This is a genomic window from Kitasatospora sp. NPDC048662 (assembly GCF_055587065.1).
The window spans coordinates 145,720-201,305 of record NZ_JBVJHA010000012.1; the positions used below are offsets into that span (position 1 = coordinate 145,720).

The 55,586-nt window shown below is 71.7% G+C and carries 51 protein-coding genes and 4 pseudogenes (2 of these 55 only partly in view); 24 read left to right on the plus strand and 31 right to left on the minus strand.

The genetic code is table 11. The annotated features are described in order from the left end of the window. From ACZ6R9_RS27315 to ACZ6R9_RS27330, 4 genes are all read right to left on the minus strand, one after another. On the minus strand, positions 1–1,048 hold the 5' portion of the coding sequence (locus tag ACZ6R9_RS27315; RefSeq protein ID WP_380481791.1) for a 3-hydroxyacyl-CoA dehydrogenase NAD-binding domain-containing protein. Its footprint begins 1,118 nt before the window's first position; the window shows 1,048 of its 2,166 coding nt (coding positions 1–1,048); it begins with the start codon at positions 1,046–1,048; the stop codon falls past the left edge of the window. A gap of 41 nt (positions 1,049–1,089) precedes the next feature. Continuing rightward, positions 1,090–2,304, minus strand: a complete 1,215-nt coding sequence (locus ACZ6R9_RS27320; RefSeq protein WP_380481793.1) for an acetyl-CoA C-acetyltransferase — start codon at positions 2,302–2,304, stop codon at positions 1,090–1,092. A gap of 37 nt (positions 2,305–2,341) precedes the next feature. Continuing rightward, the gene (locus tag ACZ6R9_RS27325) at positions 2,342–3,484 is read right to left on the minus strand and encodes an acyl-CoA dehydrogenase family protein (protein WP_465540900.1); all 1,143 of its coding nucleotides are present in this window, start codon (positions 3,482–3,484) and stop codon (positions 2,342–2,344) included. 61 nt (positions 3,485–3,545) lie between these two features. Beyond that, positions 3,546–4,688 (minus strand): CaiB/BaiF CoA transferase family protein, encoded by a 1,143-nt coding sequence (locus tag ACZ6R9_RS27330; RefSeq protein WP_465540902.1) that lies wholly within the window; start codon positions 4,686–4,688, stop codon positions 3,546–3,548. Between the two features lie 160 nt (positions 4,689–4,848). Here ACZ6R9_RS27330 and ACZ6R9_RS27335 point away from each other — a divergent pair, with 160 nt between their 5' ends. Further along, positions 4,849–5,538 (plus strand): GNAT family N-acetyltransferase, encoded by a 690-nt coding sequence (locus ACZ6R9_RS27335; RefSeq protein ID WP_380481799.1) that lies wholly within the window; start codon positions 4,849–4,851, stop codon positions 5,536–5,538. A 211-nt stretch (positions 5,539–5,749) separates the two neighbouring features. Beyond that, positions 5,750–5,869: pseudogene (locus ACZ6R9_RS27340) on the plus strand (GNAT family N-acetyltransferase); the annotation flags it as partial. Between the two features lie 15 nt (positions 5,870–5,884). On the opposite strand, the gene ACZ6R9_RS27345 reads toward ACZ6R9_RS27340, so the two are convergent. Continuing rightward, positions 5,885–7,093, minus strand: a complete 1,209-nt coding sequence (locus tag ACZ6R9_RS27345; RefSeq protein ID WP_465540904.1) for a PucR family transcriptional regulator — start codon at positions 7,091–7,093, stop codon at positions 5,885–5,887. A 127-nt stretch (positions 7,094–7,220) separates the two neighbouring features. Between ACZ6R9_RS27345 and ACZ6R9_RS27350 the strand changes: the two genes are divergently transcribed. From ACZ6R9_RS27350 to ACZ6R9_RS27370, 5 genes are all read left to right on the plus strand, one after another. Beyond that, positions 7,221–8,711 carry a flavin-containing monooxygenase gene (locus ACZ6R9_RS27350; RefSeq protein WP_380481802.1) on the plus strand — a complete coding sequence of 497 codons (1,491 nt, stop codon included), beginning with the start codon at positions 7,221–7,223 and terminating at the stop codon, positions 8,709–8,711. A 153-nt stretch (positions 8,712–8,864) separates the two neighbouring features. Continuing rightward, complete coding sequence (locus ACZ6R9_RS27355; protein ID WP_380481804.1) at positions 8,865–9,128, plus strand: DUF1876 domain-containing protein; 264 nt, start codon at positions 8,865–8,867, stop codon at positions 9,126–9,128. Between the two features lie 176 nt (positions 9,129–9,304). After that, a complete protein-coding gene (locus tag ACZ6R9_RS27360; protein WP_465540905.1) occupies positions 9,305–9,955 on the plus strand; it encodes a Pr6Pr family membrane protein in 651 nt (216 codons plus the stop codon). Between the two features lie 47 nt (positions 9,956–10,002). Continuing rightward, positions 10,003–10,287, plus strand: a complete 285-nt coding sequence (locus ACZ6R9_RS27365; RefSeq protein WP_380481808.1) for a hypothetical protein — start codon at positions 10,003–10,005, stop codon at positions 10,285–10,287. Beyond that, complete coding sequence (locus ACZ6R9_RS27370) at positions 10,269–10,682, plus strand: DNA-binding protein (protein WP_465540906.1); 414 nt, start codon at positions 10,269–10,271, stop codon at positions 10,680–10,682. The genes ACZ6R9_RS27365 and ACZ6R9_RS27370 overlap by 19 nt, the downstream gene beginning before the upstream one ends. Positions 10,683–10,785: 103 nt before the next feature. Here ACZ6R9_RS27370 and ACZ6R9_RS27375 read toward each other — a convergent pair. The 7 genes and pseudogenes from ACZ6R9_RS27375 to ACZ6R9_RS27405 all read right to left on the minus strand — a co-directional run. Next, a pseudogene (locus tag ACZ6R9_RS27375) lies at positions 10,786–11,523 on the minus strand (3-phosphoshikimate 1-carboxyvinyltransferase); the annotation flags it as partial. A gap of 121 nt (positions 11,524–11,644) precedes the next feature. Then, a complete protein-coding gene (locus tag ACZ6R9_RS27380; RefSeq protein WP_465540907.1) occupies positions 11,645–15,388 on the minus strand; it encodes a S1 family peptidase in 3,744 nt (1,247 codons plus the stop codon). Then, positions 15,385–15,696, minus strand: coding sequence for a trypco2 family protein (locus tag ACZ6R9_RS27385; RefSeq protein ID WP_380481814.1), 312 nt, complete (start codon positions 15,694–15,696; stop codon positions 15,385–15,387). Before ACZ6R9_RS27385 ends, ACZ6R9_RS27380 begins: the two co-directional genes overlap by 4 nt. 312 nt (positions 15,697–16,008) lie before the next feature. Then, entirely contained in the window at positions 16,009–16,989 is a 981-nt protein-coding gene (locus ACZ6R9_RS27390) for a hydroxyacid dehydrogenase (RefSeq protein ID WP_380481990.1), read from the minus strand. A 129-nt stretch (positions 16,990–17,118) separates the two neighbouring features. Next, positions 17,119–18,015, minus strand: a complete 897-nt coding sequence (locus tag ACZ6R9_RS27395; protein ID WP_465540908.1) for a carbohydrate ABC transporter permease — start codon at positions 18,013–18,015, stop codon at positions 17,119–17,121. Next, positions 18,012–19,046: a carbohydrate ABC transporter permease gene (locus tag ACZ6R9_RS27400; protein WP_465540910.1), complete on the minus strand. Its 1,035-nt coding sequence runs from the start codon at positions 19,044–19,046 to the stop codon at positions 18,012–18,014. The genes ACZ6R9_RS27395 and ACZ6R9_RS27400 overlap by 4 nt, the downstream gene beginning before the upstream one ends. Next, positions 19,046–20,401 carry an ABC transporter substrate-binding protein gene (locus tag ACZ6R9_RS27405; RefSeq protein WP_380481820.1) on the minus strand — a complete coding sequence of 452 codons (1,356 nt, stop codon included), beginning with the start codon at positions 20,399–20,401 and terminating at the stop codon, positions 19,046–19,048. Before ACZ6R9_RS27405 ends, ACZ6R9_RS27400 begins: the two co-directional genes overlap by 1 nt. 329 nt (positions 20,402–20,730) lie before the next feature. On the opposite strand from ACZ6R9_RS27405, the gene ACZ6R9_RS27410 reads away from it, so the two are divergent. After that, a complete protein-coding gene (locus tag ACZ6R9_RS27410; protein ID WP_465540913.1) occupies positions 20,731–22,641 on the plus strand; it encodes a DUF2264 domain-containing protein in 1,911 nt (636 codons plus the stop codon). A 51-nt stretch (positions 22,642–22,692) separates the two neighbouring features. Beyond that, the gene (locus ACZ6R9_RS27415; RefSeq protein WP_380481824.1) at positions 22,693–23,472 is read left to right on the plus strand and encodes a sugar phosphate isomerase/epimerase family protein; all 780 of its coding nucleotides are present in this window, start codon (positions 22,693–22,695) and stop codon (positions 23,470–23,472) included. A gap of 151 nt (positions 23,473–23,623) precedes the next feature. Here the strand turns inward: ACZ6R9_RS27415 and ACZ6R9_RS27420 are convergent, their stop codons facing one another. Both ACZ6R9_RS27420 and ACZ6R9_RS27425 read right to left on the minus strand, forming a co-directional pair. Then, the gene (locus ACZ6R9_RS27420) at positions 23,624–24,361 is read right to left on the minus strand and encodes a dienelactone hydrolase family protein (RefSeq protein ID WP_465540915.1); all 738 of its coding nucleotides are present in this window, start codon (positions 24,359–24,361) and stop codon (positions 23,624–23,626) included. A 211-nt stretch (positions 24,362–24,572) separates the two neighbouring features. Then, positions 24,573–25,508 carry an NmrA family NAD(P)-binding protein gene (locus tag ACZ6R9_RS27425; protein ID WP_380481828.1) on the minus strand — a complete coding sequence of 312 codons (936 nt, stop codon included), beginning with the start codon at positions 25,506–25,508 and terminating at the stop codon, positions 24,573–24,575. Between the two features lie 109 nt (positions 25,509–25,617). Here ACZ6R9_RS27425 and ACZ6R9_RS27430 point away from each other — a divergent pair, with 109 nt between their 5' ends. Together ACZ6R9_RS27430 and ACZ6R9_RS27435 are read left to right on the plus strand one after the other, a co-directional pair. Further along, positions 25,618–26,352, plus strand: coding sequence for a TetR/AcrR family transcriptional regulator (locus tag ACZ6R9_RS27430; RefSeq protein WP_465540918.1), 735 nt, complete (start codon positions 25,618–25,620; stop codon positions 26,350–26,352). A gap of 156 nt (positions 26,353–26,508) precedes the next feature. Beyond that, complete coding sequence (locus ACZ6R9_RS27435) at positions 26,509–26,739, plus strand: hypothetical protein (protein ID WP_380481832.1); 231 nt, start codon at positions 26,509–26,511, stop codon at positions 26,737–26,739. A 43-nt stretch (positions 26,740–26,782) separates the two neighbouring features. Here ACZ6R9_RS27435 and ACZ6R9_RS27440 read toward each other — a convergent pair whose 3' ends face one another. Beyond that, positions 26,783–27,454 (minus strand): hypothetical protein, encoded by a 672-nt coding sequence (locus tag ACZ6R9_RS27440; protein ID WP_465540920.1) that lies wholly within the window; start codon positions 27,452–27,454, stop codon positions 26,783–26,785. Positions 27,455–27,536: 82 nt separating this feature from the next. Between ACZ6R9_RS27440 and ACZ6R9_RS27445 the strand changes: the two are divergent. Next, positions 27,537–28,019, plus strand: a pseudogene (locus ACZ6R9_RS27445) (GNAT family N-acetyltransferase); the annotation flags it as partial. Positions 28,020–28,551: 532 nt separating this feature from the next. On the opposite strand, the gene ACZ6R9_RS27450 reads toward ACZ6R9_RS27445, so the two are convergent. Then, a complete protein-coding gene (locus ACZ6R9_RS27450; RefSeq protein WP_465540922.1) occupies positions 28,552–29,637 on the minus strand; it encodes a substrate-binding domain-containing protein in 1,086 nt (361 codons plus the stop codon). Positions 29,638–29,998: 361 nt separating this feature from the next. Next, a complete protein-coding gene (locus ACZ6R9_RS27455; RefSeq protein ID WP_380481840.1) occupies positions 29,999–31,609 on the minus strand; it encodes an ABC-F family ATP-binding cassette domain-containing protein in 1,611 nt (536 codons plus the stop codon). A gap of 370 nt (positions 31,610–31,979) precedes the next feature. On the opposite strand from ACZ6R9_RS27455, the gene ACZ6R9_RS27460 reads away from it, so the two are divergent. From ACZ6R9_RS27460 to ACZ6R9_RS27470, 3 genes are all read left to right on the plus strand, one after another. After that, entirely contained in the window at positions 31,980–33,626 is a 1,647-nt protein-coding gene (locus tag ACZ6R9_RS27460) for an ABC-F family ATP-binding cassette domain-containing protein (protein ID WP_380481842.1), read from the plus strand. 63 nt (positions 33,627–33,689) lie between these two features. Beyond that, positions 33,690–34,370 (plus strand): nitroreductase family protein, encoded by a 681-nt coding sequence (locus ACZ6R9_RS27465; RefSeq protein ID WP_380481844.1) that lies wholly within the window; start codon positions 33,690–33,692, stop codon positions 34,368–34,370. Positions 34,371–34,504: 134 nt separating this feature from the next. Then, positions 34,505–35,158 (plus strand): GNAT family N-acetyltransferase, encoded by a 654-nt coding sequence (locus tag ACZ6R9_RS27470; RefSeq protein WP_465540925.1) that lies wholly within the window; start codon positions 34,505–34,507, stop codon positions 35,156–35,158. Between the two features lie 90 nt (positions 35,159–35,248). Here ACZ6R9_RS27470 and ACZ6R9_RS27475 read toward each other — a convergent pair whose 3' ends face one another. Beyond that, the gene (locus ACZ6R9_RS27475; protein WP_380481847.1) at positions 35,249–35,869 is read right to left on the minus strand and encodes a TetR/AcrR family transcriptional regulator; all 621 of its coding nucleotides are present in this window, start codon (positions 35,867–35,869) and stop codon (positions 35,249–35,251) included. A 158-nt stretch (positions 35,870–36,027) separates the two neighbouring features. On the opposite strand from ACZ6R9_RS27475, the gene ACZ6R9_RS27480 reads away from it, so the two are divergent. From ACZ6R9_RS27480 to ACZ6R9_RS27505, 6 genes are all read left to right on the plus strand, one after another. Next, a complete protein-coding gene (locus ACZ6R9_RS27480; protein WP_465540927.1) occupies positions 36,028–36,660 on the plus strand; it encodes an FMN-dependent NADH-azoreductase in 633 nt (210 codons plus the stop codon). Between the two features lie 391 nt (positions 36,661–37,051). Further along, positions 37,052–37,447, plus strand: coding sequence for a hypothetical protein (locus tag ACZ6R9_RS27485; RefSeq protein WP_465540929.1), 396 nt, complete (start codon positions 37,052–37,054; stop codon positions 37,445–37,447). A gap of 75 nt (positions 37,448–37,522) precedes the next feature. Continuing rightward, positions 37,523–38,266, plus strand: a complete 744-nt coding sequence (locus tag ACZ6R9_RS27490) for an ATP-binding cassette domain-containing protein (protein WP_465540931.1) — start codon at positions 37,523–37,525, stop codon at positions 38,264–38,266. After that, positions 38,266–39,510: a DUF7224 domain-containing protein gene (locus tag ACZ6R9_RS27495; protein WP_465540933.1), complete on the plus strand. Its 1,245-nt coding sequence runs from the start codon at positions 38,266–38,268 to the stop codon at positions 39,508–39,510. The genes ACZ6R9_RS27490 and ACZ6R9_RS27495 overlap by 1 nt, the downstream gene beginning before the upstream one ends. A 2-nt stretch (positions 39,511–39,512) precedes the next feature. Continuing rightward, entirely contained in the window at positions 39,513–40,103 is a 591-nt protein-coding gene (locus ACZ6R9_RS27500) for a hypothetical protein (protein WP_465540935.1), read from the plus strand. Positions 40,104–40,243: 140 nt separating this feature from the next. Further along, positions 40,244–40,810 carry an NUDIX domain-containing protein gene (locus tag ACZ6R9_RS27505; RefSeq protein WP_465540937.1) on the plus strand — a complete coding sequence of 189 codons (567 nt, stop codon included), beginning with the start codon at positions 40,244–40,246 and terminating at the stop codon, positions 40,808–40,810. A 1-nt stretch (position 40,811) separates the two neighbouring features. On the opposite strand, the gene ACZ6R9_RS27510 is transcribed toward ACZ6R9_RS27505, so the two are convergent. The 3 genes from ACZ6R9_RS27510 to ACZ6R9_RS27520 all read right to left on the minus strand — a co-directional run bounded on the left by ACZ6R9_RS27510 (position 40,812) and on the right by ACZ6R9_RS27520 (position 43,913). After that, positions 40,812–41,117: a hypothetical protein gene (locus tag ACZ6R9_RS27510; protein WP_465540939.1), complete on the minus strand. Its 306-nt coding sequence runs from the start codon at positions 41,115–41,117 to the stop codon at positions 40,812–40,814. Between the two features lie 2 nt (positions 41,118–41,119). Then, positions 41,120–41,407, minus strand: coding sequence for a hypothetical protein (locus ACZ6R9_RS27515; protein ID WP_465540941.1), 288 nt, complete (start codon positions 41,405–41,407; stop codon positions 41,120–41,122). Positions 41,408–41,594: 187 nt separating this feature from the next. Continuing rightward, positions 41,595–43,913, minus strand: coding sequence for a Tex family protein (locus ACZ6R9_RS27520; RefSeq protein ID WP_380481991.1), 2,319 nt, complete (start codon positions 43,911–43,913; stop codon positions 41,595–41,597). A 226-nt stretch (positions 43,914–44,139) separates the two neighbouring features. Here ACZ6R9_RS27520 and ACZ6R9_RS27525 point away from each other — a divergent pair, with 226 nt between their 5' ends. Further along, positions 44,140–45,420 carry a glycosyltransferase 87 family protein gene (locus tag ACZ6R9_RS27525; RefSeq protein WP_380481859.1) on the plus strand — a complete coding sequence of 427 codons (1,281 nt, stop codon included), beginning with the start codon at positions 44,140–44,142 and terminating at the stop codon, positions 45,418–45,420. Positions 45,421–45,451: 31 nt separating this feature from the next. Next, on the plus strand, positions 45,452–45,835 hold the full coding sequence (locus ACZ6R9_RS27530; protein WP_380481861.1) for a PPOX class F420-dependent oxidoreductase: 384 nt from the start codon (positions 45,452–45,454) through the stop codon (positions 45,833–45,835). 64 nt (positions 45,836–45,899) lie between these two features. Here the strand turns inward: ACZ6R9_RS27530 and ACZ6R9_RS27535 are convergent, their stop codons facing one another. From ACZ6R9_RS27535 to ACZ6R9_RS27565, 7 genes and pseudogenes are all read right to left on the minus strand, one after another. Further along, positions 45,900–46,670 (minus strand): SGNH/GDSL hydrolase family protein, encoded by a 771-nt coding sequence (locus ACZ6R9_RS27535; protein WP_380481863.1) that lies wholly within the window; start codon positions 46,668–46,670, stop codon positions 45,900–45,902. 33 nt (positions 46,671–46,703) lie between these two features. Beyond that, positions 46,704–47,957 carry a cytochrome P450 family protein gene (locus ACZ6R9_RS27540; protein WP_465540944.1) on the minus strand — a complete coding sequence of 418 codons (1,254 nt, stop codon included), beginning with the start codon at positions 47,955–47,957 and terminating at the stop codon, positions 46,704–46,706. Between the two features lie 139 nt (positions 47,958–48,096). Then, entirely contained in the window at positions 48,097–48,897 is an 801-nt protein-coding gene (locus ACZ6R9_RS27545) for a family 1 encapsulin nanocompartment shell protein (RefSeq protein ID WP_380481867.1), read from the minus strand. Further along, positions 48,894–49,955: a Dyp-type peroxidase gene (locus ACZ6R9_RS27550; protein WP_380481869.1), complete on the minus strand. Its 1,062-nt coding sequence runs from the start codon at positions 49,953–49,955 to the stop codon at positions 48,894–48,896. The genes ACZ6R9_RS27545 and ACZ6R9_RS27550 overlap by 4 nt, the downstream gene beginning before the upstream one ends. 112 nt (positions 49,956–50,067) lie before the next feature. Further along, a complete protein-coding gene (locus tag ACZ6R9_RS27555; RefSeq protein WP_465540948.1) occupies positions 50,068–50,580 on the minus strand; it encodes a hypothetical protein in 513 nt (170 codons plus the stop codon). Between the two features lie 11 nt (positions 50,581–50,591). Further along, the gene (locus ACZ6R9_RS27560; protein WP_465540950.1) at positions 50,592–51,074 is read right to left on the minus strand and encodes a hypothetical protein; all 483 of its coding nucleotides are present in this window, start codon (positions 51,072–51,074) and stop codon (positions 50,592–50,594) included. A gap of 104 nt (positions 51,075–51,178) precedes the next feature. Then, positions 51,179–51,535: pseudogene (locus ACZ6R9_RS27565) on the minus strand (winged helix-turn-helix transcriptional regulator); the annotation flags it as partial. 99 nt (positions 51,536–51,634) lie between these two features. Between ACZ6R9_RS27565 and ACZ6R9_RS27570 the strand changes: the two are divergent. Beyond that, entirely contained in the window at positions 51,635–52,846 is a 1,212-nt protein-coding gene (locus tag ACZ6R9_RS27570; RefSeq protein WP_380481875.1) for a pyridoxal phosphate-dependent aminotransferase, read from the plus strand. Positions 52,847–53,119: 273 nt separating this feature from the next. Here ACZ6R9_RS27570 and ACZ6R9_RS27575 read toward each other — a convergent pair whose 3' ends face one another. From ACZ6R9_RS27575 to ACZ6R9_RS27585, 3 genes are all read right to left on the minus strand, one after another. Further along, complete coding sequence (locus ACZ6R9_RS27575; protein ID WP_380481877.1) at positions 53,120–53,452, minus strand: YnfA family protein; 333 nt, start codon at positions 53,450–53,452, stop codon at positions 53,120–53,122. A gap of 71 nt (positions 53,453–53,523) precedes the next feature. Further along, positions 53,524–55,146, minus strand: coding sequence for a purple acid phosphatase family protein (locus ACZ6R9_RS27580; protein ID WP_465540952.1), 1,623 nt, complete (start codon positions 55,144–55,146; stop codon positions 53,524–53,526). Between the two features lie 155 nt (positions 55,147–55,301). Continuing rightward, positions 55,302–55,586, minus strand: partial view of an aminotransferase class IV gene (locus tag ACZ6R9_RS27585; protein ID WP_380481993.1) — the 3' end only. The gene runs 495 nt beyond the window's last position; only the last 285 of its 780 coding nucleotides appear in the window; its start codon lies off the right edge, out of view; its stop codon occupies positions 55,302–55,304.

The window sequence follows — 55,586 nt, forward strand, 5'->3', positions numbered from 1 at the left end:
CGTCCTTGAGCAGCACCGTCAGACCGGCCTGCGCGCACGAGTACGCGATGCCCGCGCCCATCATGCCGGCGCCCAGCACCGCGACCTTCGACGCCTTCCGCGCCGGAACCGAACTCGGGCGGGAGGCACCGGAGTTGACGGCCTGCATGTCGAAGAAGAAGGCCTGGATCATGTTCTTGGAGGTGGCCCCGCAGGCCAGCTCGGCGAAGTACCTGGCCTCGATGACGAACGCGGTGTCCACGTCCACCTGCGAGCTCTCCACCGCCGCCGCCAGGATGTTGCGCGGCGCCGGGTAGGGCGCGCCGTTCAGCTGCTTGCGCAGGTTGGCGGGGAAGGCGGGCAGGTTGGCGGCGAGCGCGGGGGTGCTGGGGGTGCCGCCGGGGATCTTGTAGCCCTTGGCGTCCCAGGGCTGCGCGCTGACCGGGTTGGCGGCGATGAAGGCGCGCGCCTGCGCGAGCATCTCCTCGGCGCTGGAGGCGAGTTCGTGCACCAGGCCGTGCTGGAGCGCCTGCGCGGGACGGTACTGGCGGCCCTGCAGCAGGACCTTGAGCAGGGCATCGGTGATCCCGAGCATCCGCACGGTGCGGACCACTCCGCCGCCGCCGGGCAGCAGGCCGAGGGTGACCTCGGGCAGGCCGATCTTGCTGCCGGGGGCGTCCAGCGCGATCCGGTGGTGGCAGGCGAGGGCGATCTCCAGGCCACCGCCGAGCGCGGCGCCGTTGATCGCGGCGACCACCGGCTTGCCGAGGGTCTCCAGCTTGCGCAGCGCGCGCTTGATCCGCATCGAGTTGGCGAACACCTGCTCGGCGTCGTCCGGCCCGACCGAGGACAGCAGCTTGAGGTCGCCGCCGGCGAAGAAGGTCTTCTTCGCGGAGGTGACGATGACGCCGGTCAACTCCTCGGTGGCGGCGAGGCGTTCGACGGTGGCTTCGAGCGCGTCGGTGAACGCGGCGTTCATGGTGTTGGCGGACTGCGCGGGGTCGTCGAGGACGAGGGTGACCACGCCGTCCTGGTCCTGCTCCCAGCGGATGGGGCTCACGTCGGTCATTGTGTCGAATTCCTTGTTCGGATACGTGAGTGGACGGGTGGTCAGATGCGCTCGATGACGGTGGCGATGCCCATGCCGCCGCCCACGCACAGGGTGGCCAGGCCGTAGCGCAGGTCGCGGCGCTCCAGCTCGTCGATCAGGGTGCCGATCAGCATCGCGCCGGTGGCGCCGAGCGGGTGGCCGAGCGCGATCGCGCCGCCGTTGACGTTCACCTGGTCGTGGCGGAAGCCGAGTTCGCGCATGAAACGGAGCGCGACGGCGGCGAACGCCTCGTTGATCTCCACCAGATCGATGTCGGCGGCGGTCAGCCCGGCCTTGGCGAGGGCCTTGCGGGTGGCGGGCGCAGGGCCGGTGAGCATGATGGTCGGCTCGGAGCCGGAGACCGCGGCGGAGACGATCCGGGCGCGCGGGGTGAGGCCGTAGCGCTCGCCGATCTCCTTCGAACCGATCGCGACCAGCGCCGCGCCGTCCACGATGCCGGAGGAGTTGCCCGCGTGGTGCACGTGGTCGATGGACTCCACCCAGTGGTACTTCTGCAGCGCGACCGCGTCGAAACCGCCGAGGTCGCCGATGTCGGCGAAGGACGGCTTGAGGCCGGCCAGCGTCTCCACGGTGGTGCCGGGGCGGATGAACTCGTCGCGGCCGAGCACCACCAGGCCGTTGCGGTCGCGCACCGGGACGACCGAGCGGTCGAACAGGCCGTCCGCCTGCGCCTTGGCGGCGCGGGCCTGCGACTCGGCGGCGAACGCGTCCACGTCGGTGCGGGACAGTCCCTCGATGGTGGCGATCAGGTCGGCGCCGATGCCCTGCGGAACGAAACCGGTCTCGTAGGCGGTCATCGGATCGGCGAACCAGGCGCCGCCGTCGGAGCCCATCTTCACCCGGGACATCGACTCCACGCCGCCGGCCAGGATCAGGTCCTCCCAGCCCGAACGGACCTTCGCCGCGGCCAGGTTGACGGCCTCCAGGCCGGACGCGCAGAAGCGGTTCTCCTGCACGCCGGCGACGGTGTCCGGCAGGCCGGCGGCGATCGCCGCGACCCGGGCGATGTCGGAGCCCTGGTCACCGATCGGGCTGACCACGCCGAGCACGATGTCGTCGATCGCGGCCGGGTCCAGGGTCGGGAAACGGCGGCGCAGTTCGTGGATCAGACCGACCACCAGGTCGATCGGCTTGGTGCCGTGCAGGGAGCCGGTCTGCTTGCCGCGTCCGCGCGGGGTGCGGATCGCGTCGTAGACGTACGCTTCGGTGGTCACGGTGTCGAATGCCTTTCAGACGTGTGGGTCGGCCGGGTCAGCCGAGCAGGGAGCGGCCGACGATCTCTTTCATGATCTCGGTGGTGCCGCCGTAGATGGTCTGGACGCGCCCGTCGGTGAACGCCCGGGCGACCGCGCTGTCACTCATGTAGCCGGAACCGCCGTGCAGTTGCAGACAGCGGTCGGCGGTGCGCTTCTGCAGCTCGGTGGCCCACCACTTGGCCATCGAGGCGTCCACCGGCGTCAGGTTGTACTTGTTGTGCTCCAGCACGCAACGGTCCACGAAGGTCCGGGTGACGGCGCACTCGGTGGCCAGCTCGGCGATCTCGAAACGCACGTGCTGGAGCTTGGCCAGCGGACGGCCGAACGCCGTGCGCTGCTTCACGTACGCCGTGGTCTCCTCCAGCACGTACTCCGCGCCCGCGATCGCCGCGACCGCGATCGCCAGGCGTTCCTGGGCGAGGTTGCGCATCAGGTACAGGAAGCCCTGGTTCTCCTCGCCCAGCAGGTTCGCCTTCGGCACCCGCACGTCCTGGAAGAACAACTCGGCGGTGTCCTGCGCCTTCTGGCCGATCTTGTCGAGGTTGCGGCCGCGCTCGAAGCCCGGCATGCCGCGCTCCACCACCAGCAGGCTCAGGCCGTGCGCGCCACCCTCCGCGGTGGTCCTCGCCACCACCACGACCAGATCGGCCAGGATCCCGTTGGAAATGAAGGTCTTCGCGCCGTTCAGCACATAGTGGTCACCCGCGTCCACGGCCGTGGTGCGGATCGCCTGAAGGTCGGAACCGGTGTCCGGCTCGGTCATCGCGATCGCGCTGATCAACTCACCCGAGCAGAACCCCGGCAGCCAGCGCTGCTTCTGCTCCTCGCTGGCCAGCCCCGTCAGATACGGGCCGATGATGTCGTTGTGCAGCCCGATCGCCAGGCCGCTGGCGCCGACCCGGGTGAACTCCTCGGCCAGCACCGCCGCGAACCGGAAGTCCGGGCTGCCACCGCCGCCGTACTGCTCGTCCACCGCGATGCCGAGCAGACCGGCCTTTCCGGCGGCCAGCCAGGCCTCACGGTCGACGATGCCCTGCTGCTCCCAGCGGGCGTGGTGCGGGACGACCTCTTTGGCGAGGAAGGCCCGGACGCTCTCGCGGAAGTCCTCGTGTTCCTCGGTGTAGAGCTCGCGCTGCAACGGGGTGTCTCCTTCCGGAGGCTTGCGGGTCAGGAGGCTTGCGGGTCAGGGGGCTTGCGGGTCAGGGGGCTTGCGGGTCGAGTGCCGGGACGGCCCAGTCGCGGGCCACCTCGGCGGTGTGCTCGCCGGGGCGCGCGGGCGGGGTGCGCAGCGCGGCCGGGGTGGCGGAGAAGCGCGGGGCGACGCCGGGCTGGACGGTGCCGTGCTGCTCGGTATAGCTGCCACGGGCGGCCAGGTGAGGATGCGCGGCGGCCTGACGAAGCGTCAGCACCGGTGCCACGCAGGCGTCGTGGCCCTCGAAGAGCTCCGTCCACTCGGCCTGGCTGCGGGTGGCGAAACGCTGCGCGATCCGTTCGCGCAGCTCGGGCCAGCGGGGCAGGTCGTACTGCGCGGGGGCGTCCTCGCCGAGCTCCAGCAGCCGGGTGAACTCGGCGTAGAACTGCGGCTCCAGCGGGCCTACGGCCATCCAACGACCGTCGGCGGTGGCAAAGGTGCCGTACCAAGGGGCGCCGCCGTCCAGCAGGTTGACGCCTCTGCGGTCCTGCCACAGGCCGGCGCCGAGCAGGCCCCACAGCATGGTGGAGAGATGAGCGGCTCCGTCGATGATCGCGGCGTCCACGACCTGGCCGGTGCCGGTGGCCCGGGCGTGGTGCAGGGCGGCCAGCAGGCCGACCACCAGATACAGCGAGCCACCTGCGTAGTCGCCCAGCAGGTTGGCCGGGATCGCCGGGGGGCCGTCCGGGTCGCCGATCAGGCCGAGGACGCCGGAGGTGGCGAGGTAGGTGATGTCGTGGCCCGCACGGTCGGCGAGCGGACCGTCCTGGCCCCAGCCGGTCATCCGGCCGTAGACCAGCGCCGGGTTGCGGGCCAGGCACTGCTCCGGGCCGATGCCGAGGCGTTCGGCGACGCCCGGGCGGTAGCCCTCGATCAGCAGGTCGGCGCGGGCGGCCAGGTCGAGCACGAGGCCCTGTCCGCCCGGGGATTTCAGGTCCACCACGACGGAACGCTTGTTGCGGTTGGTCAGGTCCTGCTCCGGGGCCGGCCCGAGCACCTGCCCGCCCGGGCGGTCCACCCGCACCACGTCCGCCCCCAGATCGGCGAGCAGCATCGCGGCGAACGGGCCGGGCCCGATGCCCGCCAGCTCCAGGACCCGGACACCCGCGAGCGGCCCGGCAGCCGCGGCGGGGGGTGTTGCGGGGGTCATCGGCGAGCGCCTCCCAGGTTTGACAGTAAAGCTGTCACAGTGGCGATGATAGGGATGCGACTCGCCGGTAACAAGAGTCAACCGGACGGTCCGCGACACGCGATCCCCGATGATGGAACCGCGTCCGACCGCGCGTCCGACCTTCCGGAGGGAACCCACCATGCCCGACCGTGACACCACCGTCCTCGACAACCCCGTCGCCGCCTCGCTCGCCGGCCCGCACGCCCACCTCGCCCGCCACCACGGCCGGGCCTCCAGCTTCCTCCCCGAGGTGGCGAGCTTCTCCGCCATCACCGCCCAACCCGGCTCCTGGGACGACCTGATCGCACTCCTCGGCGTCGACGCCTTCGCCCTCCTCGTCAACTGCCCCGTTCTCCCGCCCGACCACCTGGCACCCGAATTCACCTTCGAGGGCTACCAGATGACCCACCCCGGCGCACTCTCCGCACTCCCCCGCACCGCCGCCGCTCACGTGGTCGAACTCGGTCCCCCGGACGTCCCCGAGATGCTCGCCCTGGCCGAACGCACCCGCCCCGGCCCGTTCCACGCCCGCACCCACGAACTCGGCACCTACCTCGGCATCCGGGAGAACGGCGCGCTGGTCGCCATGGCCGGAGAAAGGCTCAAGCCGCCGGGCTGGACCGAGATCAGCGCCGTCTGCACCGCCCCCGAAGCCCGCGGCCGCGGCCACGCCACCACCCTCATCACCACCCTCATCCACCAAATCACCGCCCGCGGCGACCGCCCCTTCCTCCACTCCGCCGCCGACACCACCGCCTTCGCCCTCTACCAACGCCTGGGCTTCACCATCCGCACCAAGGTCACCATCCGCGGCTACCGCACCCCCTGAGACACCGCGCCCCGCGGAGCAGGCCTTCGGCCGGCAGACAGGAGAAGACACGGCGAAGCCGGACACACGGCGACGGGGTCGCCTCCTCGTGGGCGGATAGTCAAATGATCCCGGGGCGCTGTCTGAATAGGGTTGCGCCGTGCCTGAGTTGAAGCAGTTGGATGCCTGCCACGGCCCGGCGATCCTGGCCTTTGAGCTGGCGAACCGCGCCAATGTCGCGTCCCGGAAGGTGCTGGTCAAGGCCGGGTTCGTCCCGGTCGGCCCGGCGGGCCCGGCCGACCTCAGTGGCGGGACGGGCACCTGGTTTCGGCGCGACCTGGCGGGCCGGTAGCTCGCGGGCCGGGCGTCAGCCAGGTGTTCGGCCGCGCCAGTGGCGGATTTCGAGGGCGGCGGCCACGTCGAGGGGGTGGTCGGCGAGGGGGCGCGGGAGGAGGGTGTCGGCGCGGGCGAGGCGGCGGAGCAGGGTGTTGCGGTGGGTGAAGAGGCGGGCCGCGGCGCGGGTGGCGTTGCACTGTTCGGCGAGGTAGGCGCGGACGGCTTCGGCCGGGGGGCCGTCGAGTGCGCCGAGGACGCGACGGACGAAGCGGTCGGCGCCTTCGAGGTCCTGGGTGAGGAGGGCGACGAGTTCGATCTCCTCGTGGGAGGCGAGGCGTTGGACGGAGGCGAGGCGGGCAAGCATGCGCTGGGTGGTGAGGGCGTCGAGGTGGCTGCGGCGGAAGCCGTTGACGCCGCCGGCGGCGGGGCCGAGGGCGATGCGGACGGCGGGGAGTCGGTCCAGGCCGGTGCGCAGGCGGTGCTGGTCGGGGCGGGCGGCGGTCCAGACCCAGCGGGTGGCCGCGCTCGCGGTGACGTCGAGGACCGGCGGCCGGCCCGCCGTCGCGGCCAACAGGTCGGCGGCGCGGTCGAGTTGGGCGAAGTCCTGGTCGAGGTCGTCGACCCACAGGACGGCGGCGGTGTGGGTGCCGGCGAGGGGGTACCCGAGCCGGGCTTCGGCGCGGGCGCGGGCGATGGGCGCGCCGTCCAGCAGCAGGGCGACGGCGTGCAGCCGTTCCGCGTGGTTGGAGCCGGTGAGCGCGGCGCGTTCGGCCCGGAGCAGGGCGGACATCCCGCCGACGCAGGCGTCCACGAACGCGGAGATGGAGCGGAGTGAGACGTCGAGGAGTTCGCGCAGTTCCTCGGGGTCGGTGGTGAGCGAGCAGGCGATCCGGGTCCACAGGCGGAGGGCGACGCTCTCGCCGGCGCGGTAGGAGTCGAGGGCGGGTTCGTCCAGGCCGCGGCGGACGATGTCGCGGGCGATCAGTCGCTGTTCCTCGCCCTCGGGGGCGGGGACGGGCGCGCCGGGGGCGGTGACGTTGGCGGCGGCCCAGCGCAGCAGGTTGGCCCGGTTGACGCGGCGCAGGCCGGCGGAGAGGACGGGGTCGTCGGCGATCGGCCGCCGGGTCTCGCCGGCGAGGGTCGCGGCGTCGAGTTCGGCGAGCCATTCGGGCTGCGGGTTGAGGGCGAACTCGGCGCCCTGGCGGATCAGTTTGCGGATCCGGGCTGGGGGCAGCGGCATGCCCGCCACCGTAGTAGTGCAGAGTGCACCGGGAAAGGGGCAGCTCGGTGCAGGTTGAACCTGGGCAACTGCCGCAGGATTTGTGGACGATGACGGGGTCTCGTCCGAGGACCGTCAGGAGTCGCCCGTGTCCACCGCCGCCGCGCACCGCCACGACCGGACCGCCGCGCCCGTCGAGCATCTGGATGTGCTGATCGTCGGCGCCGGGATCTCGGGTATCGGCGCGGGCCGTTACCTGTCCGCCGAACTGCCCGGCAAGGGGTTCGCGATCCTGGAGGCCCGGGCCGACCTCGGTGGCACCTGGGACCTGTTCCGCTACCCGGGCATCCGGTCCGACTCGGACCTGCACACCTTCGGCTACGCGTTCAAGCCGTGGCGGGAGAAGGAGTCGATAGCCGACGCCCCGCAGATCCTGTCCTACCTGCGCGAAACCGTCCGGGAGAACGGTTTGCAGGACCGGATCCGCTACCACCACCGGGTGCTGGACGCGAGCTGGTCCACGGCGGACGCCCGCTGGAGCGTCCGGGTGGAGCGCACCGACACCGGCGAGCGGCTGACCCTGACCTGCGACTGGCTGTTCTGCGCGATGGGCTACTACCGCTACGACCAGGGATTCACGCCCGAGTTCGAGGGGCTGGAACGTTTCACCGGCACCGTCGTCCACCCGCAGCACTGGCCCGAGGACCTCGACCACACCGGCAAGCGCGTGCTGGTGATCGGCAGCGGCGCGACCGCCGTCACCCTGGTGCCCGCGATGGCGAAGCGGGCCCGGCAGGTGACGATGCTCCAGCGCACGCCGACGTACATCATGCCCGTGCCGCGCCGCGACCACCTCGCCAACCTGCTGCGGCGGCTGCTCGGCGACGAGCGCGGCTACGCGCTGGCCCGGCGCAAGAACATCGCCCAGCAGTACGCGGTCTGGTCGTTCTGCCAGCGGCACCCGAAGACCGCCCGGCGGATCATCCGCTGGGTGAACGCCCGCCAGCTGCCCAAGGGTTACCCGGTGGACAAGCACTTCAGCCCGCCGTACGACCCGTGGGACCAGCGGCTGTGCGCCGTCCCCAACGGCGACCTGTTCAAGGCGATCCGCGCCGGCCGGGCGTCCGTGGTCACCGACCGGATCCGCACCTTCACCGAGCGCGGGGTGCTGCTCGAATCCGGCCGAGAGCTGGAGGCGGACCTGGTGGTCACCGCGACCGGGCTGAACGTGCAGGCCTTCGGCGGCATCCCGATGAGCGTGGACGGTGTGCCGGTGCGGCTCGCCGAGACCGTCGCGTTCAAGGGCATGATGCTCTCCGGCGTCCCCAACTTCGCGTACGCGATCGGCTACACCAACTCCTCCTGGACGCTGAAGGTCGGCCTGCTGTGCGAGCACTTCTGCCGCCTGCTGGCCCACATGGACCGGCGCGGGCACCGGATCTGCCGCCCCGAGGTCGCCGACCCGGCGATGCCCACCCGGCCGTTCCTGGACTTCGCGGCCGGCTACATCCTGCGCGCCGTGGACGGGCTGCCCCGGCAGGGCGACCGGGGGCCGTGGCAGACCTCCACCAGCTACCGCGACGACGAGCGGACGTTCGGCGCCGGGCCGGTCACCGACCCCGAGCTGCACTTCTCCTGACCGCCCCGACCTGACCGCCCCGGCCTGACTGTCCTCACGGGCTGCCCACCCCGGCCGGGCCGCCGCCCCTTGCCGCCTGCCGGGGGCGGGCGGACGCTGGGAGGAAGGCGCACCGGCCGCCCGTCGCCGGTGCGCACGGGAAGGTGACACGTCATGCAGAACCACTGGATCGTCGATCTGTCCTTCGAAGAGGACGAGTCCCGCACCACCTGCACCGCCTCGCTCAGCGGCTTCAGCGCGCCCGGCGCTCAGGGCACCGGCATGGCCCGACGCAATCCCACCGACGACGCCGACACCGTCATCGGTGAGGAACTGGCCGCGGCCCGCGCCTGCCACGACCTCGCCCACAAGCTGGCCGGCCAGGCGGAAACCGGAATCGAGAGCCACACCCACAGCCCGGCGCACCTCCCGCTCTGAACACTCCGAGATCCGAACCAACCAAGCCTCTGAGTCTCTGAGCGGCGCCGAACTCCCGTGCGGGGCGGGCCCGTCCACCGGTCGGTGATCTTTTCGGACCATCGAACCGGCAGGTAGAGTGCGGCGATCAGTCGTGCCCACGGGGGGCACCAGCGAGACGAATCACCGGTGACCGCATGACCGTCTGGACCCGCCCCGCCCTGTGGTGGCGCTGCGCCATCGCCCTGTCCGCGTTCCTGGGGATCTACCTCAGCAACAGCTCGCTGGTGTACTTCACCCTCCAGAGCAACGTGCTCGTGCTCGGTTACTTCCTCGGCGCGGCCTACTGGATGGTCAAGCGGGGGACGGTGGACGCCCCCGCGCCGCGGCTGCGCGGCGCCGCCGTCCTGTACATCACCATCACCGGCATCGTCGCGCACGTGCTGCTCAACCACGGCGAGAACCCGCTGCCCGGCCTGGTCTCCGGCCCCGACCGCCTCCAGCACTGGTCCAGCTTCTTCCTGCACTACACCACCCCGCTGATGGTGCTCGCCGACTGGCTGCTGCTCTCCCCCCGCAACGCGTCCCGCTGGCGCGACCTGCCGCTCTGGCTCTCCTACCCCCTCGGCTACGCCTTCCTCACCGAGGCCCGCGCCGCCGCCTTCCCGAACTTCCCCCTCCGCTACCCCTACTTCTTCCTCGACCCCACCGAGAAGGGCTACGCCTGGGTCGGCCTCCAAATGGTCCAGCTCACCCTGGAGTTCATCGTCCTCGCCGCCCTGGTCGTCGCCCTCGACCGCCTCGGCACGAAGCTCCGCCGTACCCAACCCGTCACTCAGGAGGCCTGACGGCAGGCCGGCCCAGCCAATTCCCACTCCTTTGATAATCTGGCTGCATGACCGAGCGCACCTACAGCATCGGCGACGGACCGGCGACCAGAGTCAGCCTGTCCTTGCCCGAAGGCACCGCGGCCGCGATCCGGGAGCGGGTCGGCAAGCGCGAGTTCTCCGCGTTCATCACCGCCGCCGTCGAGCGTGAGCTCCGCGGCCGGATACTGGACGAATACCTGGCCGACTACGAGCGCCGCAATGGACCGATCCCCACAGCTGAACAGGATCGTGCCCGCCGGGTGTTCGACGAGGTGTTCGCCGGGGAGAGCGAATGGCCCGCCGCAAGCTGAACCACGAAGGAACGTTGGTCCTCGACTCCGAGGGATTCTCCAAACTGCTCGCGGACAACGAACCGGTGGTCGCTCTGGTCGCGGAAGCGCGCGCCAGGGGCATGGAGGTGGTGATCAGCGCGCTGACGATCACCGAGGCGGTGCACGACCGGACCGACCGGACCCGGCTGAACTGGCTGCTCTCCGGCCTTCGCATCGCTCCGGTCGGCGACGAGGAGGCCAAGGCGGCGTCGGCCCTCCTGCTGGCGGCCGGCCTGCATGGCCACAAGTACGCGATCGACTCCGTCGTGGCCGAACTCGCTCTGCGACAGCAGCGGCCCGTAGTGGTACTGACGTCGGACGTCGATGATCTCACCAAGCTCTGCGGCGGCCGGGTGCGGCTGGTTCCCGTGTAGCCGTCAGCGGGTGGAGCCCATCGGCTGTCCGCTGTACCAGTTGGGCCTGCTGTCGGTGCTCAGGCTCGGCCAGTCGCAGGCCTCCGACGGGATGCCGACCCCCCTACTGGTGCCGGGCCCAGGCGGCGAACGCCTCGTGAAAGCCCGGGAAGGTCTTGCGCACGCACCCGGGGTCGTCGAACGTGATCCCGGGCGTGCGCAGCCCCGTGACGGCGAACGACATGACGATCCGGTGGTCGCCGTGGGTGGCGATCTCCGCCGTCCTCGGCGCACCGGGCCGGATCTCGATCCAGTCCCGCCCGGTCGCCACGTCGATCCCCAGCCGCCGCAGGTTCTCCGCGCAGGCGTCCAGCCGGTCGCACTCCTTGACCTGGGTGTTGTACACGTCCTCGATCCGCACCGGCCCCGACGCGAACGGCGCGATCGCGGCGAGGGTCGGCATGGTGTCGGAGATGTCCCGCATGTTGACGGTCCCTCCGGTGAGCGTCCGGCCGGTGACGGTGGTGGCGTCCGCCGTCACCTCCACCTCCGCGCCCAACTGCTCCAGCACCGCCGCGAAGAAGTACGACGCCGTGGACGCGTCCGGCTCGATCGCGTACCGGGTCGCCGTGTAGCCGCCGGGCGGGACGCTGAAAATCTCACCCTCGCGCTCGACCTCGACGCCGAAGCTGCGCATCATCGCGAGCGTGATCTCGACGTACGGCGCGGAGACCAGGTCGGTGACCCGGATCCGCAGCCCGTCCTCGGTCAGCGGGCCGAGCAGCAGCAGCGCCGTCAGGTACTGCGAGGACAGCCCGGCGTCCAGCGTCACCTCCCCGCCCCGCACCCCGCTCGTCCGCACGCGATCCTGCCCTGCCGCGGCTCGCGCGAGACGGATCGTCTTACGCCTCGGACAAGCCGCAGGTGGCGCGCTGAGCGCCGGTGTCCCAGTTGCACCCGGTGGCGAGCATCTTCTTGTTCTGTCAGTGCCGGGGACGGCGGGGGCGGGAGCGAGATCCTGACCGTGGGCGATGGTGGTGGGATCCTGGCCGGTGTCGCACCTCCTCAATGATTGTTCTGATTTCTTGCCGGTCTTCGTCAACGAGGCCCGGTTCTTCCGCGTCGAGTTCGTCGAACGCGTTCAAGGCGCGCTGGTACTCCTGAAGGATCGCGGCCTTGGGGCGGCCCAGGCCTTCGTAGGCTGCGGCGAGGACTGCTTGGGTATGTGCCCTGTCACGTCGGCTGCTCCAGGTGTGACCGCCCACCTCGTCGTACAGGGACAGTGCTGTTTGCGCTGCCGACTTTGCGTGACTGAAATACCCTTTTGAGTCAGCCGCGGCCTGTGAGCGGAGATATCGGCCCGTTGCTACGAGGACATTCGCCTTCAGACAGTGCGTTTTTGCCTTGTGGAGACGGTTTGCCCACGAGTCCTCGGGGTGCAGGTTGTCATACTGTGCCAGAGCCTCTTCCACTTTGTCCTGCGCGCTCTTGAGGTCCTTCCGTACAAGTTCGGCCAGCAGCGTTTCCGCCGAGTCATTCTGTCGGAATTCTTCCAGGGCCTCCTCAAGATCCTCCCGGCCCTCCGCCTCCCTCAGGGCTTCGCCTGCATTTCCGTCCTGCCACGAAACGGCCCTTCCCAGATATCCGGTCGCCATGCGGAACAATGCCATGGCATGTTGGGGCCGAACAGCTTCGCTGTATTGCCGTTCCAAGATGTTGTAGTTTTCAAGAGCCCGGGCATGCTGCCTGATGCTCTTGTCCCACTGCTCAGTGGCTGCATACATCTGGCCGATTTCGGAGAGAGCCTGTGCGTGGTCGCGGTGCCAGCGTGTGCTGCAGTGCTGACGAAGCTCCTCGTACAATTCGCAGGACTCCTGCGCCTTGGCCAGGGCTTCCGCCCATCGCCCACTCTCGCCGAGCTGCCAGGCAAACCCGCGTAGGACGAATGCCCTTTTCCCCTTGATGTCATCGGGCTGGTACTCGTCGGTCTCACGAACCTCCGAAAGCCGCTCAATCACATCGTAGGCTTCGTTGGCCACGTGCAGAGCTTCGCGTGGCCGACCGATATGGCAAGCCGTGGTGGCTTGCGTGCACAAGGCTTTCGCCAGGCCGAACGCCTGCCTGCGAGTGAGACTGTCCTGGCGCATTTGCTCCAGGAGCTGTACAGACTCTCGGGCACGCTCGTGAGCCTCCTCGAACTGACCGGCGTCATCGAGGCGGTCTGCGAGATCACTCAGCGCCTCGGCCAAGCCGAACTGGTGCTCCTCCGACCGCTGCAGTGGCTGAAGTGCACGATAGGTGTCCACCGCCTCCCAAGCGACCTCGCACGCACGGCGTCGCTGCCCAGAACTCGCCAAGTAATGTGACAAGCGCTGCAAGGCAGTGGCCAGCATGTCCCGGTTCTCCTCGGTGTGCGGCGCATTGATGCGCTGGAAGTGCTGCACCGCATGCTCCGCAACGGCCACGGCCAGCTCCAGTAGCACGTCAGGAGAGGGTACGTCGAGTTCCTTGAGGACCTGCGCAGCAACCTCCTGCGCGGACTTCTTCCGTAGCGTCGTGTTCAGTGCTGCCACCAGCGAAGCACCAATGGCGGCCGCAGACTCGTCGTGCTCTGTCATCGCGACCTGCTTGACCAGCCGGATGATAGGAGCCGCATGATCCCGTAGTGCCTGCTCCATCACCTTTCGGGCCACTTTCTGAGCCGGTGCATCCTTCATGGCCTCCCCGGTGGGAGCTGTGCCGTCCGGAGAAGAGGCGTCGCTTTCGGTGGTGAGCTGGAGGACGCGAAGCACCTTGAGCACCTGACGGGATCGGTCGGAAGTCGATCGCGGAATGCCAGGTCCCTTTCCATCGACGTCGAGCAGTTGACGCGCAAGATCGGGAAACGTCGCGATCACTCTGGCCCCGAGCCGCTCGGCAAGCCGGAGCGGCTGCAGCGAACGCAGATAGCCTTCCCCGATGAACTCCGCGTGTTGCCAGCGAGCGAACCCCCGTCTTCGCCACTCCGGCTCGTCCGCGAGGTCGGGGACGAGTCGGAGCCGGCGCGCGGCCTCCGTCTCCCCCTCTCCCTCGGTCCGGCCGGTGGCCACCGCCAAACTGGAGATGGCGACAACCCGTTCAAGGAGGACAGGATCGTCAGGAAGGCAGACGTTTCTGGCGGACTCCTGCCATCTCTGGCGCTGGACGTCGATGGCGTAGTCCAGCAGCGCATCCGACCGCGAGCGTGACGGCGGGCCCGCGGTGGCCGAGGGTGTCTTGCCCAGGCTCGCCCGCGCATCCACCAATGCTTGGATCAAGATCAGCAGGTAGCTGGCGAAGTCGGGGCTCTCCAGATTCGGCGCGCCGGCACCGGCATCCGCTGCAGCCCTGGCCACGACTTCGCTGCCAGGCACCGCATAGGGCTGTTGCTCGGGCTGTGCGTGCGTGGTTTCCCTTTGCTGGTACCAGCTTTTGAAGGCATCGAAGGCGACGTTGTAGACCTCCTCGCGGTCGGCCTTCTCCGGTGGGTCGAGAGGCGCAGGATCCTGTTCGTCGACCAGCGCCTCGTAGCGCCGCTTGAGCGCCTTCCACCACATTCCGCCGCTCTGGGCCACGGCCAGGATGCGCAACGGGAGTCGATTTCCTGTCTCCGCGGCCGTAGCGAGAAGAGCCTCCAGTTGGCCGGCATGGGTGTCGGCGTCATCAACGACGATCAACCGCTTCTCCTCGAAATCGCAGAATTTGGAGAAGTTGACCTCCAATGGATCAGCGATTCCGGTGACCCAGCTCTCGGCGGCCATCTGCCGGCACAGTTCCCTGGAGAGACGGGTCTTGCCCACGGCGCCGCCCCCCGTGAGCAGCCGCAGCCGACACCCGCCCGGCAGCCGGCACCAATCGGCCAGCCCGGCAAGCTCCTCCACCCGGCCTTGGAAGGGCACGACGCTGTAACGGGCCTGCAGCAGGTCTGCCTCTGACCACTGGTCGGGGGGCGGCAGCGGAAGATAGGCCGGTCTGAGCAGCTCGTCCCCACTCCACACCGGGTCCAACTTCACCTGCTCCGTCGGCTCTTCACCTCTGGCCCGGAGCAGGCATTCATTTGCAGCACTGTCGCCGTCCGCCCCGAAGATGAGGTTGATCGGAACCGCCAGCAACCGCCCCTCGATCGTCGCGCGGTCTCTTACGATCACGCCCACCAGGTGGTCTCCGCTGAACAGAGCCGCCCCCGACATGCCACTCCACAAGGACGTACCCGAGCGGGTAGGAGAGGTCCCAGTCTCGATCTGGAAGTTCAAGGACTGGATAAATTCCCTGGAACCGCTCATGGGAAATATTGAGCCCCGGGCATCCTCGACGTTCATCAGGTTCTTCGGCCCGACCTTGTCCACTTGCGACTCGGGAAAGCCAAGCGCCTGGGCCGGGACCCGGTCTTTGCCGAACAGACGGCCGAGCCTCACGTCGCCGGGCCACCCGTTGTTCCGGACGGCGAACGGGTCGGTATCCTCCGCGCGAGTAAGCAGCGCAAAGTCCAAGTCATTCTTGATCTCGACCCGGAACGCAACCCCTTCGTCCGGCATCAACGCATACCGGTCTTCGGCGTACCTGCAGAGCCTGCGCACCGTCGCTGTCGTGCCTGCCGATTGCACGCAGTGACCGGCGGTCAGTACAAGATTCGGCGTCAACAGGTAGCCCGATCCGCGCTTCCCACCTGCGGAAATACTCACCAGGAGTTCGGGATCCAGGCCTGTCATTGCGCTTGATCCTCCGAGGCGATGCGCATGTCATCGGGCACGGTGAGGCTGAGCTTGATCCGGTGGGTGGCTACGTTGCCGTGTTCATATTCGCCGCCCGCCTGAAGGACCCAAAACTGTACGCCACCTTTACCTGTCCCCTTGTTGGAAACTTGGACAGTGGCTTCGACCTCGACCCCGGAGACTCCGAATTGAAGCTTGTCACCGGCGGCTTTCTCCTGCGCCGATTTGAGTTCCTGGCGCAGCGCAGCAACCATCTCCGAGAGCGGCAGCGGTTCTTGCGGCACGTTTTCCTGCTGGCCCGTCATTGTCTCAGTCCCTCGCGGATGCGCAAGCCGTCATTGCGGTACGCGGAAGCGCTGCACGGGGCACGAAATTGGCACATACGGCAACCGAGTGGACAGCGGTTGCGCCTCCGCAGCGCCGATGGATCTTCCCCCATCGGGAGCATGGAATACGGATCTACGCTCTCCCTGGAGGGGGATGTCGCACACAAACCAGTATTGGCCTCCCAGCAGGAGCGTCAACTCGACCAGAGCGCCCGAGCCTGCTGCGCCGCAGCAGTCAGGCCCCGCCGGCCCTTTCCCGGGGCGGCGGGGCCTCACGCATGTGCGGTCCGGCTACGCGGTGCGGGCGATCTCCTCGCGGGTGACCGGGTGCGCGAAGGGCAACCCCTGGACGTAGCGGGCGAGTTCGTCGGCGGCGGCGGCGGCCATGCGGTGGAGTTCGCCGCCGAGGGAGCCGGCGATGTGGGGGGTGAGGAGGACGTTGGGGAGGTCGTAGAGGGGGGAGTCGGCGGGGAGGGTCTCGGGGACGGTGACGTCGAGGACGGCGTTGATGCGGCCGGTGAGCAGCTCGGCGGTGAGGGCGTCCTGGTCGATCAGGGAGCCGCGGGAGGTGTTGATCAGGGTCGCGCCGTCGGGCATCAGGGCGAGGCGGCGGGCGTCCAGCAGGTGCCTGGTTTCCGGGAGTTCGGGGGCGTGCACGCTCAACACCTCGGAGCGGGTGCAGAGTTCGTCCATGGAGACCAACTCGGCGCCCAGGGACACAGACTGGGTCTCCGTCACATAGGGGTCGTGGAGCAGGAGTTCGAACTCGTACGGCGCCAGCAGCTCCAGTACTCGCCGCCCGATCCGGGAGGCGCCGACGATGCCGACGGTGCGCCGGTAGTTGCCGACGGTGGCGTACCCGGCCTGCCAGTCGTGCGGGGCCCGCCGGGAGCGGTAGTCGGCGGCCAGGCGGAGTACCGGCTTGTTGCTGAACAGGATTGCGGCGACGGTGAATTCGGCGACCGGCAGGGCGTTCGCCCAGGCGGCGGAGGTGATGCCGAGGCCGCGGTCCCAGCAGGCGTCGGTGACGTGGTGCTTGACCGAGCCGGCCGCGTGCAGGACGGCGCGGAGCTTGGGGGCGGCGGCCAGGACGGAGTCCGTGAGCGGGGGGCAGCCCCAGCTGCTGATGATCACCTCGGCCTCCGCGAGGGCGGCCGCGCCCTCCGGGGAGGAGAAGTCGTCGATGACCAACTCCGGGTCGAGGTCGGCGAGTTCGGCGATCCGGGCCATGGTGTCGGGGGAGATCAACCGGGCGGCGAGGTCGCCGTGCATGGCGAGCAGGGCGCGCGGGCGGGTCCGGACGGTGGCGGCGGAGGGCGGTGCCTCGGCGAGCGGTGCCTCGGCGGGCGCGGAGTTGGGCATGGCAGGGCTCCCCAGAAGGCGCAGTGGAAAAGGAGGGGGTTACTTGACGCTGCCGGCGGTGAGTCCGGCCTTCCAGTGGCGCTGGAGCAGCACGAAGGCGATGACCAGCGGCAGGACGGCGAGCAGCGATCCGGTGACCACCAGCGGGTAGTACTCGGGGAAGGCGTGGGTCTGGGCGTTCCAGGAGTACAGGCCGAGGCTGACCGGGAAGAGCCGGTTGTCGGAGAGCATGACCAGCGGCAGGAAGAAGTTGTTCCAGATCGCGGTGAACTGGAACAGGAAGATGGTGACGAAGCCGGGCATGACCATCTTCAGGCCGATCGACCAGAAGGTCCGCAGTTCGCTCGCGCCGTCCATCCGGGCGGCCTCCAGCGTCTCGCCGGGCAGGTAGCCGGCGCAGAACACCCGGGCCAGGTACACCCCGAAGGGGTTGACCAGGGAGGGCAGCAGCACCGCCCAGTAGGTGTTGACGATGTGCAGCTGGGAGGCCAGCAGGTACATCGGCAGGGCGAGCGCGGTGGTGGGCACCAGCACGCCGAGCAGCACCACGCCGAACAGCTTCTCCTTGCCGCGGAAGCTGTAGACGTGGAACGCGTAGCCGGCGCAGACGCAGATCAGCGCGCACAGCGCAGCCCCGATCCCGGCGTACAGCAGGGAGTTGAGGTACCAGCGGAAGTAGATGCCGTCGCCGGTGGTGGCCAGGTCGTGCAGGTTCTGGCCTAGGTGGAAGTTGCCGGCGCCGAGCGAGCGGCCGCCGATCAGGTCGGCGGTGTTCTTCGCGGAGGCGGTGAGCAGCCAGCCGAGCGGGAGCAGGGTGTAGAGGGTGGCGAGGACCAGCGCCCCGTTGACGGCGGTCTTCGACAGCGTCCAGGGGCGGCGGCGCGGCTTCACGGCGGTGTCGGTGGCGGGGCGGACGGGGGTGAGGGTGCTGCTCATCGGGCGGTCTCCGTCCGCTGCTCGGTCCGGTTCGCGGTCCGCTGCTCGGTCCGCCTCTCGTCGCGGCCGCGGGTGAAGCGGGTGACCACGAAGGACAGCGCGGCGGCGACCAGGGCGAGGATCACCGAGGACGCGGCGGCCAGGCCGTAGTCGTTGCGTTCGAACGCGGCGGAGTAGGCGTACATGTTGGGGGTCCAGGTGGAGACCACGCCGGGGGCGACGTCGTGCAGGATCACCGGTTCGGTGAACAGCTGGAGCGAGCCGATCACGGTGAACAGTCCGACCATCACCACGGACGCGCGGATCAGCGGGATCTTCACACTGAACGCGGTGCGCAGCGGTCCGGCGCCGTCGACCACGGCGGCTTCCAGCACCTCGCGCGGGATGGCCTGCAGCGCGGCGTAGAAGATCACCATGTTGTAGCCGGTCCACTCCCAGATCGCGATGTTGACGACCGCGGGCAGCGGGTGGCCGAGCACGTCGACCTGGGTGCCGGCCGAGCTGAGCACGTCGATCACCGGGCTGATGCCGGGGGTGTAGAGGTAGGTCCACACCAGGGCGGCGATGATGCCGGGGACGGCGTGCGGCAGGAACAGCGCGAGCTGGAAGAACCGCTTGGCGCGGGCCAGCGCGGAGTCCAGCAGGAGTGCGACGGCCAGCGACAGGCCGAGCATCAGCGGGATGTACAGCAGGCAGTACTGGGCGGTGTTCCAGAAGCCGTCGCGGAACGCGGCGTCGCCGAGCGCCCGGGTGTAGTTGCCGAGGCCGGTGAACACCTGCTTGGTGGTGCCGCCGAAGCCGAGGCCGGAGCGGCGCTCGCTGAACAGGCTGAGGTAAACCGCGTAGCCGATCGGGATCAGCGTGCACGCGGTGAACAGCACCATGAACGGGGCGAGCAGGACGGCCGGGGCGCCGAGCGGTGCCCGGCGCCTGCGGGCCGGCCGGGCCACGACGGAACCGCCCCGGGTCACGGCGGAACCACCCCGGGCGGCGGGGGTGCCGCCGCCCGGGACGGAGGTGCGGCCGGACATCAGCCGGCCACCTTCAGACCGCGGTTCTTCAGCTCGGCAAGGGTGGCCTGCTGGGCGGCCTCGACCGCGGACGGCACGGTGGTGCCCTGGCCGAGCTTGCCGAAGGCGTCCTTCATCGAGCTGTTGGTGGCGCCCATGGACGGGCCCCAGGCCCAGTTCGGCTTGATGGACTTCGCGGCGTCCTGGTAGATCGCGTAGATGTCCTGGCCGCCGTAGAACTCGGTCTTGAACGCGGCCTTGGCGACCGGGACCAGCTCCGGGTCGGCCGGGTAGGCGGAGGAGGAGCCGGAGGCGATGCGGGCCTGGATGCCCTCGGGGGTGGTGGTCGCCCAGGTGGCGAACTCGACCGCGGCCTTGGCCTTCTTGCTGTCCTTGGAGACCGCGAAGGTGGTGCCGCCGAGCATGCCGGAGGCGGCCTGGCCGTCCCAGCTCGGCACCGGGGCGACGGCCCACTTGCCGTTGGCGGCCGGGTCGGTGCCCAGGGTGGACTTCAGCACGCCGCCGCCCCACGCGGCGCCGAGGTACGCGGCGGTCTCGCCCTTCTGCAGCGAAGCCGTCCACTGCTGGCTGAACGAGGGCTGGACGCGGACCAGGTCGTCGGCGATCAGGCCCTGCCAGTAGTCGGCGACCTTCTTGGTCTCGGCGCCGGCCATGTCGACCTTCCAGCTGTCGCCGCTGGTGCCGAACCACTTGGCGCCGGACTGCCAGACCATCGCCTCGAAGGTGCTCGGGTCGTCCGGGAAGAAGGTGGCGATGCGGGTGTTGGCGTCGGCGGCCTTCAGCTTCGCCGCGGCGTCCTTGAACTCGTCCCAGGTCTTCGGGACGGCGACCCCGGCCTTCTCGAAGAGGTCCTTGCGGTAGTACAGGGCCTGCGGGGAGGCGTCCAGCGGCAGCGCCCAGGTGGAGCCGCCCAGCGTGGTCAGCTCCATCGACTGCGGCAGGTACTTGCCCTTCAGGTCGGCGGAGACCAGCTTGCTGATGTCCTGCACCGCGCCCTGGCTGACGAAGTCCGGCAGTTGCAGGTATTCGACGTTGAACAGGTCGGGGGCGTTGCCGGCCTTCACCGCGTTGGAGATCTTGGCGTAGCCGCCGGCGTTGCCGGACGGGATCTCCTCGAAGGTGACCTGGATGTTCGGGTGGGAGGCGTTGAAGGCCTGCACCACGTCCTTGGTGCCCTTGGCCCAGCCCCAGAAGGTGAGCGAGACCGGCTTGCCGTCGCTGCCCGCGTCGGAGGCCGAGGCCGACCTGTCGCCGTCGCTGCCGCACGCGGCGAGCAGGGTCACGCCCAGGACGGTGGCGGTGGTGGCGGCGGCGAGACGGAGGGCTCTGCGGCGGTGGAGAGCGGGAGAGGGCATGGCACGGCTCCTGTGGGGGTCCTTGAAACGCCGGGTAGGTACCCGATCGCCCGATTTGAGCAGGTCGGGCCGGGTTGACCGCTATCTTGGGACGGCCTCCGATCAGACGTCAAGAGATCGGGATCAAATGATCTGCAATGATCAATCACTCTTGACCCTTCAAGCGGCGCTCAGCTTGACTCTTCAGCGCTTTCGCCGAGGTCACAATCGGATCAAGGAGATCATTCGATCAGCAATCCTTGACGGCGTGATCGCCTCTTCCTAGGGTCGGCCGGGTATCCCCAGCGCCCACCCGTGCCCACTTCGCGCCCACAGGAACCGAGGCCGCCATGCCGCACCCGCTCGCCCTCCCGCCGGAAGACCGCGCACTCAGCCCGTACACCGGCTGGACCAGGGCCCACTGGGAAGGCGTCGCCGACCACCTGCTGGCCGCCGTCCGCCGCTACGCCGGACCGGCCAATGCCCTGATCAATCTGCCCGGCACCCGGCCCAGCTGGTCCGGCCCCCGCTCGGACGGCCTGGAGGGCTACGCCCGCACCTTCCTGCTCGCCGCGATCCGGGTGGCCGGCGCCGACGGCGACGACCCCACCGGCCTGCTGGAGCGCTACGCCGAAGGTCTCGCCGCCGGCACCCGCAGCCCCACCACCGAACTCCGGCTCTCCGACGGCGACCTCACCTCCTGGGGCGCCATCACCGACCGCGGCCAGCCCATGGTGGAAGCCGCCTCCGTCGCCATCGGCCTGCGCCTGACCCGCCGCTGGCTCTGGGACCGCCTCGACCCCGCCGTCCAGGAACGCGCCGGCGCCTGGCTCGCCCAGGCCCTGCACCATCAGCCCGTGGACAACAACTGGTGGCTGTTCCCGTTCACCGTCGGCGGCTTCCTCGCCGAGGCCGGCATCGACACCGACGCCGCGAACGCCGCCATCGACCGCGGCCTGGAACGCATCGACCGCTGGTACCTCGGCGACGGCTGGTACACCGACGGCCGCCCCCGCGCCATCGACCACTACAACGGCTGGGCGCTGCACCTCTACCCCGCCCTGCACGCCCACCTCGCCGCCGACCCCGCGCTCACCGCCCGCTACGGGAGCCGTCTGCACGCCTACCTCGCCGACTACTCCCGGCTGTTCGACGGCAACGGCGCACCCATCCACCAGGGACGCTCCCTCAGCTACCGGTTCGCCGCCGCCGCCCCGCTGTGGGCCGGCGCCCTGCTCGGCACCACCCCGCTCGACCCCGGCACCACCCGCCGGCTCGCCTCCGGCGCGCTGCGCTACTTCCTCGACCGCGACGCCCTCGACGAACACGGCCTGCTCACCCTCGGCTGGCACGGCCCCTACCCGCCGATCGTCCAGCCCTACTCCGGCCCCGCCTCCCCCTACTGGGCCTCCGGCGGCTTCCTCGGCCTGCTGCTGCCGCCCGACCATCCCGTCTGGACCGCTCCCGAAACCCCCTCCCCCGCCGAGACCACCGACGCCGTCACCCCCCTGCCCGCCCCCGGCTGGCTGATCCAGTGCACCGCCGCCGACGGCCTCGTCCGCCTGCACAACCACGGCAGCGACGACCAGCCCGCGGACGCCCCCGTCGCCGACAACCCGCTCTACTCCCGCCTCGCCCACTCCACCCGCACCGGGCCGAACGCCGCCGCCGGCGACAACCACTTCGCCCTCCTGCTCGACGGCGAACCCACCGAACGCGGGCCCATCACCCCACTCGGCGCCGGCCTTCTCGGCAGCTGCGGCTGGGCCGCGTCCTCGCACCGGCCCCGGCACCAGGGCGTCGAACTGCCCGGCGTCACCGTCACCTCGCTGACCCTCGCCCACGGGCCCGACGAGGTCCGGGTCCACCTCGTCCGCGGCGCGACGCCCGGCACGGCCGTCCGCGAGGGGGGTTGGGCGGTCACCGGAGCCCGCTCCTCCGTCACCGACTGCCACGCGCGGATCACCGGCGACGACCACCTCCGCACCGAACTCCTCGCCCTCCACGGCTGGACCACCGCCACCACCGCCCCCGCCCCCGGCGGCACCGCGTTCGGCGACAGCGCCGCGGTTCCGCACCTGCACGGCACCCTCACCACCGGGCTGTTCGCCACCGCCACCCGCCTCACGGCTGCCCCGGCCGCCCTCGCCCCGCTCACGGCCCTCACTTTCGCGGCCACCCCCACCCCGACCGGCCACGACCTCACCATCACCTGGCCGGACATGACGACCACCAACTTCACCTTCCCGCCCACCTCCTGACGCATCGCTGCTTCCCCCCTTCGCGGGTGGCCCGGAACAGCAAGGACCCCCATGCCTCTCGCCTTCTCCACGCTCGGTCTCCCCGCCCACCCCCTGGACGCCGTCCTCGCTCTCGCCGCCGACCACGGCTACCAGGGCCTCGAACTCCGCGCCGCCCCGGGCGAACCCGTCCACACCGGCCTGACCTCCGCCGAACGTCGAGCCGTCGCCCGGCAGTTCGCCGCCGCGGCCGTCACCCCGCTCACCGTCGCCTCGTACGTCGGCATCGCCGAGCCCGGCCCGGACGCCCCCGTCCTCGCCGACCTGCTCGCCCACCTGCACCTCGCCGCCGACCTGGGCGCCCCGTACGTCCGCGTCTTCCCCCGTGGCGGCACCGACCCCACCGAGGGAACCCGCACCGCCGCCCACCGTCTGCTCCAACTCGCCGACGCCGCTGCCGACTTGGGCGTCACGATCCTGGTCGAGACGCACGACTCCCACCGCTCCGCAGCCGCCCTCTCCACTCTCCTGACCGCCACCCCGCACCCGGCCGTCGGCGCCCTCTGGGACGTCCTGCACACCTGGCTGTCCGGCGAGACCCCGGCCGACTCCTACCGCCTGCTCGCCCCGCGCCTCGGCTACGTCCAGGTCAAGGACGTCGCCTCCGCCGAAGACCTCACCCCGCTCCCCCTCGGTGCCGGCGTCCTCCCGCTCCCCGCCTGCCTGGCCCAACTCCCCACCAGTACCTGGGTCTCCTGGGAGTACGAGGCCCCCTGGCACCCCACCGCCGCCCCCTTCGCGCCCCGACTCGCCGCCGGCCACGCCTACCTGAAGGCCCTCCTCGCGGCCTGACCTGCCTTTGGCCCGGTTACGCCCGTGGCAGGCCCCTGCCGGGTTGGCAGGGGCCTGCGGCAGATGGCCGAGGAGCGTCAGGAGCTGCCCTCGGCGAACAGCGTCCTGGCCGGCCGGGCTTGTCGTCCGCCTGTGGCCGGGCGGCCCGGCCTCACCTCAGGTGCCGGGCGAAGAACCGGGCGCCGGCGTCGAGTTCGAACTGCGGGACGCCGGTGTGCCCGCCCATGTTGGCGTGCAGCGTCTTCTCCTTGGAGCCGAAGGCGTCGAACAGGTCCAGGGCCGCCTGCCGGGGGTTCCCCTCGTCGTCCCACTGCAACAGGACCTGCAGCGGGATGGTGACCTGGCGGGCCTCTTCGACGATGGCGGCGGGCACGCGGCTCCCGGCGAAGAGACCGGCGGCCGCGATGCGCGGCTCGACCGCCGCCAGCCGGACGCCGATGGAGATGATTCCCCCCTCGTACCCGACCGGGCCACCGATCCCGGGCAGCTCGAGCAGGGCGTCCAGGGCGGCCCGCCATTCCGGGACCGCCCTCTCCACCAGCGGGAGGATCAGGGCGTTGACGATCTCCTCGCCCACCGGCTCGCCCGCCTCCATCGCCCGGCGCAGCTCGACGCGGGCCTGCTCGGCTGCGGGCCAACCGGGCCGTTCACCGCTCCCGGGGAGTTCGATGGTGGCCGAGGCGAAGCCGTACTCCGCCGCGTAGTACCGGGCTCGCCCCGCCAGCCGGGGGTACATCTTGCGCAGCCCGAGCGGCGGGGGGCTGATCAGGATCAGCGGCGCCGGTGCGGACCCGGGCACCGGCGTCCACAGGATGCCGGGAATCCCGCCGAGGGTGAACTCGCGCTCGAGGACGGCGTCGTCGAGGCGCCGCTCAGCAGTGAAATGCATGGTCATGTCCTTCGGGAGTGCTGTGGAAACGGCGCTCCCGGACGACGACCTATCGCCCGACCGTGACCCCGGAGGGGAGCACCCATGTCGATACTGCGTTCACGGGTACCACCTCCTCGTTCTCTCGCACGGCCTCCGGCAACGTAGCAGTGGTCGGGCGTGGTCCGCCAATCAGGTTGGCGCACAAGCCCCGTGGCCCGACCTTGCTCCGTTACGGGGCGCCGAGCAGCTGGGTGCGCAGTGCGGCGGCGCCGGTCTCGGCGAGCCAGTCCGCCAGCGTGCGCAGTCCGGGGTGGATGACCCGCAGGGCCTCGATGTCGGCGTGCCAGCGATGTCCGGCGTCCCACTGCTGACGGGCCACGGCGAACTCCGGGTTCAACGCGGCCGATTCGTCGTGGGTGAGCTGCTCGTAGCGCACCGCGATTCCGGTCGCGGCGGCGATCGTGGCGGCGGCTTCGACCGGCGTGGGGTCGTCACCGGCGAGTTCCAGGGTGCGTCCGGCGAACCGGTCCGGCTGCTCGAAGGCCAGCGCCGCGAACTCGGCGACGTCCTCCAGTGCGATGAGTTGGAGCGGCTGGTGCGGCGTGAAGAGGTGCCGGTGAACGCCGTTGACGATGCCGTCGAGGCCGAGGCCGTTCATCCCGAGGTAGTTCGTCATGAACCGCACCGGGCGCAGTACCGTCACCAGCGGGATCCGCTGGTGCAGGTACTCCTCGATGCGTCGCTTCCCCGGTGCGGCGAACGCGGCGCCGGTGGTCGAGGCGACGCCGGTGAACACCACCTGGCGGATCCCCGTGGCGGCCGCCGCGTCGGCCAGGGCCCGGCCGCGGGTGAACTCCAGCTCGTTGTCGCTGCCGGACGGCCCGTAGGCGACCGGCGGCACGGCGAACAGTGCGGTGGCGCCGGCCAGCGCCGGTTCCAGGCCGGCCGGCTCGTCGAAGTCCGCGAGGGCCAGCTCGGCCCCGGCGTCGGCGAGCGCCACGGCGGCGGGTGCGGTGCTGTCCCGTACCAGCGCGCGCACCGGCCGGCCGGCGGCCAGCAGCCGGCGTGCCGTCGCACCGCCCTGCTTCCCGGTGGCGCCGGTCACGACGACGATGCCCTGGGCCGCGCCGGTGTCGGCGTCGGAGCGGACGGATTCGGCGGTCATGTGGTCCTCCTTCTTCGCCCGGGCCTGGTTGCGGACGGGGTGTGCTCGACCCGAGCTATCTGAGACACTCCAACCCGGTTGGCTCCGAGGGCACAAGGGGTTTCGTGACATGACCGCAGTGATCGACGGCGGCGACCGGGCCGACGCCCGCCGCAACCGGGCGAAGGTGCTGTCCGCCGCCGGAGCGGCGTTCGCCGAGCACGGACTCGACGTCCCGCTCGGCGACATCGCCCGCCGGGCCGGTGTCGGCGCGGGCACCGTGTACCGGCATTTCCCGAGCAAGCAGGCCCTCCTGGAAGCGGTGCACGCCCAGCACCTGAACGACCTGATCGCCTCCGGGGAGCGGCGGATGGCCCGGTCCGCGCCCACCGAGGCGTTCTTCGGGTTCCTTCTGGAGGTCGTCGAGACGTCCCAGCGGCGCGGACCGGTCTGCGACCTGGTGACCGCCGACCCGAGCTGGCCGCGCCCGGTGCTCACGGCGGCCGTGCAGCGGTTCCGCCAGGTCCTGACCGCCCTGCTCCACGCGGCGCAGCGGGCGGGCGGCGTCCGTCCCGGCCTGGGCCCCGAGGACGTGGCCGCGTTCGCCGTCGGGTGCACCGCGATGCTTGCCGCGCGCCGCGACCGTCAGGCCGGCCTCGCGCTCGTCCGGCTCGCCCTGGACGGGCTGCGGCCGTCCACTTCCGTCACGGAACAAGCATCCTTTCGTGACGGCGTCCACCGGACGATCGGCGCCGGCTGCGAGGAGTGCGGGGCCGCGCTCGCACCCCGGCCCACCGGCCGCCCGCTGCGCTACTGCGGAGCCACCTGCCGCCAACGGGCCCGCCGCCGACGCCTGGCCGACTGAGACCAGTGCCCCGAACGCCCTGCCTTCACGATCGGGCGGTGCTGAGCGCGTGCGTCCCCACCGCCGGTTGCGGAACCGGTCACGGCGTCAGTGCCGCCGGTGCGACCGGGTGGGGTCACCCGACTTTCGTTCACCGGCCGGTCCTAAACTCCCACCGTGACCAAGGACTTGAGGTGCACTCACTGCGGGAATGCCGGACTCGACCAGGGCTTCGTCGAGAACGACGCCCAGCACAGCTCGGGCGACGCCCGCTGGGTCGCGGGTCCGCTGGAGCGCGGCCTGTTCGGCGGAGCAAAGCAGTGGGGCCGGCCCCACTTCCAGATCGACGCCTTCCGCTGCCCGCACTGCGGCCACCTGGAACTCTTCGCCCGCCAACAGCTCGGCTAGGCCTGTCCGCCGCCGTTCGCCCTCCGGCGTGCAGCCGAACGACCTACCGGAACGGCCCCGCACCGATCCCGGCCAGGTCTTCCGCCAGGTCCGCCAAGGTCAGTTCGGGGTTGAGGGCGGCCACCAGGCCGTCCGTCAGCGGCTCGCCGGCGAAGACGGCGCGGACGGCTGCCAGGTCGATCTCGGTTTCCAGGTACTCCTCGGCGTGCGCGTGGTACGCCTCCGGCCGGCGGTCCGTCAGCAGCGCGAACAGGCCGTCCGCGCCGTCGGGATCAGGCACGGGCGGGAAGTCGATCGTGCCGTGCTTCCACGCCGGGTCGGCGGTCTCGCGCCACAGACAGGCTGTCACCACAGGGGTATCGTTCTCGTCGCTGAACGCCGGTTCGGCGACCTGCGCGGCGAAGGCGGCGGGCACCTCGTCCAGCACACCGGGCCACACCTCGCCGTCGTTGCCGTACGGGCTCATCTCCGCCTCGTGGGCGAACCCGCGCACGTACGCCCCGCCCGGACCGAACACGATCGCGTACTCGTCGCCGCAGCCGTCCCGCATCGAGGCCATCTCCTCACCGGACGCCACGCCCCACCGCGCGTCGTAGCTGAAGTACCGGTCGCCCCATGCGGGCAGCAGGATCGCGTCCAGCACCGCCAAGGCCCGGCAGTGGTCCCGGAGTTCGGCGATCCCGGGCAGCGCCGCAGCAACGCGTTCAACAGTCATCCCGCCATCCAAGCAGGTCGCGCCCACACCACCGGCCCCAAAACCGCATGCCCGGGGCCGCCGCCGCACCCCACAATGTCGCATGCTGATCGATCACTGGCCCGTGCTGGGCCTGCGTCTGAGGACGCCCCGGTTGGAGCTCCGGCTGCCCGGGGACGGGGAGTTGGCCGCGCTGGCCGCGCTCGCGGCGGAGGGTGTCCACGAACCCGGCCGGATGCCCTTCATGGTCCCGTGGACGGACCTGCCGCCCGCCGAGCGGGCCCGCGCGGTGGTGCAGCACCACTGGCGGCGGCTCGGGACCTGGTCGCCGGACGACTGGGCGCTCAACCTCACCGTGTTCGCGGATGGGCAGGTGGTGGGCCTGCAGACCCTCACCGCGCGGAACTTCGGCGTGCTGCGGCAGGTGAGCACCGGGTCGTGGCTGGGCGCGGCGCACCAGGGGCGGGGCATCGGCACGGAGATGCGCGCGGCCGTCCTGCACCTGGCCTTCGCGGGGCTGGGCGCCGACGAGGCGGTCTCGGCCGCGTTCGCGGACAACGCCGCCTCCTCCGCCGTCTCCCGCAAGCACGGCTACCGGCCGGACGGCGTCGAGCGCGTCGTGGTGCGCGGCCGCCGGGTGACGTCCCACCGGTTCCGACTGCCCCGCGCCGACTGGGAGGCCCGCCGCACCACCCCCGTCACGATCGACGGCCTGGCGCCCTGCCTCCCCCTCTTCGGCCTGCCCGACCCCAGCCCTGAACCCCGCCGTCGCCCCCCCGCCCCCCGCCCTTCACTGCGCCGAACAGGCCTACGCCCCACCGTCGCCCCCCGCCTCCCGCCCTTCACCACTGCGCCGGACAGGCCTGTGCCCCGCCGTCGCCCCCCGTCTCCGCTCTTCGCTGCGCCGGACAGGCCTACACCCCACCGTCGCCCCCGTCTCCCGCCCTTCACTGCGCCGAACAGGCCTACACCCCACCGTCGCCCCCGTCTCCCGCCCTTCACTGCGCCGAACAGGCCCACGCCCCACCGTCGCCCCCGTCTCCCGCCCTTCACTGCGCCGAACAGGCCCACGCCCCACCGTCGCCCCCGTCTCCCGCTCTTCGCTGCGCCGAACAGGCCTATGCCTCGCCGTCGCCCCCGCAGGAGGTGCGGACCTTCAGGGTGGGGAGCAGCTCGACGTGGTACGCGGGGAGGCCGGTCGGGTCGTCGAGGCGGCGGAGCAGGAGTTCGAGGGCGGTGGCGCCGACGGACTTCTTGGGCGGGGCGACGGCGGTGAGCGGGGGTGCGGCGAGGGCGGCGAAGACGTCGTCGTAGGAGATCAGGGCGACGTCCTCGGGGACGCGCAGGCCGCGGATGCGCAGCAGGGGCGGGAGTTGGATGGCGTCCTGGTCGTTGTGGACGAGGACGGCGCGGACGCCGTCGGCGACGGCTTCGGCGATCTGCTCGGCGACCCATTCGGGGTCGGGGACGCTGGTGGGGCTGCCGGGGCGGTGCATGTCGATGACGGGGCGGGTGCGCAGGCCGAGCAGGGGGACGGCTTCGGCGTAGCCGGTGCGGACCTGGTGGGCCGTCCAGGTGTCGGCGCGGGCGGCGAGCAGCACGGTGTCGTGGCCGAGGGCGGCGAGGTGGCGCAGGGCGAGCAGGACGCCGTGGCGGTGGTCGGAGCCGACCGCGTCGAGTTCGGCGGCGGCGCTGCCCGGGTCGGCCTTGCGTTCCACCAGGACGGCGGGGACGGGGAGTTCGGCGAGCCAGTGGTGGTCGCCGGGGTGGTGCGGCGGGTCGCCGGGTTGCCAGTTGGGGGTGAGCAGCAGGCCGTCGACGCCGGAGTCGAGGAGGCGCTCGACCTGGGCGCGGTCGTCGCGGGCCTCGTAGGCGGCGATGCCGAGGACGAGGCGGGCGCCGGCGGTGGTGGCGGCGGCGCGGGCGCCGGCGATCACTTCGTCGAAGTAGGAGCCGACGGTGGGGACGAGCATGCCGATGACCCGGTCGTGGTGGCCGGGGCGGGCGTTCGGGCCGCTGTCGGGGAGGGCGACGGAGCCGTGCGAGCGGGCGAGTTCGCCCGCGTCGGCGAGGGCGGCGACGTCCCTGCGGACGGTGACCGCGGGGATGCCGAGGCGGGCGGCCAGGTCGACCACCCGGACGGTGCCGAGGTCGCGCACGACCTGCAGGATCCGTGCCCGGCGTTCCTCTGCCGTGACGGTCATGGCGTCCCCTCCTGGTTCGGGCCGCGGCCCGGGCGGACCGCGAGGGCGGTTGCCGCGACCGGTACCACGACAACCACTCGATCAATTTTTATCATTCGATCGCCATTCGATCGAAAGGTCTGAATGTATTGACTCGATCACATGCCGCTGGGCTCCGGAACGGCCGGCGCGCCGATCATCCTGGCGGGCTACGGTACCGGTACCGCCCGCTGTGCTGCGGGCTTCACCACCGGCCCGCCCGCCACCACCGCGCGCGTCTCCTGCTGTGCGCGCAGCGGCAGCGGCTGTGGCTGTGGCTGTGGCTGGTGCGACGACGTGACCGTCACCAAGGCCCGAGCAGCCGCCACGAGGAAGGCCGGGCTCAGCGCGGGTCCACCGCGTGAAGCTCACCCCCGTCCCACTCCAACCAGCGGGTGATGCCGATCTCCCGCAGGAACGGATAGTCGTGGCTGGCGACGATCAGCGCGCCCCGGTAGCCCGCGAGGGCCTGGGTGAGCTGGCGGACGCTGGCCAGATCCAGGTTGTTGGTCGGCTCGTCGAGCAGCAGCAGCTGCGGCGGCGGGTCGGCCAGCAGCAGCGCCGCCAGCGTCGCCCGGAAGCGCTCGCCGCCGGAGAGCGTGCCGGCCGGTTGGTCGGCCCGGGCGCCGCGGAACAGGAACCGGGCCAGCCGGGCCCGGACGTCGTTGTCCGTGGCGGCCGGGGCGTGCGCCTTGACGTTCCGGAAGACGGTGGCTTCGTCGTCCAGCACGTCGAGGCGCTGCGGCAGGTACCGCATCGGCACCGGCGTGGTGATCATGCCCTCGGCGGGGGCGAGTTCGCCCGCGACGGTGCGCAGCAGCGTGGTCTTGCCGGAGCCGTTGCGGCCGATCAGGGCGACCCGCTCGGGGCCGCGCAGCTCCAGGTCGACCATGCCGCCGTACGCCAGCCGGACCCGTTCGAGCAGCAGCACGCTGCGCCCGGCGGGGACGGCGGTGCGGGGCAGGTCGATGCGGATCTCCGCGTCGTCCCGCACCGCCTCCTCGGCGACGGCGAGCCGCTCCTTGGCCTCGTTGAGGCGTTCGGTGTGCATGCCGCGCAGCCGGCCGGCGGTCTCCTCTCCCTTGCCCTGGAGCTTGTCGGCGAGGGCCTTGGGGTCGTTGCGCCGGATCGAGCGCTGCTTGCCGTAGGCCGCGGACTTGGCGAGCCGCTGGGTGGCCTCGACCAGATCCCGCTTCTGCCGCTTCACATCGGCCTCGGCGTTGCGGACCAGGCGCTCGGCGGTCTCCTGCTCGGCCGCGAGGGTCTGCTGGTAGGCGCTGAAGTTGCCGCCGTACCAGGTGACTTCGCCGTCCCGCAGGTCGGCGATCTGGTCGACCCGCTCCAGCAGCTCCCGGTCGTGGCTGACCAGCAGCAGCACGCCCGGGAAGGCGGCCACCGCGTCGTACAGCCGGGCCCGGGCCTGGGCGTCCAGGTTGTTGGTCGGCTCGTCGAGCAGCAGCACGTCGGGACGGCGCAGCAGCAGTGCGGCGAGGTGCAGCAGAACGGCCTGGCCGCCGGAGAGTTCGCCGGTGGTGCGGTCGAGGTGCAGCCCCGTCAGGCCGAGACGGTCGAGGGTGGCGCGGGCGCGCTCCTCGACGTCCCAGTCGTCGCCGATGGTGGTGAAGTGCCGTTCGTCGGCGTCTCCCGACTCGATGGCGTGCAGGGCCTCACGCTTGGCGCGGATGCCGAGCGTCTCGTCCACCCGCTGGTCGGCGGCGACCGTCAGGTCCTGTGGCAGGTAGGCGAGTTCACCGGCGATTCGGACGGTGCCGGAGGCCGGGGTGAGCTCGCCGGCGATCAGCCGCAGCAGGGTGGACTTGCCGGCGCCGTTCAGGCCGACCAGCCCCGTCCGGCCCGGGCCGACCGCGAGATGGAAACCGCTCAGCACGGGACGGCCGTCGGGCCATTCGAAGCCGAGGTCGGTGCAGAGGATCGAGGTGGTGGGTTGCGCCATGGAGGGCCTCCGTCAGTTGCCGTGGAAAGTGGGGACAACACGGGGAGACACCGAGGACGCGGGTACGAGAAGGGCCGTCACGGGATCAAAGAAAGAACCCGCACGGGAGCCATGGATCGCTGCCCTGCCGAGGTCGCACTCGCGCCCGCACGCCGAGAAACCCGGATACAGCACGGGTGTGGCGTGGCGCGGTGTCTCATGACCTCAGACAAGCAACGGCCTTCTCCAGACATGCGGGAATGTGACGCCTCCGAGCGTACGGAACCCCCGCCACCGCGCGCAACGGAATTAAGTCCCCTCCCTTCGTCCGGCAGGAGCGCAGGCCGGCCCGGCCGGGAGCGCTTCGCCCGCCGTCTAAAATCGACTCATCATGACTGCCACTCTCGTCGTCAAGGACCTCGCCGCCGGTCACGGTGAGCGCACGCTGTTCTCCGGGCTCGACCTGGTCGTCGCTCCGGGGGACGTGATCGGGCTGGTCGGGGTGAACGGCGCGGGCAAGTCCACCCTGCTGCGGCTGCTGGCCGGCCTGGACGTGCCGGAGGGCGGCAGCCTGAAGCTGAGCCCGCCGACGGCGAATGTCGGCCACCTGCCGCAGGAGCCGGAGCGGCGGGAGGGCGAGTCGGTGCGTGACTTCCTGGCCCGCCGGACGGGCGTCGCGGCGGCGCAGGCCGCGCTGGACGAGGCGACCGAGGGCCTGGTGGAGGGCCGCCCGGGCGCGGACGACGCGTACGCGGCGAGCCTGGACCGCTGGCTGGACCTGGGCGGCGCGGACTTGGAGGAGCGGGCCGAGGAGGTCGCCGACCAGCTGGGCCTGAAGGTCTCGCTGGACCTGCCGATGACGGCGCTGTCCGGCGGCCAGGCGGCCCGGGCGGGCCTGGCTTCGCTGCTGCTGTCCCGCTACGACGTGTTCCTGCTGGACGAGCCCACCAACGACTTGGACCTGGACGGCCTGGAGCGCCTGGAGTCCTTCGTCAAGGGCCTGCGCGCCGGCACCGTGCTGATCAGCCACGACCGCGAGTTCCTGGCCCGCACCGTCACCCGGGTGCTCGAACTGGACCTGCACCAGCACCAGGTGAACCTGTACGGCGGCGGCTACGAGTCGTACCTGGAGGAGCGGGCGATCTCCCGCCGGCACGCCCGGGAGCAGTACGAGGAGTACGCGGACACCAAGGCCGGCCTGGAGGCGCGCGCGCAGATGCAGCGCAACTGGCTGGAGCACGGGGTGCGCAACGCCCGGCGCAAGGGCGGTGACAACGACAAGAAGGCCCGCGCGCAGCGCGCCGAGTCCACCGAGAAGCAGGCCGCGAAGGCCCGGCAGACCCAGCGGATGATCGAGCGGCTGGACGTGGTGGAGGAGCCCCGCAAGGAGTGGGAGCTGCGGATGGAGATCGCCGCCGCGCCGCGCTCCGGCTCGGTGGTGGCGACGCTCCGTCAGGCGTCCGTCAAGCGCGGCGAGTTCGTGTTCGGCCCGGTGGACCTGCAGATCGACTGGGCGGATCGGGTGGCGATCACCGGCGCGAACGGCGCGGGCAAGTCGACGCTGCTGGCGGCGCTGCTGGGCCGGCTGGAGCTGGACTCGGGCAGTGCGGCGCTCGGTTCGGGTGTGCAGATCGGCGAGGTGGAGCAGGCCCGCGGCCACCTGTTCGGCGGCGACACCGGGCGTCCGCTGCTGGAGGCGTTCTCCGCCGCCGTGCCGGACCTGAACCCGGAGGACGTGCGCACCCTGCTGGCCAAGTTCGGCCTGAAGGCGGTGCACGTGCTGCGCCCGGCCGCGACCCTCTCCCCGGGCGAGCGGACCCGGGCGGCGCTGGCGCTGCTGCAGGCCCGCGGAGTGAACCTGCTGGTGCTGGACGAGCCGACGAACCACCTGGACCTGCCCGCGATCGAGCAGTTGGAGTCGGCGCTGGCCTCCTACACCGGCACGCTGCTGCTGGTCACCCACGACCGCCGGATGCTGGACACGGTGAAGGTGAACCGGCGGCTGGTGGTCGCGGACGGCAGGGTCTCCGAGGCCTGACCGGCAAGTACTGGCAAGGCCGGGTCTTCCACCCGGTCGCCGCCATGTGCTGTGCTGTCGCCCATGGTTGACAGTGCATCCACCACCGAAGCGCCGTCCTTCCCGACGGTGCCGCTGCGCCCGATGAGGGTGCCCGTCGAAGAGGCGGCGGACCGCTGCCGGGACTTCCACCAGGTGATGGCGCAGCGCCGCACCGTCCGCGACTACTCGACCCGCCCGCTGCCCGAGGGCGTGCTGGAGTGGGCGATCCGCACGGCGGCGACGGCGCCCAGCGGGGCGCACGTGCAGCCGTGGCGGTTCGTGGTGGTGACCGATCCGGAGCGCAAGCGGCGGCTGCGGGAGGCCGCCGAGGCGGAGGAGCGCGAGTTCTACGGGCACCGGGCGTCCGAGGAGTGGCTGGCGGCGCTGGCCCCGATCGGCACCGACTGGCGCAAGCCGTTCCTGGAGGACGCGCCCGCGGTGATCGTGGTGTTCGAGGTGCACAAGGGCCCCAACTCGCCCCGCCCGTACTACACGAAGGAGAGCGTGGGCATCGCCGTCGGCCTGCTGCTGGCCTCGCTGCACCAGGCGGGCCTGGCCACCCTGACGCACACGCCGAGCCCGATGCGCTTCCTGAACGAGATCTGCGAGCGCCCGCAGGAGGAGCGCGCCGCGTACGTGATCCCGGTCGGCTACCCGGCGGACGACGCCCGGGTGCCGGATCTGGAGCGCAAGCCGCTGGACGAGGTGCTGGTCCGGCTCTGACGGCCCGGGGCAGCGTACGGCCGGGGCGGCGCTCCGGGCGTGCGCGACCCCGCCCCGGCCCAGGCCGTGAAAGAGCCGTGAGGGTACGGAATAGTGCTGGTCGGAGGGGTCGCGGATGACCCATACTCCCGATCATGAGCCATTCCACCGACGCACCTGACACCGCCGTACCTGACACCGCCGTACCCGACACCGCCGCGCCCGCCACCGGCACCTCCGGCACCGCGGTGAGCCCGCTGACCGCGGGCCGCCCGCCCGAGCTGCTGCCGATCGGCGGCGGCGCCCACCTGCGCCGCCGCCGGCCGGCCGACGCCGCCGGGCTGAACGCCGCGGTGATCGCCAACCTCGACCACCTGCGCCCGTACATGCCGTGGGCCGCCACGGCGCCGACGCTGCCGGAGAGCGAGCAGCTCTCGGTGCGCGGCGAGCAGGTCTGGGACGAGGGCACCGACTTCATGTACCTGCTCGGCCTGGACGCCGACCCGGCCGTGGTGATCGGCGGTTTCGGCCTGCACGGCCGGATCGGCCCGGGCGCGCTGGAGATCGGCTACTGGGTGCACCGCGAGCACACCGGCCGCGGCCTGGCCACCGCCGCCGCCCGCGCGCTCACCGAGGCCGCGCTGGCCCTGCCGGGCATCACCCGGGCGGAGATCCACTGCGACGAGTCGAACGCCGCGAGCGCCGCCGTGCCGCGCAAGCTCGGCTACACGCTGGACCGGATCGACTCGGTGACGCCGACCGCCCCGGCGGAGACCGGCCGCAAGATGATCTGGGTGACGGGCTCCTGACGCCCACGCGGCAGTACTGACGGGGACGGACGGCGGCCGTCCCCGTTCGTGTTTTCCGGCCGCCGGAGGACGTTCCCCGGCAGCCGTGCCTCAGCGGCCCGCGAGCCGTTCGATCAGCACCTGCCAGCCGTCGGCGAGCGCGGTGCCGAGGTCGCCGGGGCAGCGCTCGGCGCGCTGCGCGGCGTCGGCCCGGTCCATCGCCAGGAAGAGCAGCGGCGGGCCTTCGAGGGCGCTGGTCAGCTGGAAGGCGAGAGTGTCCAGGTCGGACAGGCCGAGCGACGCCTGCCCGAGCAGCATCCGGATGTGCGGCTGGGTGAACACCGGCCCGCCGGCCGGGACGGTGCCCTTGCGTTCGATCGCGGCGCGCGCGATGTCGTGCCGCGCCAGCAGGAACCTGGTCCGCTCGCGGCCGTAGGCGATCAGCCGGTCGATCGGGTCGGCGCCGGGGCCGAGCGGCGGCGCGCCGGACAGCACCTCGTTCTGGAAGCACTGTTCCTCGGCGTCCAGCAGGGCGCGGAAGATGCCCGCCCGGGTGCCGAAGCGGCGGAAGACCGTGCCTTTGCCCAGGCCGGCGCGTTCGGCGAGCCCGTCCATGGTGACTTTCTCGGCGCCGAGCTCGGCGATCATCGCGCGGGCCGTGCACAGCAGGGCCTCGCGGTTGCGGGCCGCGTCCGCTCGCTCGACCGGGGGCTTGCCGAAGGGGACGTCCATGGCAGCCAATTTACCTTCCGAGAGAAACGGGGTAAAGTCCGGTTCATCGAAGCGGGGTAAAGTCCGCTTCGGCGGGTGCGGCATCCCCGGCCGCATCGCCCCGCCCCGCCCGTCCACGTCCGCCACCCCCGGCGGGCCGGATTCCGAGGAGAACTGTCATGCACCTGTTCCGCCTGGACGCCAGCATCCTGCCCGCCACCTCGACCAGCTCCGAGCTGGCCGACACCGCCCACGCCGAGTGGGACGCCGCCCACCCGGAGGGCACCGTCACCCGCCGCCACCTGGGCACCGACCCGCTGCCCGGCGACATCTGGACCCACGCCACCCTCGCGAGCTTCACCCCCGAGGACCAGCGCACCGAGGAGCAGCGCGCCGCCGCCGCGCTCGGCGCCGAGCTCGCCGAGGAGCTGCGCGCCGCGGACGCCGCGATCATCGCCGTCCCGCTGTACAACTGGGGCGTCTCGCAGCACTTCAAGACCTGGGTCGACGTGGTGATCGCCGGCGCCGGCCCGACCGCCCAGCTGCTCAAGGACAAGCCGGTCCTGCTGGTCACCTCGGCGGGCGGCGGCTTCGCCCCCGGCACCCCGCGCGAGGGCTGGGACCACTCCACCCCATACCTGGAGCGCGTCCTGCGCGACGTCTGGGGCGCCGACCTGACGGTGGTCCGCCGCGAGCTGACCCTCGCCGCCGCCAACCCGGCGATGGAGAGCCTGCGCGACCTGGCCGCCGAGTACCACACCCACGCGCTGGACGCCGCTCGCGACGCCGGCAAGAAGCTGGTCCGCGCCTGACGCGCCACCACCAACGACCGGGCGCCGGAAGGGAATTGACCCTTCCGGCGCCCGCCGCGTTCCGCGCCCGCCGGCCCCGACGTCCGCGCGGCGGCCCGGGGTCGGCGGGCGCACGGGAATGACGCGCACTCGGGACAAATCGATCACCAATCACCTTTCCCCCACTATTCCATCATCCCGGATGATCAAGACATAGGCCGTGCTCGCCATATTCCGGAACCATTCGAGCAATAGTCGAGGTAAACCGGCCAGGGGTGGCCGATTTGCACTCAAAGATTTCGCTTGACATGAGCACGCAGCAAAATCATGCTTATCCGCGGGCCGTGATCAACAGATCCGGCCCGCGCCTCGGCGTCCGCCGGGTCGTTCGTTTCCAGCCGAAAGGACAGGCATGAACAACTTCCTGCGTCGCAGGGCCGGCATCATCGGCGCCGCGCTTCTCGCCGCCACCGCCATGACCGCCATACCCGCCCAGGCCGAGGGAAGCTGGAGCTCCTACATCACGAGCTGGAACTCCGGCAACGAATCGCGCCGCTGGACCGACAACCACACCGACGGCGACGCCACCATGGTCAGCTTCTCCGGCTGCAACATCCACTCCGGTTCCAACGCCATCCAGCTGGAGCTGGACCGCGACATCTCGTACTGGCCGGACGCCACCTACGGCACCCGCAACAACTACTGCGACACCAGCAGCTGGGGCACGATGACCGACAAGGGCAACTTCTACTTCATCGACTACCACGACGGCCCGATCGACGTGAGCAGCGTCTACACGGCATACTGACGTCAATTGCCCGGTCGGCGCCGGAATTCCCCGGCGCCGACCGGGCGAATACATCCGCTCTGAAAACGGAATGCCATGCCGATCAAGATTTCGAACTGCTCGTTCAGTTATCGCCGCGGGATGCCGGTCATCGAGCAGTTGAGCATCTCCTTCGAACCCGGGGCAACCGTGCTGCTCGGGCCCAACGGCGCCGGAAAATCGACGCTGATGGGAATTGCCGCCACGGCGCTGAAACCGAAGGCCGGCGAAATCAGCCTGGGAGACGTCACCGTCAACGGCCGGTCGGCCGTCCGGGCGTACCGGCGCAAGGTCGGCTGGCTCCCGCAGCAGGTCCGCCCGGTGGCCGGGCTCAAGGTCCGCGAGCAGGTCGCGTACGGCGGCTGGCTCAAGGGCATGGACCGCGGCGCGGCCTGGGACGCCTCGGCCGCCGCCCTCGCGAAGGTCCGGCTGACCCAGCTCGCCGACCGCCGCAGCACCGAACTCTCCGGCGGGCAGCTCCGCCGCCTCGGCATCGCGCAGGCGCTGGTGCACGACGCGGAGGTGGTGCTGCTCGACGAGCCCACCGCCGGTCTCGACCCGGCGCAGCGCTCGGCCTTCCGCAAGCTGCTCGCCGAACTCCAGGACACCGTGAGCTTCATCGTGTCGACCCATCAGACCGAGGACTTGGCCGCGAGTTACCGCAGCGTGGTCGTCCTCGACCAGGGACAGGTCAGGTACCAGGGCTCCATCGCGGAGTTCCTCGGCCGGGTGCCGGCCACGGTGTCCGAGGAGCGCCGGGCCGAGGCCGCGTACTCCGAACTCGTCGTCGAGGAGGCGTGATGCGCTGGTCCACCCTGCTGCGTACCTCGATCGCGCTGCGGGTCGCCCCGGCGCTGCTGATCTGGGTGGTGGCGTACATCGGCAACGTCAACGCCTGGGTGGTGCAGGGCTATTGGGAGTCCGTCACAGCCCAGAGCTCGTTCCTGCTGGGCTTCACCGCCCCGGCCTGCGCCGCGTGCGCCGCCTGGGAGGGCGCCCGGGTGCGGGCCTCCCGGGTGCTGGACGGGGCGCCCGTCAGGTCGGCGGCGGCGATCGCGGCCTGGCGGATGCTGCCCGTCCTCGCGATGGGCCTGATCGCCGTGCTGCTGCCGCTCGCGCTGCTGGCGCCGGAGGCCGCCGGGTCGCCGGGCGGGCCGACGCTGTCGATCCTGGGCTCCGAACTGCTCGTGGTGGCGGCCCACACCGCCCTCGGGTACGCCGCCGGCCACTCGCTGCCGACTCTGCTGGCGGTGCCGCTGGTCACCGTGACGAGCTTCGTGTGGATGGCCTACCCGGCCTCGCTGAACACGCTCTGGGTCCGGCAGTTGAACGGTCACAACTTCTCCGAGTGCTGCGCGCTCGACCAGCAGGTGTCGTACCGGGCTCTCGCCGCGGCCGGCCTGGTCGCCCTCGGCGTGATCGCGGGCGCCCTGCTGTGGCTCGCCGGGACGGCCTGGCTGCTGCGGGCGGCCTCGGCGCTCGCCGTCGCGGCCGCGCTGACCGCCGGATCGCTGGTCGCGATGCCGCTCGGGTACCAGGCGTCGGTGGCCCGGGACGAGAGCCTGCTGCGGTGCGACTCCGGACGTCCGCAGCTGTGCCTGTGGCCGGAGCAGCGCGAGGCCGGGGCCGACATCCGGGCCTGGGCGGACCAGGCGCACGCGCAACTCGCCGCCGCGGGCGTGCAGGGCTCCGGCCGGCTGACCCTGCTCTCCGCGCGCCCCTCGCGGGGCGAGGTGGTCAACGCGGTCGCCCGCTCCGCCGTCACCCACACCGTGCCGGACTGCGCCCGCGGCGGCGCATGGCCGGGCTCCCGCGCCGTCGGGCCGGTCAACGCCTGGCTGACGGTCAGCGCGGGCGGCGCGCTCAAGGACCTGAAGGGCAAGCTCCGCCCGGACGACGCCCAGTTGGTCAGCCGGGTCGTCGCGGCCCCGGCCGAGGCCCAACTCGCCTGGTTCCAGCGCAATGCGGAGACCCTGACGTCCTGCGACCGGACTCCGGACCTGGACCCGGGCCACTACCTCGCCGACGCGCCGGGACGGGGGTAGCCGTGCTCTGGTGGTTGCGCGTACGGGCGCTCCCGGCGGTGCTGGCCGGCACCGTGCTGGCGGTGCTGCTGGGCTCGCAGGCCCGGTCGATCGTGGTGCCGGTCCCGATCGTGGTGGGCGGGATCTCCTTCCCCCTGCCGATGGCCTTCCTGCTGCCGCTGATCCCGGTCTGCCTGTTCCTGTACGGCTACGGGCGGGCCGACGCGGCCGTCGAACGGACGGCGGTGCGCCGCGTCCCGCTGCTGGACGTGGCCGCGGTGCTCGGGGCGACGGCGGTGGCGGGCGCCGCCGGGTTCCACTCGGCGACCGGGGTGATGGTGGCCCGGGACTTCGCCGGCTACCTGGGGCTGGCGCTGATCGTCCGCTGGTGCGCGGGGGTGCTGACGGCGGGCCTGGTGATCTCCGTGTTCCCGTTCGTCTGCGCCTCGTTGGGGATCCGGGCCGGCGTCCCGCGGGTCTGGGCGTGGCCGTTCCTGCCCGCCGGTTCGGTGCCCGCCGCGCTGGAGGTGCTGGTGCTGCTGCTGGTGGGTCTCCTGCTGCTGTGGCGCGGCCCGCTGGAGTGGTCGCGGCGGGCGGATCTCGCCACGAGCTGAACCGTCGGAGCGACCGGGAGGCCACCACCGAGTGACCTCCCGGTGCGGCGAATTGACGTCAGTCCACTGGAGGGTGACGTTCCGTCCGATTTGTTGACCGCCCGGGTCCGGTTCCGCCCACTCGGGACTACGATCGATCGATGACGGACACCACACCCAGAGCAGACGACAGAGCCGCGGTCGCGGCCAGGTTCCCGGCCCTCCACGCGCCGCAGCGCTGGGAGTGGGGCGGCATCGACGCGCAGTTCACCACGGAGCTGCCGCCGGACGAACTGGTCACCAACATCCACCTGGTGGGTTTCAGCGAGGGCCGCGTGGTCCTCTGCCGCGACGTACGCGGCCACTGGTTCCTGCCCGGCGGCACCCGCGAGGCCGCCGAGAGCATCGAATCCTGCCTGGCCCGCGAACTGCGCGAGGAGGCCGGCGCCCGCCTCACCGGCCCCCCGACCTGGATCGGCCACCACCTCGCCGTCTCCGAGGGCCCCACCCCCTACCGCCCCTGGCAGCCCCACCCCGTCAAGGCCTGGCTCTGGGGCTGGGCCGAAGTCCTCGTCGACTCCGCCCCCACCAACCCCGCCGACGGCGAACAGGTCCTCGAAGTCCGCCTCACCACCCCCGAAGAGGCCCAACGCCTCCTCACCCACCACCGCGACCCCTGGTGGCCCGAACTGGTCGCCCTGGCAACGGAATCCCGCGCCACGAGCTGATTCAGAAGGGGTTCCCGTCCCGGAAGTCGGTGTGCCACCACTGAACGGCAGTGATGACCACATGGCGATGGGGGCCATTGACGATCTCGTACTCGACCAAGGCAGCATGCCCGTCGAGCGGAATGTCACGGGTGTGAGGGTCGTCCCCAATCGACGAACTGGCCCCGTCCCACGGGTCTCGCATGAGACGCAGTTGCACGGCCAGCAGGGCGTGGTAGAGCGAGTCCGGCGCGGCCAGCAGGAGGTCCTCGACCTCCAGCGAGGGCTCGACGGGCCACAGGTCTGCGGCGTCGAACTCCTCCTCCACCTCTAACCCTCCCGGTTCTCCCTCCGGCTCCGGAGGGAATCCCAGGAGCCCAGCGGGAGTGTACCGGCGCGGACGGCGGCAGTTCGGGCCTCGCGCCCGCCGCGCCGGTCCAGGGTGGCCCGACACCACCAGACCTCCAGCAGGCGCTCGAACGCCTCGCCGGTGGCGGTGCGCCCCAGCTCTACGCGGAACTGCATACGCCTGCTCGGCGAGAGCGCGGCCGCGATGCTGTCCGGGGTACGGGGGATCTCGGGGCTCGCACCGGCGTGGTGGTGCGGTTGAGCGCTCACGCGAACCTCCTCGACGGTTTGCCCGGCCGGGCCTCCAGTATGGCCTGGAAAGCGTAAACGGTGAGCCCGGAAAGCTTGCGTTGTGAGCCCCAAGGGCTTGCTGTGTGAGCCCGGGAGGCTCGAATTTTGAGCCTGCGAGAGGCAGCCGGTGCCCGAAACCTGCATGCTTCGTGCACCGGCTGTGCTGCTACTTGCCCAGGCCCGCGCGGCGGAGGGCGTCGGCCATGGCGGAGTTGGCGGGCGGGGGCGGGGTGCGGTCGGACTGGCGGCGGTCCTGGCGCGGTGGGCGGGAGTCGCGGCGGTTGCCGGTCTCGCGGGGGCCGGCGGCAGGCCGGGTCTCCTCGTCGAGGCGCAGCGTGAGGCCGATGCGCTTGCGCTGGACGTCCACGGCGGTGACCTTGGCGCGGACGATGTCGCCGGGCTTGACCACCTCGCGCGGGTCCTTGACGAAGTTCCTGGAGAGCGCGGAGACGTGCACCAGGCCGTCCTGGTGGACGCCGATGTCGACGAAGGCGCCGAACGCGGCGACGTTGGTGACCACGCCTTCCAGGATCATGCCGATCTCCAGGTCGGAGATCTTCTCCACGCCGTCCTTGAAGCTGGCGGTCTGGAACGCGGGCCGCGGGTCGCGGCCGGGCTTGTCGAGTTCGCCGAGGATGTCGGTGACGGTCGGCACGCCGAAGGTGTCATCGGCGAAGTCGCCGGGCCGCAGCGCGCGCAGCACCGCTCCGTTGCCGATCAGCGAGCTGAGCTCGCCGCCCGTCGCGGCGAGGATGCGGCGGACCACGGGGTAGGCCTCGGGGTGCACCGCGGAGGCGTCCAGCGGGTCGTCGCCGTCGGCGATGCGCAGGAAGCCCGCGCACTGTTCGAACGCCTTGGGGCCGAGCCGGGAGACGTCCTTGAGCGCCCGCCGGGTCCGGAACGGCCCGTTCGCGTCGCGGTGGGCGACGATGTTGTCGGCCAGCGTGCCGGTGATGCCGGAGACCCGGGTGAGCAGCGGCGCGGAGGCGGTGTTGACGTCCACGCCGACGGCGTTGACGCAGTCCTCGACGACGGCGTCCAGCGAGCGGGAGAGCTTGAGTTCGCTCAGGTCGTGCTGGTACTGGCCGACGCCGATCGACTTGGGGTCGATCTTGACGAGTTCGGCCAGCGGGTCCTGCAGGCGGCGGGCGATGGAGACGGCGCCGCGGATGGAGACGTCGAGGCCGGGCAGTTCCTGGGCGGCGAACGCGGAGGCGGAGTACACGGAGGCGCCGGCCTCGCTGACCATCACCTTGGTCAGCCCGAGCTCGGGGTGACGCTTGATCAGGTCGGCGGCGAGGCGGTCGGTCTCCCGGGAGGCGGTGCCGTTGCCGATCGCCACCAGGTCCACCTTGTGCTCGGCGGCCAGCCGGGCCAGCACACCGAGCGCCGCGTCCCACTTGTTGGCGGGCTGGTGCGGGTAGATCGTCTCGTGCGCGACGACCTTGCCGGTGGCGTCGACGACGGCGACCTTGACGCCGGTGCGGAAGCCCGGGTCGAGGCCCATGGTGGCGCGGGTGCCGGCGGGGGCGGCGAGCAGCAGGTCGCGCAGGTTGGCGGCGAAGACCCGCACGGCTTCGTCCTCGGCCTCGGCGCGCAGCCGGGTGCGCTGGTCGATGCCGAGGCGGACCAGGATGCGGGTGCGCCAGGCCCAGCGGACGGTGTCGGTGAGCCACTTGTCGGCGGGCCGGCCGCGGTCGGCGATGCCGAACCGGGCGGCGATCCGCTGCTCGTAGTCGCTCGCGCCGGGCAGGTCGGCCTCTTCCGCGCCGTCGTACGGGGAGAGTTCGAGGTCGAGGACCTCTTCCTTCTCGCCGCGCAGCATGGCCAGGATCCGGTGCGAGGGCAGCTTGGTGTACGGCTCGGCGAAGTCGAAGTAGTCGGCGAACTTGGCGCCGTCCTGCTCCTTGCCGTCGCGGACCTTGGCGACCAGCCGGCCGCGGGTCCACATCCGGGTGCGCAGCGAGCCGACCAGGTCGGCGTCCTCGCCGAAGCGTTCGACCAGGATCGCGCGGGCGCCCTCCAGCGCGGCGGCGGCGTCGGCGACCTGCTCGTTCGCGTAGCCGGCCGCGAGGAGGGCCGGGTCCTGCGTCGGGTCGGCGAGCAGCGTGTCGGCCAGCGGTTCGAGGCCGGCCTCGCGGGCGATCTGCGCCTTGGTGCGCCGCTTGGGCTTGTACGGGAGGTAGATGTCCTCCAGGCGGGCCTTGGAGTCGGCGGCGAGGATCTGGGCGCGCAGTTTGTCGTCCAGCTTGCCCTGGGAGTCGATGGACTCCAGGACGGCGGTGCGGCGCTCCTCCAGTTCGCGCAGGTAGCGCAGCCGCTCCTCCAGGGTGCGCAGCTGCGTGTCGTCGAGGGCGCCGGTGGCTTCCTTGCGGTAGCGCGCGATGAAGGGGACGGTCGCTCCGCCGTCGAGCAGGCCGACGGCGGCCTGCACCTGGTTCTCGCGGACGCCCAGTTCCTCGGCGATCTTGCGTTCGACGGGCATGGTCACGATGCCGGTCACCCTTTCTGGTGGTTTCGCTTCTCGCCCGTGCATTCTGGCAGGTCCGGCGGACGTTTATCGGGCGTCCGGGTGGCCGCACGGGGCGTGCCGCGTTCCGGGGACGTCCGCGGACACGCACCGGCGCCGATCAAGCCGCGCCTGATTTGTCTGATATGTCGGAGTTCGCACGGAGGCCCGACCCCGTCGTACGACCGCACTGGAGGACACGGTGGCGCAGGTTCCCACCCGGCCGATCCGCTGGACCCGCCCCACGACCTGGCCCCGCGAGGTCGTCGCGCTGGCCGGGTACTGGATCGCCAGCCGGATGCTGATGCTCGGTCTGGCCCGCTCGGGCAAGACCGAGCCCCCCGTCGAGGTGGAGGGGCTGTACCAGGGCTGGTCCGAGGTGCTGCGCACCGGCAGCTTCCCGGTGAACGACGTCACCTGGCAGTACCCGCCGGGCGCGGCGCTGCCGATGCTCGCACCCGACCTGCTGCCGTTCCTGACGTACCTTCAGGCGTTCTGGCTGCTGATGCTGCTCACCGACGCGCTGGCCCAGTGCGCGCTGCTGCGGGTCTCGCTGGGCCGGCCCGGCCGCTCCACCTCCGGCGCCTGGCTGTGGGCGCTGACGCTGCCGCTGCTGCTCGGCCTGCCGTACGGCCGCTACGACCTGGCGGTCACCGCGCTGGCGATGGTCGCGCTGCTGCTGTTGCCCGCCCGGCCCCGGCTGGCGGGGGCGCTGGCCGGGATCGGCGCGCTGGTCAAGGTGTGGCCGGCGCTGACGGTGCTCGGCACCCCGCGCGGCCGCACCACCCGGCAGGCCTGGACGGCGATGGCGGCCGCCGCGCTCGCCCTGCTGCTGGTGCTGGCCGCGCTGTTCGACCACGCCCTGGACTTCCTGCACGCGCAGCGCGCCCGCGGCGTCGAGATCGAGTCGCTGGGCGGCACGGGCTTCCAGGTGGCCCGGATGTTCGGCTGGCCGGGCCGGGTCGAGCTCCACTACGGCTCGATGGAGTTCATGGGCCCGTACGTGAACCTGGCGTCCCGGGTGTCCCTGCTGCTGACCGTCGCCGCGTTCGGCTGGCTGCTGCTGTGGCGGCTGCGCGCCCGCCACTGGACGGCCGCCACCCCGTACGACGCGGCGCTCAGCGCGGTGCTGCTGTTCACCCTGACCAGCCGGGTGATCTCCCCGCAGTACCTGATCTGGCTGATCGGGCTGGCCGCCGTCTGCCTGTCCGTCGAGGGCACCTGCCAGCGGCCGGTGGCGCTGCTGCTGATCCCGGTGGTCGGCCTGACCACCGTCGACTACCCGCTGTTCTTCGACGCGGCGGTGATCGGCGGCTGGCGGCCCACCGTGGTGATCGTGGCCCGCAACGGGATGCTGCTGGCGGCGGGCCTCTGGTCGGCCGGACGGCTGTGGCGGGCCACCGTCCCGTCCCGGGTCCGCCGCCGCACTGCGGACGCGCCCGCCGGGCCCCGGCCGGACGCCGATCCGGTCAGCACCTCCTGACCCCACCCGCCCCGGCCGTACACTCGCGGCCATGGCCGACACCGAATTGGACCGGCTCGCCGCCGGCAGCTACCTGCTGATCACCAGTTACCGCAAGGACGGCACTGCCGTGCCGACCCCGGTGTGGATGGTGCGCGACGGCGACACCCTCGGGGTGTGGACCGCCGCCGACTCGTGGAAGGTCAAGCGGATCCGCCGGCGCGCGGACGTCCTGGTCGGGCCGTGCGACCTGCGCGGCAACCCCACCGGCGAGAGCGTGCCGGCCACCGCGACGATCGCCGACCCGGCCACCGCCGAGCGCTACCGGAAGCTGCTCGCCCGCAAGTACCGGCTGCTCTTCTGGCTCACCTGGCTCGGCAGCCGGCTGCGCCGCGGCAGGTCCGGCACCGTCGGGCTCACCATCCGGCTCTCCTGACCCCGCCGCACGCCCCGGGCCGGTCCGGCCGGGCGCCCGGCAAGATCGGCCCGACAGGCCCCGGTCAGTACGGCAGCAGCTCGGGACGCTTGGCGGGCCGCCCGTCGCCGGAGGAGCGGCCGCGCAGCCGCCGACCGATCCAGGGGCCGACGTGGGTGCGCAGCCAGCGGGCGTCCTCGCGCACCTTCTGGCCCCGGGTGCGGGTGTCGGGCTCGGCGAGCGGCGCCCGCCAGTCCTCCTCGGACGGGCGGCCGAGCGCCTCCAGCACCGCCAGCGCGACCCGGCGGTGGCCCTCCGGCGACAGGTGCAGCCGGTCCTCCGCCCACAGCCGGCGGTCGTCGAACGCGGGTGCCGAGAACAGGTCGACCAGCACCATCCGGCCCGGGTACTGCCGCACCGTCCGCTCCGCGAACGCCTTCATCCGCAGGATCGCCGGGAGCAGCCGCGCACTGCCCGCCATCCGCCGGGTCGGGTCGGTCGAGGTGAACAGCACCACGGTGCGGCCCTCGGTGACCAGTTCCGCCGCGCACTGGCCGAGCCGCCGCTCCACCTCGGCGACGTCGCAGCCCGGGCGCAGCACGTCGTTCAGCCCGCCCGCCAGCGTGACCAGGTCGGCGTCGGTCGCCGCCGCCAGGCCCACCTGCTCGTCGCGGATCTGGCCGATCAGCTTCCCGCGCACGGCGAGGTTCGCGTACCGGAAGCCCTCCTGCTCCGCCGCCAGCACCGCGGCCACCCGGTCCGCCCAGCCCCGGAACTCCCCGTCCGGCAGGACGTCGTCGCACATCCCCTCGGTGAACGAGTCCCCCACCGCCACCATCGCCCGGTACTGCCGCACACCGCCTCCTGGGTTCGCTCCTGCGACCTCACCCTACCCAGGCGTCACCGGGGCGGTCCGGGGCCGGGGCACCACGTCCACGGCCTCCGGTCCGTTGACGATCAGCGACGGGACGCGGGCGGGCCGCTGACCCGGTTCGGCCAGGGCCAGCTCGGGCAGCCGCTCGAACAGGGTGCTCAGTGCCACCTCCGCCTCCAGCCGGGCCAGTGGCGCGCCGACGCAGAAGTGCGGGCCGTGGCCGAACGCCAGGTGGCTCTTGTCCGCCCGGGCCGGGTCGAACTCGTCCGGGCGGTCCGGGTGCACCTGCGGGTCCCGGCCCGCGGCGGCGAATCCGACCATGATCGGGTCGCCCTTGGCGATCAGCACGCCCTCGCCGAGGTCGATGTCCTCCAGCGCGTACCGCAGCGGGACGTACATGATGGGGCCTTCCACCCGCAGCGTCTCCTCGATCACGTCCGTCCAGTCGATCCCGCCCGCCCGCAGCCGGGCCAGTTGCCCGGGGTGGGTGAGCAGTTCCAGCGCGGCGCTGGCGATCAGGTTGACGGCCGTCTCGAAGCCGGCGGCGATCATCGTGAACAGCGTGCCGACCAACTCGTGTTCCGCCAGCGGCTGTTCGCCCGGGCGGTCGGAGAGCAGCAGGTCGCTGGTCAGGTCGGCGCCCGGGTTGGCCCGCTTGTACACCGCCAACTCGCCGAGGCGCTCGTAGAGTTCGGTCTGCACGGCCAGTGCGACGTCCTCGGCCACCGAGGAGTCCAGCACCCGGTCGATCAGCCCGCCCAGCGTCTCGCGCATCGGCTCGGGCACGCCGAACAGGTCGCAGATCACCGTCATCGTCAGCGGCCTCGCCAGCGCCGCCCGCAGGTCGGCGTGCTCGCCCGGCGCGAGTGCGCCGAGCGCCGCCACCAGCCGGTCGGCGGTCTCCTGCACCTGCGGGCGCATCAGCTTCACCCGGCGCGGCAGGAAGCTCGGGGCGATCCGGCCCCGGGCCCGGCGGTGCTCCTCCCCGTACCGGTTGACCAGGCTGTCCTGGAAGGCCACCGACCCCAGCACCCAGCCGGCCGGCACCTCCCCCACGCCCGGCCAGTGCCGGCGGAAGTCCCGCGAGACCCGCGGGTCGGTGGTCAGCGCCTGGATCACGCTGTGCCTGGTCACCGACCAGGCACGGATCCGCCCCGGCAGCTCGACCAGCACCGCCGGACCCTGGGCCCGCAGTTCGGCGGCCTCCGCGTGCGGCGCGCCTGCGGTGGCGTCGAGAAACGGACACCTGGGAACGGAAGGATCGGACACGGCGTGCTCCCCTCATCACCGAACGCCCTTGCGTGCCTCATATCGTGCAACCCCCGCCCGGCACCCGGAAGCCTCCCTTCACCATTGGCCTGATTCCACCCCTCCTCTCGCCAACTCCCGTTCCGCAGAGGCCACTTGATCAGGAGGAGAGGAGGGACACCGAGGCCTCGGGGGTGTGCAGCCGGAAGGTGAGGGACTCCTGGAGGTAGAGGTGGACGGTGCTGTCGTCATGGGAGAGGTAGCCGATCGAGAGATCCTCGCCGAGGTGGAGTTCGAAGTCGCCGCCGCGCGCGGAGAGCAGGATGGCGCCCTCGACGGCGGGGGCCCAGATGATGTCGCCGTCGAGCAGGCGGGCGAGGTGGTTGTGGACGGGGTAGCCGTGGTCGGAGGTCTCGTTGACGGCGGTGAAGGTGTCGGCGCCGAGCAGCAGCGAGTAGGGGCCGCCGACGCCGGCCAGGCGCAGCGCGGTGAGGCCGCGGCTGACGGCGTTGGGGTACTCGCGGACGTCGGCGGGCAGGGCGACGGGGTGGTTGCTGGAGCCGTCCCGGATGCCGGTGATGCCGGCGGCGGGGTAGCCGTCGAAGACGGCACGGTCCTCGGCGAGGGCGATGGCGCGGGCGGCGTCCTTGACCGGGTCCCAGTCGGAGTCCTTGGAGCCGCGTTCGACGTCGTCCACGGCGGCCCGGGTGACGGTGAACGGGACGCGCAGTTCGACCAGTGCCCGGCATTCCCGGGCGCGGGCCTGGACGCCGTTGGAGGGGGCGGCGATGTCGGCGAGGTGGCCGGTGCCGATCGCGGCGAGTTCCGGGCCGTCGGGGCCGAGCAGGTCGATCACCCGGCGGCCGGCCAGGTGCAGGGTGAAGGTGCGCCGGGCCTCCTCCTCGATCTCGGCCCAGGCGGCGGCGGAGACGGGCGCCAGCTCGCGGTGCAGGTTGTTCACGGTGCGGGACTCCTCTTCAGGCTGCCGATGTGGAGACTGCCGTCCCGGTCCGCCGGGGGTGCGGGCGGTGCCGGTGACTGCGGTGCCGACGGGGCGCCGGCCCATGCGCGGGTGGCTTCGGGGGTACCGGGCGCGGGCGGCGGGTCGCTCAGGAATTCCATGCTCGGGACGTGGAAGAGGGTCCCGGTGACGGGGGTCGAGAAGTCCAGCAGCCGGTCGTGGGTGGCGGGCCCGCGGCCGAGGAACATGTTGCGGAGCATCTCCTCGGTCACCCACGGGTCGCGGGCGTAGCCGATGAAGTAGGTGCCGCACTCGCCGCCTTCGCCGAACGAGCCGAACGGCATGTTCAGCCGCCAGATGTCCAGCCCCTCGCCGTCCGGCCCGGTGACGGTGTTCAGTGCGACGTGCGAGTCGGCGGGTTTGGTGGCGTCGTCCAGTTCGAGGTTGTCGAGCTTGGTGCGCCCGATGATCAGTTCCTGCCGTTCGGTGCTGAGCGCGTTCCAACCGTCCATGTCGTGCAGGTACTTCTGCACGATGACGTACGAGCCGCCGGCGAATCCCGGGTCCTCCTCGCCGATCAGTACGGCCTCGGCGGCGCCCTGGCCGACCGGGTTCTCGGTGCCGTCGACGAAGCCGATCAGGTCGCGGCAGTCGAAGTACCGGAAGCCCTGGGTCTCGTCGAGGACGCTCACCGCGGCGCCGAGCCGTCCGGTGATCCGGGTGGTCAACTCGAAGCACAGGTCCATGCGTTCGGCGCGGACGTGCAGCAGCAGGTCACCGGGGGTGGCGGGGGCGAGGTGCCGGGAGCCGGCCAGTTCCTCGAAGGGGTGCAGCCGGGCGGGGCGGGGGCCGGCGAACAGGCGGTCCCAGGCGTCCGAGCCGATGCCGACGACCAGCGCCAGTCCGTCGTGCGGGGCGCGGCTGCCGACCGAGCGGGTCAGTCCGCCGAGGTCGGGCAGCAGGTCGCGGACGGTCTGCTCGCCGCCCTCCTCGATCGCGAGCACCAGGAACACGGCGGCCCCGGTCAGATCGGCGAGAACCGGTTGGGGCTGCGGCATGGCGGATGCTCCCATGGGGACGTTCGGACGCCCGCCGACCATACCGGGCAAAAGGTGCGAGAACCCGCGATAACGCCCCGATCGGGCGTGTCCCCTCCGCTGTCGGCCGGTGTCAGCCGGACGCCCCGATCGCGGCCGCGGTCAGCACCAGCAGCGCGAACAGGCCGCCGTACACGGCGAGATGGAAGCGGCGGCCGCGGCCGGTGAACCGCAGCCAGTGGCGGCCCGGTTCGTCGACGTACTCGCCGGCCAGCGCCCCGAAGACCGCGCCGGTCAGCAGCATTCCCGGGACGTAGCCGAGCAGCAGTCGCGCGAAGTCCACCCCGTCGTCCGCGTCCTCGGCCCAGAGATCGCCGACGGCGGTCGCCAGCACCACGATCAGCAGGAGCAGAAGCAGTGCGACCAGCGCGGCGGGCCGCCGGTTCACGGACCGGCGGTCCCACAGCAACCTCAGCTGGCCGCCCGCCGGGAGGAGCACCAGGGCCTGCAGGCCGGACGGGAAGCCGCCGTCGCCGAACAGTGCCGCGCCGCCCCAGGCCAGCAGGATCAGGGTCAGCCCCAGGCCCGTCCCGACCGTCGCCGCCACCAGTCCGCCCAGCGCGCGTGAACGGTCGGTCTCCGGCATGTCCCCTCCTGCTACTGGGCGTTGAGCACCGCGATGCCCGAGTCCCCGACCTCGAACCGGGCGAACAGTTCGTCCAGCGTACGCACCGGCCCGAGGTGGTCGATCAGCAGGACGGCCTGCTTCTCGCCGTCCTGCTCGGCGGGCTCGAAGTCGGTGACCAGTTCGCGGCGCAGCAGCGTCACCCACTCGTCCGCGCCCTCGCCCAACTGCCCGCCGGCTCCGACGAGTTCCTCGTCGAGCACGGCGCGCGGGGCGACCAGCGCGACGGCCAGCCGGTCGCCGGTGCGGGTGTAGCGGGCGGAGAGGTCGAAGGGCAGCAGGTAGAAGACACCCTCCTCGCCCTCATGGCCCCGGTCGAGCAGACGGAGGGCGGCCTGTTCGCCGGAATCGGCGGACTCGCCGTCCAGTGCGAGCAGCACTCCGATCTCGTCCGGGCCGAACGGCGGTACGGCGGTGATCCACATGCGCGAGGAGTCGTCCATGACCGCAGCCAAGCACAACTCCCCGACAGTGTGCGGCTATTGGGCCGATCCGCCGCCCGTCCAGCTGTGGGCGCGCCCGGGCGCGCCCGACTCCACTGCCGCCGCACCTACTTGGCGGCGTACCAGTGACCGCGGACGGCATCGGTCGGGCGCGGGTCGCCGAGTTCGGGGGTGCCCCAGTGGGCGAGCGCCTCGATGACGGGGCGCAGTTCGGTGCCGCGGCCGGTGAGTTCGTAGACGGTGGCGTTGGCGGGGCGCTCCAGGCGGCGGCGCTCGACCAGCCCTTCGGCCTCCAGCTGCTTGAGGCGGGTGGCCAGGATGTCGGTGGAGACGCCCGGCAGGTCGGCGTGCAGGTCGGTGTAGCGGCGCGGTCCGCCGAGGAGTTCACGGACGATCAGGAGGCTCCAGCGCTCCCCGACCGCGTCCAGGGCGCGGGCGACGGCGCAGTACTGGTCGTAGCTTCGGCGTGGCATGCCGTCAGCATAGCCAAGAGGTTGGACTTTCCAAGTCCTCACTTGGTAGAACGAAGCAAGCCGGCCGCAGGGGCTCGGTGACGGGTCGGGAGGCCGCTGATGGAGTTTCGCCAGTCCAGCAAGCTGAAAGACGTGTGCTACGAGATCCGTGGCCCGGTCGTCGACACCGCCAACGCCCTGGAAGAAGCCGGCCACAGTGTGCTCCGGCTGAACACCGGCAACCCGGCGCCGTTCGGCTTCGAGGCGCCCGAGGAGATCGTCCAGGACATCATCCGCAACCTCACCAACGCGCACGGCTACAGCGACTCCCGCGGCATCCTGCCGGCCCGCCGCGCCGTGGTGCAGTACTACCAGCAGCGCGGCGTCCCGAACGTCACCGTGGACGACGTGTACCTCGGCAACGGCGTCTCCGAGCTGATCCAGATGAGCGTGCAGGCGCTGGTCGACGACGGCGACGAGGTGCTCGTCCCGATGCCGGACTACCCGCTCTGGACGGCCGTGGTGACCTTCGCCGGCGGCAAGGCGGTGCACTACCTGTGCGACGAGGAGTCCGACTGGTACCCGGACCTGGACGACATCGCCGCGAAGATCACCGACCGCACCAAGGCCATCGTGGTGATCAACCCGAACAACCCGACCGGCGCGGTCTACCCGAAGGAACTCCTCGAAGGCCTGCTCGACCTGGCGCGCCGCCACAAGCTGCTGGTCTTCGCCGACGAGATCTACGACAAGATCCTCTACGACGGCGCCGAGCACCACTGCCTGGCCGCCCTCGCCGACGACGTCCTCACCCTCACCTTCAACGGCCTGTCCAAGGCCTACCGGGTGGCCGGCTTCCGCAGCGGCTGGCTGCTCGTCTCCGGCCCCAAGCGGCAGGCCAAGGACTACCTCGAAGGCCTCACCATGCTGGCCGGCATGCGCCTGTGCCCCAACGTGCCCGCCCAGTACGCCGTCCAGGCCGCGCTCGGCGGCCGGCAGTCCATCAACGACCTCGTGCTCCCCAACGGCCGCCTCACCGAACAGCGGGACGTCACCTGGCGGGCGCTCAACGAGATCCCCGGCGTCTCCTGCGTCAAGCCCCGCGGCGCGCTCTACGCCTTCGCCAAACTCGACCCCGCCGTGCACCGGATCGTCGACGACGAGCGCTTCGTCCTCGACCTGCTGCTCCGCGAGAAGATCCACATCGTCCAGGGCACCGGCTTCAACTGGCCCCGCCCCGACCACTTCCGCTTCGTCACCCTCCCCCGCGCCGACGACCTGGAGACGGCCATCAACCGGATCGGCCGCTTCCTGGCCACCTACCGCCAGTAGCAGCGGCCCGCCCCCCGGCGAAGTCCCACCCCCAGCCCGGCTCAGCGCCCGCCGAACGGCCGGAACGGGGTCTGGGCACCAGCAGCAGCGCGCCCACGACCCCGTCGCCCGCGCCGGGACGACCAGCGCCAAGCCTCTGGGCGGGGAACTGCTACAAGGCCGGTCAGTACTGCCGGGCCTCGGATCACGGGGTGTCGGGCACGGACGCCTCGGGGCGGACCATCCGGTGCGAGGACAAGAACGGCTGGCGGTGGGTGGCGGGCTGAGGCCCGCTCAGCGGCGCGGGCCATACATGATCACGCCGACGCCCGCCAGGCAGATCAGCGCGCCGAACACGTCCCAGCGGGTGGGGCGGAAGCCGTCCACCACGACGCCCCACAGCAGGGAGCCCGCCACGAAGACGCCGCCGTACGCGGCCAGCACCCGGCCGAAGTTGGCGTCGGGCTGGAGGGCGGCGGTGAAGCCGTAGAGCCCGAGGGCGAGGACGCCGAGACCGGCCAGCCACCAGGGGCGGGACTCGCGGACGGACTGCCAGACCAGCCAGCAGCCGCCGATCTCCAGCAACGCGGCCACGGCGAACAACACGATCGAACGGGCGGTACTCACCGAGCCACCCTAGGGCCGCGCCCCCGGACCCGACAGCACCGGGCCCGGGGGCGACGCGACGCACGGGGGCGTCAGTGGCCGTGCTCGCTGCGGCCCGCGCGGCGGGTGATCGAGTAGTGGTCGATCTGGGTGCCGTTCTCGGCCAGCGCGGTGACCTTCATGGTGCTGGTCGCGCCGCGGTGCGCCGGGGTGACGTCCACCTTGATGAAGGAGTAGCCGGTGTAGCGGACCCGCGACCACTGCACGGTCTCCGCGACCTTCACGCTGCCCTTGTCGAAGTGGTAGGTGACCACCTCGTCCTGGTGGTTCTCGTGGCCCTCGTAGGTGTCGGGGGCGTCGAACGAGTACAGGCTGCGACCGGCCGCGCCGGCGGTCACGTACACCACGCCGTCCTTGGCCGGGTCGATGCTCGCGCCGCTCGGCACCGCCTTGTTGACCTTGTTGCCGAGGATCGCGTCGGTGCGCTCGTACACGTGGTTGTGGCCATTGATGACCAGGTCCACCCGGTACTTCTCGAACAGCGGCACCCAGGCGTCCCGGACACCGCCGTCGGAGGCGTGCTGGTGGGTGGTGGAGAACGCGCAGTGGTGGAAGAACACCACCACGAAGTCGATCCCGTCGTCCGCCCGCAGCTCGCGCAGCTTGCGCTCCAGCCACTCGGTCTGGCGGCCCGCGGTGATGCCCAGGTTGGCCGGGATCTCGTAGGACACGTCGTTGGCGTCCAGCGAGATGACACCCACGTTGCCGTAGCTGAACGCGTAGACGCCGGGCGCCTTTCGCGGGTCCGGGCCGTTGCTCGGCAGGGTGAAGCGGGCGTCGTCGCCGCCGTACCCGTTGTGCGAGTACCAGGCCTCCATGTCGTGGTTGCCGTAGGAGACCATCCACGGGATCCTCGCCGCCACCGTCTCGGTCTGCGCCAGGAACGCGTCCCAGGTCAGCGCGTTGAACGCGACCTTGTCGCTGTCCTTGCCCTGGCCCATCGGGTCGGCGTAGCAGATGTCGCCGGCGTGCAGGTGGAAGACCGGCTTCTGGGCCAGGATGACGTGGTCGTTGCCGGCCGCGTGCGAGGAGACGCCCTGGTCGCCGAAGGCGGTGAAGGTGAACGGCTCGAACGGGCGGCCCCGGCGGCCGTGGCGGGAGGGCGCGGTGGTGAAGGTCTGCAGGGTGGATATCGCCTGCTGCGAGGCCGGGTCGAAACCCTCGTGGCCCACGCCGTAGTAGTACGTGGTACCGGGCTGAAGGTGGTTCAGCTCCACATGCAGGTAGTACTGGTCGACCGGAGTGGCGCCGTCGACCAGCGCGGGGGTGTGCAGCGCCCGGACCTCGGCCTCGATCTTGTGGCTGAGCTCCCACGGGTGCCGGCCGAAGCGCAGGAACGGCTTCTTCACCGGTGCCGGCACCTGCCAGGACACCCGCATCTGGGTGTCGGCCTCGGCACCGAACTGCAGGTGACGGCCGACCGGGGCCACCAGCGAACCGGACACCGTGTCCGTCGCGCTGCCCTGCTTCGCGGCCGGGTCGGCGAACGCCGTGCCGGAGCCCAGCGCCCCGCCGACGGCCAGCGCGCCGACCGTCACCGCGCTGGAGCGCAGCAGGGTGCGGCGGGAGAGCTTGCTGCGCAGGTACTCGTGCTGCTCGGCCATGTTCATGCGAGCGGCCAGACGGGCGGGCACGCCCATGTTGGGGATATCCATGCGCGGGAGACTGTCAGTGGCCGGTGGCCGCCATCCGGATGCTCGGTGAACGAGCGTCATCGTGTCGGTCTGGCCGAGCACATGATCGGACCATGTGTTGGCAAAGCCGCCGACAGGGCGTGCCCGCCGACCCGATCATGGCGCGTCGTCGCTGCTCACAGCGGGTCGCCCGGCAGCTCCAGGTACGCCGCCCGCAACCGCGCCAGCCCCGCCGCCTCGGCCTCCCGGACGTCGAACTCCCGCCCGTCCACCGCCGAGACCACCCGCACGCCGGTCGTCGCATTGGTCGCGAACACCGCGTCCACGCCCGCCAGTTCCTTCCCCACCCTGGAGAATTCCCCGCCGCACGCCTCGCGCAGCAGCGTCATCGCCGTGCCCGTCAGGTACTCGCCCTGCGGCCACACCACCTCACCGCCGCGCAGGAACCCGACGTTCCACGT

Bases quoted from the DNA above. Each gene is read 5' to 3' on its own strand.
- ACZ6R9_RS27330 (WP_465540902.1), bottom strand. From the start codon at position 4,688: ATGACCCCCGCAACACCCCCCGCCGCGGCTGCCGGGCCGCTCGCGGGT.
- ACZ6R9_RS27520 (WP_380481991.1), bottom strand. From the start codon at position 43,913: ATGCCCGTCGAACGCAAGATCGCCGAGGAACTGGGCGTCCGCGAGAAC.
- ACZ6R9_RS27405 (WP_380481820.1), bottom strand. From the start codon at position 20,401: ATGCCCTCTCCCGCTCTCCACCGCCGCAGAGCCCTCCGTCTCGCCGCC.
- ACZ6R9_RS27365 (WP_380481808.1), top strand. From the start codon at position 10,003: ATGACCGAGCGCACCTACAGCATCGGCGACGGACCGGCGACCAGAGTC.
- ACZ6R9_RS27360 (WP_465540905.1), top strand. From the start codon at position 9,305: ATGACCGTCTGGACCCGCCCCGCCCTGTGGTGGCGCTGCGCCATCGCC.
- ACZ6R9_RS27465 (WP_380481844.1), top strand. From the start codon at position 33,690: ATGGTTGACAGTGCATCCACCACCGAAGCGCCGTCCTTCCCGACGGTG.
- ACZ6R9_RS27495 (WP_465540933.1), top strand. From the start codon at position 38,266: ATGCGCTGGTCCACCCTGCTGCGTACCTCGATCGCGCTGCGGGTCGCC.
- ACZ6R9_RS27385 (WP_380481814.1), bottom strand. From the start codon at position 15,696: ATGACGGGCCAGCAGGAAAACGTGCCGCAAGAACCGCTGCCGCTCTCG.
- ACZ6R9_RS27460 (WP_380481842.1), top strand. From the start codon at position 31,980: ATGACTGCCACTCTCGTCGTCAAGGACCTCGCCGCCGGTCACGGTGAG.
- ACZ6R9_RS27570 (WP_380481875.1), top strand. From the start codon at position 51,635: ATGGAGTTTCGCCAGTCCAGCAAGCTGAAAGACGTGTGCTACGAGATC.
- ACZ6R9_RS27530 (WP_380481861.1), top strand. From the start codon at position 45,452: ATGGCCGACACCGAATTGGACCGGCTCGCCGCCGGCAGCTACCTGCTG.
- ACZ6R9_RS27390 (WP_380481990.1), bottom strand. From the start codon at position 16,989: ATGCACGGCGACCTCGCCGCCCGGTTGATCTCCCCCGACACCATGGCC.
- ACZ6R9_RS27425 (WP_380481828.1), bottom strand. From the start codon at position 25,508: ATGACCGCCGAATCCGTCCGCTCCGACGCCGACACCGGCGCGGCCCAG.
- ACZ6R9_RS27485 (WP_465540929.1), top strand. From the start codon at position 37,052: ATGAACAACTTCCTGCGTCGCAGGGCCGGCATCATCGGCGCCGCGCTT.
- ACZ6R9_RS27450 (WP_465540922.1), bottom strand. From the start codon at position 29,637: ATGACCGTCACGGCAGAGGAACGCCGGGCACGGATCCTGCAGGTCGTG.
- ACZ6R9_RS27440 (WP_465540920.1), bottom strand. From the start codon at position 27,454: ATGACTGTTGAACGCGTTGCTGCGGCGCTGCCCGGGATCGCCGAACTC.
- ACZ6R9_RS27430 (WP_465540918.1), top strand. From the start codon at position 25,618: ATGACCGCAGTGATCGACGGCGGCGACCGGGCCGACGCCCGCCGCAAC.
- ACZ6R9_RS27455 (WP_380481840.1), bottom strand. From the start codon at position 31,609: ATGGCGCAACCCACCACCTCGATCCTCTGCACCGACCTCGGCTTCGAA.
- ACZ6R9_RS27415 (WP_380481824.1), top strand. From the start codon at position 22,693: ATGCCTCTCGCCTTCTCCACGCTCGGTCTCCCCGCCCACCCCCTGGAC.
- ACZ6R9_RS27550 (WP_380481869.1), bottom strand. From the start codon at position 49,955: ATGCCGCAGCCCCAACCGGTTCTCGCCGATCTGACCGGGGCCGCCGTG.
- ACZ6R9_RS27335 (WP_380481799.1), top strand. From the start codon at position 4,849: ATGCCCGACCGTGACACCACCGTCCTCGACAACCCCGTCGCCGCCTCG.
- ACZ6R9_RS27580 (WP_465540952.1), bottom strand. From the start codon at position 55,146: ATGGATATCCCCAACATGGGCGTGCCCGCCCGTCTGGCCGCTCGCATG.
- ACZ6R9_RS27420 (WP_465540915.1), bottom strand. From the start codon at position 24,361: ATGCATTTCACTGCTGAGCGGCGCCTCGACGACGCCGTCCTCGAGCGC.
- ACZ6R9_RS27555 (WP_465540948.1), bottom strand. From the start codon at position 50,580: ATGCCGGAGACCGACCGTTCACGCGCGCTGGGCGGACTGGTGGCGGCG.
- ACZ6R9_RS27490 (WP_465540931.1), top strand. From the start codon at position 37,523: ATGCCGATCAAGATTTCGAACTGCTCGTTCAGTTATCGCCGCGGGATG.
- ACZ6R9_RS27355 (WP_380481804.1), top strand. From the start codon at position 8,865: ATGCAGAACCACTGGATCGTCGATCTGTCCTTCGAAGAGGACGAGTCC.
- ACZ6R9_RS27380 (WP_465540907.1), bottom strand. From the start codon at position 15,388: ATGACAGGCCTGGATCCCGAACTCCTGGTGAGTATTTCCGCAGGTGGG.
- ACZ6R9_RS27480 (WP_465540927.1), top strand. From the start codon at position 36,028: ATGCACCTGTTCCGCCTGGACGCCAGCATCCTGCCCGCCACCTCGACC.
- ACZ6R9_RS27345 (WP_465540904.1), bottom strand. From the start codon at position 7,093: ATGCCGCTGCCCCCAGCCCGGATCCGCAAACTGATCCGCCAGGGCGCC.
- ACZ6R9_RS27410 (WP_465540913.1), top strand. From the start codon at position 20,731: ATGCCGCACCCGCTCGCCCTCCCGCCGGAAGACCGCGCACTCAGCCCG.
- ACZ6R9_RS27475 (WP_380481847.1), bottom strand. From the start codon at position 35,869: ATGGACGTCCCCTTCGGCAAGCCCCCGGTCGAGCGAGCGGACGCGGCC.
- ACZ6R9_RS27505 (WP_465540937.1), top strand. From the start codon at position 40,244: ATGACGGACACCACACCCAGAGCAGACGACAGAGCCGCGGTCGCGGCC.
- ACZ6R9_RS27470 (WP_465540925.1), top strand. From the start codon at position 34,505: ATGAGCCATTCCACCGACGCACCTGACACCGCCGTACCTGACACCGCC.
- ACZ6R9_RS27400 (WP_465540910.1), bottom strand. From the start codon at position 19,046: ATGTCCGGCCGCACCTCCGTCCCGGGCGGCGGCACCCCCGCCGCCCGG.
- ACZ6R9_RS27395 (WP_465540908.1), bottom strand. From the start codon at position 18,015: ATGAGCAGCACCCTCACCCCCGTCCGCCCCGCCACCGACACCGCCGTG.
- ACZ6R9_RS27370 (WP_465540906.1), top strand. From the start codon at position 10,269: ATGGCCCGCCGCAAGCTGAACCACGAAGGAACGTTGGTCCTCGACTCC.